Here is a 55,052-nt window from a genome sequence, read left to right as displayed (position 1 = left end):
CGCGCCATCAAAGCCGCTGACCTTTGGGCGCTGATTCGCTCGAAGTTCGGGGGAGGCAACCCATGAGCATTCAAGACCTGAGTACAACCTTTATCGCCATCATCTCCCTATGGGCTATGTGGTGCGTACTGAGTCACAAGGTGAGAGACGGCATTGTCGGCAAGATCATTTATGCAGCTATCGCGGTATCGGGCTTTGTCATTGCAACTCGTGGCGAGACGATATTCATTTCGCCTACTACTGCTGGCGTCACCTTCAACGGAGCGCTTGCATTGGCTGGCCTAAGACACTGGTTCGTGGCTAACCACTGGCCGCGTGTCAAGGCCTGGCTGTGCCGCTACCTGCATTGCGAGCAGTGCCTGAATGAACCCGAAGCGCAAGCGCGCAGGTCTGGTGACAAATGAAAACCACTATTGCTTGGATCATCCACAGCATCCTTCCTGCATGGATTGCGAAATTCTTTATCGAGGCTCCAACCATGTCTGACGAAACCCCAGTAGTTGTTCCTGATGAAGCGCCTGCGCCAGTTGTAGCCGAGGCCGCGCCTGTAGCCGTTGTGGTCGCTGTGCCTGTCGTAGCCGCTCCGGCGCCTGCCGTTCCAGCAGTAAACACCGACACCCTCAAAGCTCTGCTGCTGACCCTTGGTCACGACATCGAAGCCGAGTGGGACCACCTGGTCGCACTGGCCAAGAAGCTGTAAGGGGAACGACATGTTGGATGAATTTGGTAAGACCATCCCCGGCACCGAAGACGCTCCAGTAGACGCGGTAGATGAGCATGTCCCAGACGTTGAGCCTGTGGCTGAAGTGGCCCCCGAGGTCGCGCCGGTTGTTGAGGCTCAAATGGTCGAGGCCGCACAGGCAGAACCAGAAGCCCCAGCTGCCGATGTCGTCGACAAGTTGGAAAAGATCCTGAGCGCCGTCGGGTACACGCTCCCACCTCTGTGGGCTGAAGCTGTAGCGCTGGCACGCAAGACCATCTGAAGCAAATCAAAGGTGACTCGCGATGAAGCTGATCATTAAGCGTGTTCCGCATGCCATTGCGGCCATTACTCTTGGCGCAACAGGCCATTTGACGCAAAGGCCCAAGGAAAGCAAGGAGCGGCCATTTGCCCTGTTTACCGAGGATGGCGTCATCCTGCCCATGCAGCAGAGCGTGGTTACGGAAAGCCTTGCTGGTAAATGCCCAACAGTGACGGTGACGTTCTACCTCAACGGGGAAGACATCAAGGTCCAGGGCGACGATTAAACCAAAGGGCGCCAAGCTCATTGCCGGCGCCACTCTATTCGTACACCCACGGTGACTGATATGGCCAAGCTCACACTGAAGGCCTATTACCCGTGGTGGTTCAGGTTCTACGTAGTGGCAGTGCATACCTTCGCTTATCTCGCCGGCCTTGAGGCTGATTACGAGAAGCTCCAAGCCCAGGCGCGCATCGCTAAGCGGTACCGTGAAGTGATCCCTACTGACGAGGCGACCCAATGACCACGATCGCCTACAAGGACGGCATCATCGCCTATGACGGTCGAGTAACGGCTGGTCGCACAATCGTCTACGACGACTTCGACAAGCTGAGAGAGCGCGATGGTGCATTCTTCCTAGGTACTGGTGCTACGAGCGAGATCAATGAGCTGATCGGCCTCTTCTTTGGTGAGGAGATCGTCGGTGAGTGCGGAGCAGAGGCTATTGTCGCCCAGGACGGCGTGCTTACTCTGATCGGGTACTACGAGGGCAAGCTCTCCAAGACTCCGATGCTGCTCGACCGGCCCTACGCTATCGGCAGCGGTATGGACCACGCACTGACCGCATTCGACATGGGCGCGTCTGCTTACCAGGCAATCGAGATGGCCATGAAGCGTGACAGCTGCACAGGCGGGAAGATTCGAACGCTCACCGTGACCAAGCCAACCGAATGAGCATTGAATGGCGTTCGAACGACGTTCAACACGCCATCCTGAAAAACAAACCCTATGAATGAGGCTGACTATGGCCCTATGCGGCGCAAAGAAGCGCGGCAACGGGGAACCATGTAAGCGTCACGCGGTGCCCGGTTCCTCTCGCTGCAAGCTGCACGGCGGCAAGAGTACAGGCCCGAAGAACGCCTCCGGCAACCAGAACGCCCGTAAGCACGGGATCTACAGTCAATTCCTCACTGATGAAGAACAGATTTCATTCGATAGTGCTGAGCTAGAGCGGGTAGACGATGAGTTGAGGCTGGCAAAGGTGCTCATTGGTCGCGTTCTCAAGTCATTGGGTACGCCTGAAGAGACTGGTAGCAAGGAAGGGTGTGGCAGCGGTAGCAATCTCGACCAGATTTACGACCGCTACCTTGGCCGCATTGAATCGCTGACCAAGACCCGCGAAGACCTTGAGACCAAGCGCCTGACTAACGAGAAGCTGCGCAGAGAACTGGAAGATCCGAACAAAGGGCTGCCTGAGCCGAAGCAAGTAATCATCGGGGTGGAAGATGCAAGCGACCCTGAAGCTGAATAGGCCACAGTTCGAGTTCATCAGCTACCCCAAGAAGTTCTCGGCGTTTGTTGGTGGATACCGTAGCGGCAAGACCTTTGTCGGCTGTGTGCGCATGTGCATCAACGCGCTTGAGCACCCAGGCATTCCACAGGGTTACTTCGCTCCGACCTATCCGCAGATTGCTGACATCTTCTACGAGACGATGCCGGAGGTTGCTTCCTCTTTTGGCCTGTTCGCTGACATAGTCCCAAGCAAGAAGCGCGTCTACCTGCGCGACAACCTTGGGCGCTGCTTGAGCACCATTGTGTGCAAGAGCATGGAGCACCCGCACCGTATCGTCGGTTTCAACATTGCCCACGCGCTGGTCGACGAGATCGACTGTATGCCGATCAAGAAGGCCGATAGCGCCTGGAAGAAGATCATTGCGCGGATGTCGACTGTTTGGCCTGGCCGTGACCAGAACACTGTCGACGTCACGACAACACCTGAAGGTTACAACTGGGTTTATCGCAAGTTCGTGCGCGAGCTGGCCACCAGTCCAAGTCAGCGCCCGCTTTATGGCATCGTGCATGCCAGCACACGGGATAACGCGAAGAACCTGCCAAAGGACTACATAGGGTCGCTGAAGGAGTCCTACCCGGCGAACCTGGTGGATGCCTATATCGACGGCAAGTTCGTCAACCTTGTGTCAGGCAGTGTGTACCCGAGCTTCGACAGGGTGCTAAACCATACTAGCGAGACCATCAAGCCTGGCGAGCCGTTGCACGTCGGCATGGACTTCAACATCAGCCGTATGGCGGCGATGGTCCATGTCATCCGCGATGGCAAGCCGATGCTGCTGGGTGAAATTACGCACGTATTCGACACCCCGGCGATGATCGTTGCCCTGCAAGAGAAATACCCAGGCCATCACATCTCGATCTATCCAGATGCCAGCGGCAAGAACCGCAAGAGCGTCAACGGGAGCGAGACAGACCACAGTCTGTTGCGGACTGCCGGCTTCACTCTAGTGGTCAACCCGGCTAACCCTGAAGTGCGTGACCGCGTGCTCTCTGTCAATGCCATGTTCCTGAATGGCGAAGGCGAGCGGCGCTATCTGGTCAATACCGAGCTGTGCCCGGTCGCTACCAGCGTTCTAGAGCAGCAGACATACGCCGAAGTCGGCAAGCCGAATGCTGGTGAGCCGAACAAAGATGGAACGGAAGACCCGAACGACGCACTCGGATACTTCATTATCAAGCGCTTCCCGATCGTCAAGCGCACAACCACCATTCGCCCATTCTCCGCATAACTGGACTACGCCATGAGCAATAGCGTTCGCAAGCGCTCCGCCAAAATCGAAGCGATGGCGGAATGCTGGCCCATGATCAAGGCCCTGCTTGGCGGGACTGGAAAGATGCGGGAGGCAGGAACCACCTACCTCCCTCAGTGGCCGAATGAAGATCAAGGCTTCTACAACGCTCGCCTGGGCACAGCGACTCTCTTCCCGGCCTTTGCCCGCACCATAGATGTTTTGTGCGGCAAGCCATTTTCCAGGCCGCTCACTTACGGCGAAGACACGCCCAAGACGATCCTTGAGTATTGCGAGGATATCGACTTGCAAGGCCGCAACATGCATTCCTTTGCCGCCAGCATTACGGAGGAGGCGATGGCATACGGCATCTGCGGGATTCTAGTTGACTATCCGCAGGCAGCGGGCATCCGGAACAAGGCCGAAGAGGTTGCTGCAGGTGTCCGGCCGTACTTTGTGCAGATCTGCGCAGACAACCTCCTTGACTACGCATCGGAACGCATCAAGGGGGTTGAGACCTTCACGATGCTGCGCTTCCTTGAGGCCGTGACCGAAAAAGTCGACGAATTCAGCGAGAAGCAAATCGACCAGGTCCGTGTACTTTTCCAGGGCCGCTGGGAGACATACCGCGAGAAGCAGAACGCCCAGGGTGACTTGGAGTGGCTTCTTCACGCTCAAGGGAAATCAACCCTGACCAAGATTCCGTTCGTGCCAGTTTACGGTAAGCGCCTTGGCTTCATGCAGGCCATGCCGCCTCTGCGCGAGCTTGCGTTCATGAACGTCGAGCACTGGCAGTCGAAGTCGGATCAGCAGACCATTTTGCACGTTGCGCGAGTACCTATCCTGTTTGGGGTTGGATTCGGCGACGAGGACAACCTCACTGTTGGTTCTGCTACTGCAATCACATCTGACAAGATCGGCGCCACGCTCACATACGTTGAGCACACAGGCAAAGCGATTGAGTCTGGACGCGTTTCAATCCTCGACATTGAGGACCGCATGCGGCAGGTGGGTGCCGAGCTGCTTGTAATAAAGCCCGGCAAGATCACCGTAGCTCAGACCCTTTCCGACAACGAGCCCGGAATGTGCGCACTACAGCGCATCGCCCAGGACGTAGAGGACTCGCTCGACCAGGCTATGCAGCTCATGGCTGAGTGGATCGGAGAGAGTGAGGGTGGGCACCTGTCCATTTACAAAGACTTCGGCGCTGCATCGCTTGCAGAAGCCTCCGCTGACCTGTTGCTAGAGATGAACGTTGCTGGTGTTCTGTCCAATGAAACGCTGTTCAGCGAGATTCAGCGGCGCGGAATGGTCAAGGACGGCATTACCTGGCAGCAAGAGCAGGACCGGATCAAGGTCCAGCCAGCGAAACAAGGGGTAACGCTCCCAGGCGTTTAACCCAATCACCGAACACCGCCCTGGCACTCGCTGGGGCTTTTTTATGGGCGCGATTCCGGATGGATAGCGCCGCGCCGGGCCGGATGGCCTACCAAAGGGTTGGATGACCAGCATGAAACTTAAAATCGACGAAGAAGGCCACGTAGTAGTTGTTGATGGCAAACCTGTTTATGTCAGTGATGACGGCAAAGATGTCGCATTCGATGCCCAAGGCACCGTAGCGACGATCAGCCGCCTGAATGCTGAAGCAAAGACCAATCGTGAACGTGCTGAGGGGGCTGAAGGCGCTCTTAAGGCCTTCGAGGGGATCGCCGATCCTGCCGAAGCCCGCAAAGCGCTTGAAACGATCAAGAACTTCGACGCCAAAAAGCTGGTGGATGCCGGCGAAGTCGAAAAGGTCCGCGCTGAAGCGATCAAGGCCGTTGAAGAGAAGTACGCCCCAATCGTTGCTGAACGCGATTCGCTGAATGCCGCGTTGGTAACCGAAAAGGTTGGTGGCAGCTTCGACCGCTCGAAATTCATCACCGACAAGCTGGCAATCCCCTCTGATCTGGTCCGTGCGCGCTTCGGCGAGCAGTTCAAGGTTGAGGACGGGAAGGTCGTTGCATACGACAAGACCGGCAACAAGCTCTTCAGTCGCAGCAATCCAGGTGAGATCGCCAATTTTGACGAAGCCCTGGAACTCCTCGTCGACAGCTATCCGTATCGCGACCAAATCCTGAAAAGCTCTGGCGCCAGTGGCGGCGGTGCATCTGGCGGTGCGGCTACGGGTGGCGCGCAAAAACTTTCCCGCGCCCAGTTCGAAGCTCTACCACCTGCCAAGCAGATGGAGCACGTCAAGGCTGGCGCACCTATTTCTGATTAAAGGAATTCATCCAAATGGCCAACACCCTTACCAGCCTGGTCCCGGACCTCTACGAATCGCTTGATATCGTTTCCCGCGAACTGGCAGGTTTCATCCCGTCCGTTACGCTGGACGCTACCGCTGAGCGCGCCGCGCTCAACCAGGCGATCCGTATTCCGATCACCGCCGCTCAGGCCGCTGAAAACGTCACTCCAGGTCAACTGCCCCCAGATGACGGTGATCAGACTGTCGGCAACACGCCTTTCAGCATCACCAAATCTCGGATGGTTCCATTCCGCTGGACCGGTGAAGAGCAGAAGGGCGTGAACACCGGCCCAGGCTACGCGAGCATTCGTCGGGACCAGATTTCGCAGGCAATGCGCACCCTCGTTAACGAAATCGAGGTTGACTTGGGCCAACTGGCCTATGGCGCCTCGCGCGCAACTGGCACCGCCGGCACCACGCCGTTCGCATCCACCCTCGGCGATACCGCCCAAGTCCGTAAGATCCTTTCGGATAACGGTGCTCCGCTGAGCGACCTGCAGTGCGTGATCGACACCACTTCCGGCGCCGCTCTGCGCACCCTGGCACAGCTGACCAAGGCCAACGAAGCTGGCACCACCAGCCTCCGCGCCCAGGGCACCCTGCTTGAACTGCACGGCTTCACTCTGCGCGAATCGGCAGGCGTGGCTTCCCATACCCCAGGTACTGGCGCGAGCTACGTCACCAACGGTGCTCTGGCTGTCGGCGCAACTTTGATCCCAGTCCAAACCGGCACCGGCACCATCGTTGCTGGCGACGTGCTGACCATCGGCAACTACAAGTACGTGGTAACCACTGCGCTGTCGGGCGGCAACGTCACCATCGGCGCTCCTGGCCTGCGTGCTGCTGTGGCTTCGGGCGCAACCGTAACCGTTGCGAGCGCATTCACTGCCAACTTCGCGTTCCCGCGCTCGGCAATCGTTCTGGCCACCCGTACTCCAGCCCTGCCGGAAGAAGGCGACATGGCTGATGACCGCATGCTGATCACCGATCCGCGTACCGGCATGAGCTTTGAAGTGGCTATGTACAAGCAATATCGCCGCGTTCGCTACGAGATCTCGGTTGCCTGGGGTTGCGCGAACATCAAGCCAGCCCACACGGCTGTTCTGCTGGGCTAATCGCCCTGGCCGCCGGGCGACTGGCGGCCATTCATGGAGAAGATCATGGCTAAGAAATCTGATGGCACCGACGATGGCGTAGCTGAAGTTGTGGCTGACGAAATTGCCTACGTGAACATGGTTCGCGATCCGCACGTCTACAGCGCCCCGCACACCGCCCAGGTTCACCCTGACGAAGTGCAAAACTACTATTCCGGCGGCTGGGTTCCGGCGAAAGAGGCCGAGTAAATGCTAACTGATCAGCAATTGGCCGACGTTCGGCGCTTCATTGGCTACCCGATGCTTGGTGACACCATTGCTGACAATAGCCGTGACCTGGCTTACGGCTGGGTCTCGCCAGGAACCTGGCAGACGCTTTATCACCGCCTCTCAACACTGCGCCCGGAAGAAGAAACCCGCATCGTAACGTTTCTGACAACCCTATCAGGGCTGGAGACGGCGGTTACGGACTCAACCGAGAACCTTGACACCGATCAAGCCGCAGTTTGGGTGCACAACAAGAACGAAGTGTCAGACCGCATGAAGCTTTACAGGCTTTGGCGGCGCGAACTGTGCTCGTTCATTGGCATTGCGCCAGGTCCAAGCCTTGGAAATGGCGGTACACGAATCTCCAGGAGCTGATATGGACGGCACAAAGCTCCAGGCCAAGATTTACAAAGGGTACGGGCAGGCAGCCAAGCGTATCGGTTTCGACTACCAGCAATTTCGCGCCACGAGCGCCAGTAACCCGCTGTCGTCAACCGCTTTGCAGACGCTGCCCGCGTCGTTCACCACGAATTTCAGCTACTCCGCGCCGAACAAGTACGGTCAGGCCACCTGGCTTGGTCTGTTCGACGCTCGCACGTTTACCCCGGGTGACTTCCTGGTAGGTCGTCAGGGGACGTTCTTCATCGCCGCCATGCAGGACACGTTGCCCATCTACTGCGTGCAGACGAATCGCATCGTGAGCGTTCTGCGCGATCAGCAGGATCAAAGCGTTGGTCTTGGCGCCTACTCCGGTGGCACTCGGGCGACTGAGGCGCCACTGATGCAAGGTTGGCCCGCCAGCATCTTGCAGGGGACCAAGGGCGAGACGAACGACGCCAAGCTGCCACTGGACGTGAAAACACCATGGTGGGCGATCCTGATGCCGGCTTACCCGGGGATCATCTTGCGCACGAGCGACATCATCCGCGACGAGCTTGGCCGCAAGTACATCATTTCGAGCGCTGAGCTTACCGATATGGGTTGGCGCATCACCGCAATGCAGGCACAGGTGTGATATGGCGAGTCTGACCGACGTACTAAAGCAGGCCGCCGCTCAGATTGCAGCTGTGGTTTACCCGAACGGAACCGGCCAACCAAGCGTTGCCGGGTTCCCCATCCGGGTTTACCCAGGCTGGCCGGTTCCTGAGCAGCTTGAGGCCGACCTGGCTGCAGGGATTGCGCACATCAGCGTTTACCCGCATGGCAAGGATCGCAGCACCACGCGTTACCTTGGCAAAACCTGGGTTCCGCTGACTGCGCCGGTCCACACGCTGACCATGACGGTCTCCGGATCGGTCGTGACCCTCTCCGGGACGATCAGCGCGCAGAACATCATGATCAACCTGAACGGCACCAGCTATGTCTATGCCGTACAGCAGTCAGACACGCTGACGAGCGCCGCCACTGCGCTTGCGTACCTTGTGCCTGGCGCCTCTAGCGCTGGCCCGGTTATCACGCTCACAGGAGCTCATGCGGTCCTCGCTCGCGTTGGTGGATTCGGTACTGCTTACAAGGAGACCAAGCGCCAGGAGCAGTCTGTGCAGCTCATCGTCTGGGCAAACAGCCCGGCAGCGCGTGACGCTGTGGCAAGTCCACTCGATTCTGCATTGTCCGACAGCAACAGCATCTCATTTCTGGATGGCTCCTTCGGCATCATCCGCTCAGGCGGGTCGCTGATGACCGACCAACTCCAAAAGGCCGACCTCTACCGGATCGACCTGTTCTACACCATCGATTACGCAACAACTCAAGTGCTGAATGCGGCCGAAGTGATCGCGCCAGTGCTGAACATTGTGAACGCCCAGTCCGGGCAAACCATGAAAACGCTTAACCTTTGAGGCCCGCCATGGACTCCGATACTCCAGATACCCCAGTCGCAGCGCCAGCCCCAAAGGCTAAAGCAGCGCCATCGCCATTCAACCTCACCGTCAAGTTCGCCTTTGCTGACTACCAAGTCGGCCAGTCGATCACTGACGCAGACGAGGTTGCCGCAGTCTTGGCCGGTGAGTGCGCCGACAAAGTCCTGAAAGTCGCCAACGCCTAACAAGCGAAACCCACACACAAGAAGCCGCCCATTGAGGCGGCTTTTTCATTAGGAGGACGCCATGCCCATTTACCCGGCAGGCAGCTTGAACACGGCGGCGCTTCAGGCCCCGGACCTTTACATCCAGATCGTCCCACCGAAAACTCGGTACATCAACGGTGTGGCCACTGACATTTTGGGCATCGTCGGCATCGCCGACTGGGGTCCGGTGAACAGCGCTACTCTGGTTGGCTCGCCTGGTGATGCCTCCCAGAAGTTCGGCACCCAGGCCGTGCGCAAGTACGACCTGTGCACCGCTATCGCCGTGTCGATCCAGGGTGGTGCATCGAACATCCGCGCCGTGCGCGTCACCGACGGCACTGACACCGCTGCCACCAGCACGCTCAAGGACACCGCCGCAGCTACTGGCGCGACCTTGACCGCGTACTACACCGGCACACTGGGTAACTCGCTCAGCGCGACACTGGCCACCGGCTCGGCTGCATCCAGCTGGAAACTGACCATCTCGCTCCCAGGCGTATCGCCTGAAGTGTTCGACAACATCACCGGCTCCGGCCTGGCGCTGTGGCAGAACATCGTGAGCGCGGTGAACAACGGTCAATCCGGCATTCGCGGTGCTTCTCAGCTGGTTGTGGCCACCGTGGGCTCTACCGCCCTGGCCCCAGTCGCAGTGACCCAGACGGTCGCGTTCACCACCGGCACTTCCGGCAACACAACCCTGACCGATTCGGTTTTGGTCGGCACTGACGGCGTGATTGGTACGGCTCGTAAAGGCATGTACGCGCTGCGCGGGACTGGCGCACAGGTCGCTAACTTGGTCGATGTGACCGACTCCACCCAGTGGCCAACCATGCTCACTTACGGCCTGTCCGAAGGCTGCTACATGGTCACTCAGGGCGTTGCAGGGGCTTCCTACACCACCGTCGCCACCGCGCTGACCACCGCCGGCTGTGACAGCTACGCGCTGAAGGTGATGTCGGGCGATTGGGTCTACTGGCAGGATCAGGTTAACGGCCAGCAGCGCATGATCGCTCCAGCGACCTTCTCTGCCGCCAAGATTGCCGCACTGTCGCCGAACCAAAACGCACTGAACAAGCCGATCACCAACGCGGTATCGACTCAGCGCAACCTGGCGCAGCAGCCGTACAGCATTGCCGAAATCGGCGCGATCAACACTGCACGCCTTGACGTCATCACCAACCCATGCCCGGGCGGCAGCTACTTCGGCCACCGTTCCGGCCTGAACTGCTCCAGCAACTCGGCGGTGAATGGTGACAACTACACCCGGATGACAAACTTCATCTCGCTGACCATTGCCGCTTCGTTTGGTGGTGTGATCGGCCAGTTGCAGACCCCGGATGTGCGCCGCACCACCAAGTCGACAATGGAAAGCTTCCTCGACACGCTGCGCATCCAAGGGATGATCGGCGACGTCAATGGCGGCCCTGCATACTCGGTTCAGATCGAAGCCAGCAACAACCCTGAATCCCGTGTGGCGCTCGGATATATGCAGGCTGACGTGCAGGTTAAGTACCTTTCGGTGATTCGCTACTTCCTCGTCAATCTCGAAGCGGGTCAATCGGTCACGATCGTTGCGTCCGCCACTCCGCGCTAACAGGCGCAGAAAACCACTTCCCAGCCCGGCCTAGAGCCGGGTTTTTATTTGGAGAACGCCATGCAAGGTGGATACAACACAGGGAAAGATGTCGCCGTCGACATCAATGGGCCTTACGGTCCAATTCGAATCCCGAAAATAATGACTTTCGAGAGTAAGCCCAAGACAACCAGCGACGAAAAAACTCCACTCAACGGGCAGACAGATGAGCTTCTGATACCCAAAGGTTGGACTGGTTCGATTGGCGTAGAGCGCGTTGATGGGACTCTCGATGACTGGTGGGCACAGTTCGAGGATGACTATTACCGCGGTATCAATCAGGCGCCCGGGACCATCACCGAAACCATCACTAACACTGACGGAAGCCTTTCGATATATCGCTACGCGCACGTGATTTACAAGTTTGAAGACGCTGGCAAGAAAGAAGGTGACAAGACCATTCACCAGACCATGACTTTCACTGCCCGTCGTCGCTACAAGGCTAACTGATACCTGTTTTGCATGGCAGCCCGGCTCGCAGGGCGCGGGACTCGTCACCCCGCACGCCATGCTCCTTGACGACTCACTGACCAGAGGCTTTACCCATGGCTAAATTGACCGTTACCGAATCCGCTGCACCGGTCCACGTTGACCAAAAACCCAAATTCACCACGATCCACGACAGCCTCGGCCGGACTATTCAGCTCCGTAAGCTGGGTCCGCTGGAGCAGGGGCGGATCGTGATGGCCGTCGGCGGTGAAATCGCCGGCAACCAGACCTACATGTCGGGCTTCGCGCTGCCAGCCGCCATGGTCGTCTACATCGACGACGTTGGTTTTGGCCTGCCGCAGACCAACAAACAGATCGAGGCTGTGCTGCAAGAATTGGGCGAAGAGGGCATGGCTGCAATCAACGATCACTTCGAAGAGAAGTACAAGGCGGCCAAAGCTGAAGCTGACGCCAAAGCACTTCAGGAAGGCCTTGGCGCCGAGCAGGCCGCAGCAAAAAACTAGCAACGAACCCCGAGTTTCGCCGGGATTGTTGGCTGGTGAAAAACGGGGTTCCGTTCGATAGATTGTTCGAGTGCGGGCCGCTGGAAGACTACGAGCGCTTCGCCTTCTCCATCCTGTTCTCGGAGTTCGAGGGCTCGGGCGTCTGGAACTGGCACAGCATGCAGTTCGACAAGAAGGATTGAGCCATGGAGTTCAAAGACCTGGGTAGCCTGGCGATGCACCTGGCCGGGCAAGAGGCTGCATTGCTTGCCAGTCTTCATGCAGGGCTTGAGAAGTGCGCTGAACGCGTTGAGCGGACCGCAAAAGCTGAGATTGGGCACTACCAGCCAGGGATTGGCCCTTTTCCAGCCTGGGCTGAGCTGGCTGAGTCTACCGAAGAGCACAAAGCCAAGATGGGCTACCCGGCCGAATCGCCTCTGCGTGCGTCTGGAGAGATGGGCGAATCCTTCAGCCATACAACTTCAGTTCTTGAGTCAGTCATAGGCTCAACCGACCCGAAGATGGTCTACCACGAATTCGGCACGCCGAAGATTCCAGCGCGCCCGGTGATGGGGCCAGCGCTACTAACGAACAAGGAGTTCATCCGCCGCACGCTTGGCGCTGCGACGGTTGTCGGGCTTATCGGCGGTCAGGCGATCCATGCATCGCTGGGGTATGACGGCAAGGTTTAGCGCTTATTCAGAAATGCCTTCGGCATCCAGAACGCTTTGTTGTTTTTATCCGCTACCCAAATTGAAAGTGAGTCTTTTGGGTTGTTCATAACCATCACCTGAATCTTGTTCCGGCCTTTTGCACATTGCCCTTGAGCCTGATCATAAGTTGATACACCTGCTTGAGAGCGAAGCGAATCAATCATCGACTTTGATTGGCCTTCGTATTCTGGCTCCCCCGTTTTTGGTGAAATGTTTGGCAGGCTTCCGGTCATTTGATAGCTGGTATACACCAGCGCCCAGACAAAATTAACGTACTCGGAAATCTCTTTCGTGGGGCAGGCGAAGTAATGCGACCCGACGTCCTCTATGTGAGTCGTAGCTTTGTCGCCCGCATTACACGAAACAACCGAGCATGATTTTTCAGTAGCGCTAGCACTTGCCAGGGGCGCTAAGCACATGCCGAACAGCAAAATCCATTTATTCATAGATCACCCAAATAAGACTGCATAGAGAGCAACAGCAAAGACTACAAGTGCGCCACCAGCAAAGACCATCGTCACGCTGCTAAGCATGAAAACGAGCAGGCCTGTCTGGATGCCCATGCTTGGGCGTCTTGGCCTTTCTGTGCTCACGGCGTCTACGTTCTGAATTCGGCCGTTAACCCACTGATACGTGCGCTGATTTTTTGCCATGTGATTCAACACCACAAAAGGAAAGCTCATTATGGCATTTGAGGCGTATTCCGTCGCTGTCAAGCTGTCGCTGATCAACCATGTCAGCGCAGGTATGGCCCTGATCAGCAAGAGCCTGGCTAGTACCGGCCAAGACGTAGACAAGCTGAATGCCAAGCTGGCCTCAATCGGCAAACAAGGAGCTATTGGTGGCGCGATGGTTGCCGGCGGCCTCGGGATTGCAGCTTTATTTAAGGCGCCTATTGATGCCGCAAAACAGTATGAGCTTGCCTATACCAAGTTCAAAACCATCAACCTAGGCGGCGCGATCAACGCGCAGGCAGACAACTTTGCTCGTAGTGCCAATGTCCTCGGCGTTTCCGCCAAAGACCTCATGAACTCTTTGTCTGAGTCTGTTGGTCTGTTTGGGGATTTCGACCTTGCCAAAAAGCTAACCCCGAAGATTGCCGCTCTGAATGCCGCCAACAGTGCAATATTTGCTGGCAAGGTGGGGCATATTGACGAAGGTTCTACGCGGTCACTTTTGAAGTTTATCGACCGAAGGGGCGGAACTCACGACGAAGCCACCTTCCTGCGAAATCTAGACCTGGCCCAGAGAATGGTTACGGGGTCTGGTGGTTTCGTAAAATTCAGAGATCTTGACCAGTTTTCCCAGATGGGTGGTACGGCCTTCCGCGGGCTCTCGGATGAGGGCATTTACAACATGTCGCTTCTGCTTCAAGAGCAGGGCGGCGCCAAGGCTGGTACGTCGCTCATGTCCGGATATCAGAACCTGATAGCCGGGCGTACACCGAAGAAAACCATGGCATTGCTTCAGGAGTTCGGGCTCGGCACGTTGGCGATGGAGACGCATGGTGCGGTTGGCGGGAAGCCACTGAAAGCAATGGTGATGAAAAACATTGTGGGCGCCGACGTGTTCCAGGCGAACCCAGCCGAGTGGATCAGGGCCTACGCGCTTCCAGCCGCTGCCAAGCACGGCATTACAAACCAGTCTGACATTTTAAAGTTCGTGAACGACATTTTTTCGAACCGCACCGCGTCAAACCAAAACAGCATTATCAGTACGCAGCAGCTCCAGCTAATCCGGGATGCGAACCTAACCAAAGGTGCGATGGGGGCCGATCAGACAATTCAGGCATACAAGGATGATCCAAACAGCAAGTTCGCCGACCTGAGAGCTAAGTGGAACGGTCTGATGATCAACATTGGTATCGCTGTCCTTCCTCTGGCGATACGCGCGCTTGAAAAGATCACGCCGCTGCTTATTTCGGCAGCCAACTGGGTGGATAAAAACAGAGAGTCGGTCAAAAACTTCGGCCTCGGACTAGCTATTTTCTCTGGCTTCCTTATTGGTGGCGGCCTTATAAATATGACCATCGCGGCAGGTCGTGGGTTTTGGCTTCTGGCAAAAGCGCTGATCTTCGTCGGCACTGGCGGCCTTGCACCGCTCATTCCCTGGATCGCCAGAATGGCGACCTACCTTGTAATGGGTGCTACAGGATTTGCAAAGTTCCTTCTGGTTGCCGGGCGATTCCTGCTTCTTAACCCTATCGGGCTTGTAATCACCGCTATTGCCGCCGCCGCATTCCTTCTTTGGAACAACTGGAAGGAAATCAGCGGAGCACTAAAGCTGATGTGGAGCGATATGAAGACCGGTTTCGTTCAGTTGTTCAGTGGCGATATCGTTGGGGCATTCAAACTGTTCGCGCTGGTCTTCTTAACCGGCTGGCAGACGATTTTCAACACCCTGATCGCCGGGGCAAACACGATCCTGCCTGCCTCTTGGCAAATATCGAAGACTACGTTCGCCGACGACTACAGAAAAACTGTTCCTGGCGCCTCCGCAATTGTCGCGCCGGTACCGCCAAAAGACTTCAGCCGAGACCCAATCATCGTGCAGATGAATTTGGACGGAAAGCGGGTTGCCGAGGTAGTTGTTGATCAGATGACAAAGACAGCAACGAAGCCGCGCACGGGAACGCAAGGATTTGACCCTACCCGCACCATGCTGATGCCTGGAACCCCAAGCACAGCCATACCAAGGGGATAATCGATGAGCTTCACTTCCTTCCTGGACAACTTCGCCCCGGGCGGGGATCCATTTGCCACGCGCCTGATTGTCGGTGACGTGGAGTTCACTGGGCTCGAGGTTCCGGAATCGGTAACGATTGGCGCAAAACAACAGCTTGTCGTACACAAGCTGGTCGGCGGGAAGCGGATTGTTGATGTTCTGGGCGTGGACTACGACAACCTGTCGTGGTCCGGGTGGATGACAGGCGCCACTGCGGGGGATCGGGTGACTGCACTCGAAACCCTGCGCGATGTCGGTGCTCCACTGGCTTTCAGCATTGACGGCTATTACTTCAGCGTGATTATTCAGTCGTTCAATCAGCGGTTTGAGCACGTATACCGACGGTTTTACAGCATCGAACTGCTGATTGTGTCGAGTCTCGACACGCCGATTACCGAAAACGCACTTGCCGGCACGCTTGACGCGCTGATCAACAGCGACATGGGTGAATCACTTGGCCTGGCCAGCATCATCAACTCCAGTGCAGTCAGTACCGCGATCGACTCAGTAAAAAGTGCCGTATCGCAGGTGCAAGGCTTCGCCAACGCAACCATCGACACGATCCAGACCGTCATACGGCCACTGGTTGCCGCGCAAGCGGTCGTGCAGTCGGTGATAGCCCAGGTGGGCGCTTCGGTAAACGACATAACCACGCTAGGCGGCTTGGTTCCTGGCAACCCAGTTTCCCTGGCAGCCAATAACGTGCTCCGGCAGGGTGCCGCGCTGACCCAGCTGGCTCCGCTCTATCAGATGCAGAGCGTTCTAGACCGGATGCAGAAGAACGTACTGTCGGGCCCGCTGGCTAACGGTACGTCAAGCATCACCACCAGCAATACCAGCCTGCAAAAAGTCTCGGCAGACGCCTATGGCGATCAGTCTAGATGGACCCAGATCGCCGCAGCAAACAACATCACTGACCCGCGCCTCGACGGCATCCAGACCATAAAAATCCCAGTAGGTGAATAAGTGGACCTGAATACCAGAGAGACGGAGCTGCTTGTCCGGCAGGTGGTCGGCCGCCTGCTGTTGAACGGCGTTCATGTGTCTTTTGACTCGTTCGACGTCGATAGCAATGCTTTTTACTCGGCAGACACTTTCTCTGTCGTGCTGCCAATGAGCGAACTTCCGCCGCCATACAACACTATCAACTGGTGGGCGTCTCAGACATCGATCGACGTGTCCATATCGGCCGGACTGATAAATCAGGGCGTTCAGGACTGGAAGGAGCTGATTGTGGGCGCCGTGGACCATTTATCCATCCGCCCGGCGAAGTTTGAGGTGGCGATTAGCGGCCGCGATTACACCAGCCGGTTCATCGATCACAAGACTAACGAAAAATTCGCCAACATGACGACCAGCCAGGTGGCCACGCTGCTAGCCACTCGACGCGGGCTGACACCGGTTGTCACGGCGACTACCACGCAGGTTGGCGGAATCACCAAGTGGGACCACGCGCACGTCACTGATGAGCGCACAGAGTGGGACTTGCTGGCCTACTTCGCCGGTCTTGATGGATTCCAGGTCTATGTGAGCGGCAACGAGCTGCATTATGAGCCTGCCCTCGACCCACAAACAGCCGATCAGTACGTGATCCGCTGGGTTGAGCAAAACGCCTACCACTACCCTCAGTCGAACACGTCAGACGACATTACCTTCGAGCGCGATCTGACACTGGCGCTCGGCGTAACGGTGCAGGTCATCTCCTACAAGGACGGGAAGACGGTCACGGCGACCTATCCGAACAACTCGGCAAAGGGCATATCGCCAGGCCAGTCAACGTCGAAGCGCCAGGTCTACGAGATCAAGCGCAATGGCCTGGATAAAGCCCAGGCCATTGACTTGGCTCAGAAGATCCACAAGCAGATCACCGACCACGAAATGCGCATGTCCTGCTCGATGCCTGCGGACAACCTGCTGATGCCGAACACGATTGTTCGGCAGGAAGGAACGGGATCACAGTTTGACCAGCTCTATTACGTGGATGCAGTGCGCCGCTCGATGAGCTTTTCCGGCGGTTACACGATGAGTCTGACCGCCAAGAACCATAACCCTAACTCACTGGTGCAGCCATGAGCATAGATAGCCTCATGAATGCGGCCAGGCAGCGCCTTGGCGACGATAGTACCGGACCAAGAACTGGGACCATCACCGGCTACGACCCGGGAAATGGGGTGGTTAAGGTTGCAATCCAGCCAGAAGGCCGCGAAACAAACTGGATCAAGCTTGACTGTCCAGGTGTCGGTAACGGCTGGGGCGTGGCTATTGGCCCGCAGATCGGCGACGAAGTTACTGTTTCGTTTGAGTCGGGCGACCCCAACCTAGGCAAAGTCACGGCGAGGCATACCAACTCTCTGAACCTACCGATGCCAGTCCCGTCGGGTGAAATCTGGGCAGTCCATTCATCTGGATCCATGCTCAAATTTCATAACGATGGAACGGTAGAGCTCATAGCCAATACGACCCTGAACGTGACCGCTCAGACAGCCAACGTCATAGCGACTACATCGGCCAGCGTCACAGCCCCGTCAATCAACTTGCGAGCCAATGGCCAAACGCTTTTGAAGTTTGTGACCGAGGCATTCCAGGCGTTATTCAACGCCCATACACATACGTCGGGAGGCGCCGGCGCTCCTGCCACGCCAATGACGAACGCTCACATGACCACGACGGTGAAGGGCGCATGAAAGACCTAAATCACTACGTCGGCGGCGATCTGTCGCTATCTCCTACCGGCAGCCTATCGCCAATTGAGGGTATAGAGCGCGGTAAGCAGCGAATCCTGAGGCGACTCATCACCAACCCAGGCGATTACCTATTTCATACCGAATATGGCGCAGGTCTTGGCCGATACGTTGGTGCACTGACCAATATTCCCGAGGTCATCGCACTGATCAGGGGTCAGATCCTGCTTGAAGACTGCGTATCAAAACAACCAGCCCCCGTCATATCCGTCTCGTCACAGAACGACACTCTATCCGCCAATATTGGCTACACCGATTCCCCTACGGGCGAGCCGGTGACGCTCTCGTTTGAGGTAAATCGCTGATATGGCATCGCTCAATATCAAGGACTTCACCACGCTTGTGCGTGATCAGGTCACAGCCATCCAAGGCCGCGCCGCCGGACTTGTTGACTTCACGATCGGCTCGCTGTTGCGGGCCATCACCGAAAGCAACGCCAGCGTCCTGCAGTGGCTTCAGCAACTGATCGTAACGCTCCTGGCCACGACCCGGGCGGCCACGTCTTCTGGTCCTGATCTTGATAGCTGGATGGCTGACTTCGGTTTCTACCGGCTGTCAGCTAGCTTCGCAGTAGGCAGCGTCACCTATTCAAGATTCACCCCGGCGGTGTCTGCCCTTGTCCCTATTGGTGCAATCGTCGGATCTACCGACGGATCGCAGCAGTACACGGTCACTATCGACACTACCAACGCCATGTACAACGCGGCGCTGGGTGGATACCTGATCCCTGCCGGTACTGCATCGGTAACGGTCCCCGTGGTGGCAAGCACCGCCGGCGCGGCGGCTAATGCCCTTATAGGCACTGTTACAGTCATTGTGGGAACAATCAGCGGCATCGATACAGTAACGAATCTGGCTGTATTTGCAGGCGGCGTTGACCCGGAGAGTGATTCGGCATTCCGCGCTCGATTCGTTCTATGGGTTCAATCCCTGTCGAAGGCAGTGAAGGCCTCGATCGGCTATGCACTGTCGAATATGCAGCAGGGCGTCAGCTACACCCTGACTGAGAACCAGGACTATAGCGGGAATACCCTCTACGGATATTTCTATGCGGTGGTCGATGACGGCAGCGGTGCGCCGCCTGGGTCTTTCCTGGTCTCGGCTGCGGCAGCCATTGAATCGGTGCGCGGCTTTACCATCCGATATGGCGTATTTGGGCCAAGCCTAGTCACGGCAAACGTCGGGATGACGATCACCACTGATTCCACGGTGGTACACAGCGTTGTTGTGGCTCAGGTAGTTGCAGCCATCCAGGCCTACATATCAAGCCTGACGCTCGGGCAGATCCTTCCTTATACCCAGCTGGCGGCCATCGCCTATGGGGTTACTCCAGCCATTACTAACGTATCCGCGGTGCTCTTGAATGGCAGTACCGCCGATCTTGGGGCAACTCTAAAACAGGTCATCCGACCAGGCACAGTGACGGTGGCTTGAATGAGCGTTGGCGACCAAAGCGACATGCTTTCTAGGCTGAAAAGCCTACTTCCTTTTGGATGGTTTGGAGACAACAACCCCATTCTCGATGCGCTTCTGTGGGGCTATGCGCAGGCGCTTTCGTGGGGGTTCACCCTCTATTTATATGCGCAGGCCCAGACGCGGATCAAATCAGCCTCAGACGGCTGGCTGGACATCATTGGGCTCGACTTCTTCGGCAATAGCCTACTCAGGTTTGCCGGGCAACTCGACTCAAGCTATCGAAATCGAATCCTGATCAATATTTTCAGGGAGCGAGCCACGCGACACGGTATGAGCCAGGTCCTGTTCGACCTTACTGGCCGTTGGCCGGTGATCGTTGAGCCAGCCAAGCCGGACGACTGCGGATGCCTGGGGATAACGCTCGGCCTTGGAGTTGCTGGCCCGCTTGGCTCAATCAGCTGCCCCTATCAAGCGTTTGTCACGGCCTACAGACCCTCAGGAAATGGGGCCTCAAATTGGCCTGGCGTTGCCACTAACTGGTTCGGATTATCCACGACAAGCGGACTACTGCCCGCTTCGCAGTTATTCCCGGAAGTTTCAGACGCCGACATCGTTGCCGCCATCGAGGCGACCAAGGTCTACGGCACCACAGTCTGGTACCGAATCACCAACTGAAAAATCCTTCATTCGAATCCAAGCCCGCCATGAGCGGGCTTTTTTATTGGGGCACCCATGGACAGACAGACCGTATATCCAGGCCAGATCCTGCCTGAGACAGCTCTGCTGCAAATGACTAAAGACGCCATGATTGGGAGCGCAAAGCTTGCTGCGGCAGTGCTCGGCACCAGCACCATCGCCAATGGCTTTGCAGTAACTCCAACAGGGCCGGCATCGCTCCAGGTCGTTGTTGCGCCGGGCGAAATCTATGCCTTGACCAATATCGACTCGCTGGCGTTTTCCACACTGCCAGCTGATACGACACACTCGATCATGAAGCAGGGCATCCTCCTGGACGGCGTTACACTGAGTTGCCCTGCGCCAACCACCACGGGCCAGTCGATCAACTACCTGATACAGGCGACTTATCAGGATCAGGACACCAATCCTGTCCTGCTGCCTTATTACAACAGTGCCAACCCAGCTATGCCGTTTAGCGGCATGGGTAACAACGGGCAGACCCAGAACACGTCGCGTAAGGGCGTAGCGGTGATCCAGGTGAAGGCAGGTGCGTCCGCTGCCAGTGGTTCTCAGGCAACCCCAGCCCCGGATTCTGGTTACGTCGGCCTGTATGCAGTGACCGTCGCAAATGGCCAAACAATCATCACCTCGGCAAACATCACCCAATACCTTGGAGCGCCACTTCTTCCGTCTGGCATTCTCCAGTCAATCCAGAGTGGCAATATGTCATTTGCCATCGATACCGGGACGGCAGGCGCCTATGTTGGGGCGTTTTCTCCAGCGTTCACGGCTCGCTCTGAAGGCCAGATCATTCGACTCAAGGCGAAAACCGGAAACTCAGGCGCTTCCACCATCAATGATGGTGTCAGCACAGTAGCCCTGGTCGGTGGTGCGCATGCGGCACTCCAGGGTGGCGAGATAATTGCCAATGGTGATATGTGGGCGCAATGGAATAGTTCGGTTGGTGGCGGTTCCTACATCCTGCTGTTTTGCACGGGTGCGCCCGAGCAAGTGGCCCCGGCAACGCAGACAGGGCATGCGGTGACGGCCGGCCAGATTCAGGCGCAGGCCTTAACTGCATTTACAGCAGGCGGCACTGCTCCAGCTTTCACGCTAACGCCTACCCCGGCAATCAGTGCGTACGCTCCCAACCAAGGGTTTCGGGTGACATTCGGCGCAGCAGGTGGCGCTACTCCGACACTCAACGTTTCTGCTGTCGGTCCGAAGAATCTGAAGCAATACAACTCGACCGGCGCCAAAATCGCCGCCGTCATTGTTTCGGGGCAGACCTCTGATGTCTTTTATGACGGCACAGACCTTGTGCTGCTTGACCAGCTCCCCAACTCGAATGGTGTTACACAGGCTCAGTTCGATAATTCGTTGAGCCTTGCAACTACCGCATTTGTTCAGGGTGTTGGCTTTCAATATCGAGATATGATTTATCTCAGTGGTGCCACCACACTTACGGCCGCTGCGCATGCAGGCACTGTATTGATTGGCCTGAGCAATAGCGCATTCAATGTACAGCTTCCGGCCGCTAGCTCTATGCCAGCGAAAGCGACGCTTACTTTCTGGAATTACTTTCCAGGCACAATTACGCTGGTCTGCGCCGGATCAGATGGAATTTTCGCGCCCGGAAGCAGCGCTACATTTCAGATTCCGTCGGGCATGTCGTTTACGCTTGTGTCAAATGGCGGGACAAGCTGGTATGCCATCGGCACGCAAAACACTGTCGGAGTTATCGGCGCGGCAAGGAATTTGACCGGTTCAGCTACAGGGCTTAATGCAGTAGCTACGTTCGCAGCAGATGAAATTGTAGTGGAGAACTCTTTCAACTCTTATCAGGTTTTGAGGGCGATGAGTATTTCCCCAAGCCTAGCCAATCCAATTGGTGCCAATGGTCTGGATACAGGTTCTGTTGGCGGCGCAGTTTCTACCTGGTACAGCGTTTGGGTGATCTGGAACGGGTCGACTGTCTCGGGCCTGTTTTCTCTGAGTGCGACTTCGCCGACTATGCCTGCTGGCTACACCCACAAGGCTTTAGTAGGTTGGGCGCGGACAGATGCTACCGGCAGCAAGTTCTTGCTCGGTATGACATGGATCGGCGCACGCTGGTCATGGAAAGTTGCAGCAGGCACCAATTTGGCTGCAATGCCAATTATGGCGTCTGGCTCCGTCGGCAGCATTACAACCCCAACATGGATTGCTGTCCCGTGGGCAAGCTTTGCGCCACCAACAGCAAAAAGGATAACTGTTGTTTCGAGCAATGGATCTGGCACAACAATCGTTGCGCCTAACAACTCTTACGGCTCATCCACATCAACCACCAACCCATCTCCAGTACAAAATAGTGCCGGTACCGCCCAGCTTTCCTGGCTTGCGGACTTGATCCTTGAATCAAGCAACATCTATTGGGCTTCGAACGCAGCTGGCGCCGGCTTATTCGCGAGCGGGGGTGAAATATGAAAGGTTTTGCAGTAAGCAAAGAGACCGGCGGCTGGGTGCCGGTCGATAGTGAGGACGACGTCCCGGAAGGGTTTGTATTCTCTAAGGCTCAGCCGGACAAGTGCTCAGACCGTAACGAGGATATCGAACGCAAACGCAAACTGGCATACGCGGATCCTGTCACGGGTTCTGACCGATATCTGGCGGAAGCTATGAGCAAGCGAGTCTCGGGCGACGAAGATGCGGCCAAGGCTGCCGAAGCTGCGCATGTTGTGCGCAAGGAACAGATTCGTAAGGAGCTCCCATGGCTGACTTGAAAGTTTCTGGCGATGTCGGCGACCTGACGGTGACGCTTGCAGGCGAAACCAAAAGCTTATCTGCATGGCTCTTGCAGACCGGTTCAGCCACTCCAGCGGCGTCACCTGCTGCTGGTGTGGCCGCCAGCGCTGAAAATATTGAGAGTCTTGGGTCGAAGCCTCCAGTACTTATTGATTTCACAGACACCATGCAAAATGGCGCGCCGGCGCACGGAAAAATTCAGCTGCGTGGGTCTGCTACCGCTGTCGTCTCTTCTGGCTTGCTGAGTGTCGTAGCGCCATATTCAGAGGCTGCTAATACCGCGTGCATCCCGAGGTACTTTGCCGATGGCAGGTTGACCTTCCGCGTTAAGCGCGGAGTATTCCTGCTCGGCTACCATGTGAATATGGATGGTAACGGCTGGCAGTTGTGGAGCTCGACCGGAACAACCCTGGAGCTTGGCTACATTGGCACCGGGGCTACGCCTGTCTACTCAGCAATGACGCCTGTTGCGATGCCTGGCGCTGCTGGAGACCTGATCAACGTAGAAGTTGAGACCGGCCCGGTAGCGCCAGGCGCGCCCTATGCGGTGCGGGTATGGGCGGATGGAGCGGCACGCCCCGCAACCGCTAGTGGTTCGGGAACCTATCCTGCTGATGGAACTGCTAGCAGCTACCCATTGGCCGAAGGGTATGCGCGCATTGCGAGCTTTGGTGCAACGCCTGTCGTGCTGAAGTCCGTTCTGTATGAAGACGCCGCCCCGGTGTTGGCACAAGCGGCATTCGTTGGTCGCTGGAAGCCTACCTATGAGGGTGGCGTGATCGGTTACGGCAGCAATCGCCAGGGCGCATCAATGCGGTTCATGGTCAGCGGCACAACCTCGGTGTCGATGAAGATAGCGCGCTCGACTGCGAGCACTCAGTCGCCCGTGATGGCAGTTCGCGTCGATGGTGGTGCCTGGGCGTATACGTCAATCAGCACGACTGGCGTTTCTACCTACCTACTCGCATCTGGCCTATCCGCCGATGCCGCACACACCTTTGAGGTAGCAGTATCTGGGTCGCACGAGGCAGACCCTAGGTGGCGTCGAGACTGCGGCTTGAACGTTATCAAGATCCTGGCCGGCGCCGGCAACGTTGCCCCGTGGGCGGATACCAGGCCTGCCATTATTTTCATCGGTGACAGCATCGTTGAGGGTATTTGCGCCAAGGGCACGCCATCGCTGCCGACCAACAGCTGCGGGGAGCGGGTGTTTGGGCGTCTGATTGCTGAATCATTGGGCTTGCAGCCAATCATCAACGGCTTTGGCGGCACGGGCCTGGCTGTAGCGGGTAGCGGCGGGTTCCCAGACACGCCGACATCGGTGTTCAATTACCAGCATGATCGCCCTGTACGCCAAGAGCACGTCCAAGTTGCATACATCCAGATCGGCACGAACGATACGGCTGCGGCATCTACCTGGCAGGCGCTGTTGATCACCTTGGTGTGCCGCATCAAGCAGCGCTACCCCGGCGTAGTCGTCTTCTTGGCGCGGCCTTTCAATGGAAAGTACGAGACCCAAGTCATTGCTGCGGCTACCGCGACCGGTTCGACTTACCTCGACACGACAGGGATGACGGTTGCTGCTGACTTCACGGACGGCACGCACCTGACTGAGGCCGGTCATGCGAAGGTGGCTATACCTCTTGCTGCACTCATGGCGCCTGTTATTCAGTCCTGAAGGCGTTATCTGGGTATTGGCCTGTTCTATCGCGCGGAAAATGTCTATTCTTGTCCGAAATCTTACAACTCGTGCAAAGATTTCAACGCAAGGAAGGCTCTGTAATGCGTATTTTTGGAAGCGTATTCCATCGAATATTCAAGGTTGTAGCAAATAATCCAGATAGATTGTTTAAAGTTCAGCAGGGATGGTTGAAGTTTGGATATAAACACCTTGATATAAGCGCTGCATCTTGGGTTATTCGTAGGCCTGAATGGCTTATGACCCAGTCCCAGACGCAGCGCACCCCACTTGAGCCGCCGCTTGAATCTTCCGCTAGTGATTCTGTTGGTATTTCTGAGAGGATTATTCGTAGATATAAAGCTTTGATTGCTGAAAATGAAGCATCGCAGGATTTAATCCCTGAAAGCTCTATGTGGGGCGTTCTCCGTCTTGAGCATTACAGTGAGTTATGTCAGCTGGTAGAGTCGGGGAATACTGAGTTACTTGCTAGTTATTGCTCTAATATATTTAGAACAGATGCGGTGAATGGATATTCATACGGAACAACATTCAATACGTCTGCCTTTCGATGGGCGTATCTCCCCGTTGCAATAGAGTTGTCTGTCGTGACCCTTGCTGAAAGTCTAGGGATACTAAGAGCCGAAACTCACGAGCAGGGACAAGTTGCTTACTGGCGGCTTAAGTTCACAGAAGAGCAGCTAATGGATCGCCTTGAGGCTCACTTCGGCTTCAGAATAGAGGCGCCGCGCTGCGGTGATCCGCGCGGGATTATGTTCGGCGGACGGTTTTTATCACGAGAGACATGCTCACACCTCTATAGCGCTCACCGCATGCGAGAAATCATTGGTCGCCAGAATCCTGATGGGCCGTTGAATGTTGTTGAGATTGGTGGCGGTTATGGCGGCACATGCTACTGGCTGCGCAAGCTGTTGGATGGTCGTATTGCCAGATATGCAATCGTCGACCTTCCAGAGGCCGGGCTTGTTCAGTCCTATTTCCTTGGCTCATCTGCGCCGGAGTCGCTGGTACTGGGTGGTGAGGATCTGGAGCGGGCTGATTCACCGATACAGCTAATACCATATTTCGAACTAGACAAGATCGACTTCCAGCCGAATATCCTGATCAATCAGGACTCAATGCCGGAAATGCCCGAGTCAGAAGTAGAGCGCTACCTTGGCTGGGGGGCGGAGAACCTAAAAGGAATATTCATCAGCTTCAACCAAGAGGCGTATTCGCCTTGGGGTGGAGTGCCTCAAGTTCACGTCCCAACAATTGCAGCTCGACACCCTGCGTATCGACGGGTATCGAGAGAGACATCATGGGATCGTCGTGGCTACGTTGAAGAGTGCTACGTCGTTCAGTAATCAAGAGTCAATTCGCTGAAGCCCGCCAAGTGCGGGCTTTTTTGTGCCTGGAGAAAACATGAAAACATCCCCGAATGGCATCGCAGTGCTGAAGTATTTCGAGAACTGTTCGTTGGTCGCCTATCCGGACCCGGCGACTGGTGGCGCACCCTGGACGATTGGCTGGGGCCATACCGGGCCAGAGGTTGTTCCGGGGTTGGTATGGCCCCAGCCCCAGGCCGACGCACAATTACTGGTCGACCTGGCTTCGCGGGAAATTTCTGTTTCCTGTGCGGTTACCACTAGCCTGAGTCAGGGCCAGTTCGATGCCCTGGTTGATTTCGTCTACAACCTCGGATCTGGCAACTTCCAGGGCTCAACGCTGCTTCGCCTGATTAACGCAGGCGACATGGGTAGCGCGATTACCCAGTTTTCCCGCTGGAACCGTGCTGCCGGTGTTCCTATGCGCGGATTGACCCGCCGCCGGGCAGCAGAGGCAGCATTGTTCGCCGGTAAGACTGGTGGTCAAGCAATCGCCATAGGAGTAGCTGCCGCATGACTGCTATCTGGCTGAAGATCCTTCCTTATATAGCCGTGCTACTGCTTGTCGTAGGCTCGCTGTTTGGCGTGTACCACCACGGCGTGACGGTGGCCAATGCGGAGTGGCAGGCCAAATGGAGCGATCGAGACGCGCGCGACGAGGCTGCCAAGGCGCTGAACGAAGCCGCCGAACGAACCAAAGAACAATCCCGCCAGCAGGCGATCAACAAGGTGGTCCAGAATGGCCAAGCTCTTATCGACACCGCAACGGCTGCTGTTGTTGCTGCTAACCGCGAGTCTGATCGGGTGCGCAGCGCAGCCGACGGCGTTGCCAGTCGCCTCGCAGCCAGTCAAGCCAGCAGCAATTCCTGCACTGCCGCCTCAAGGGCGGCAGCTACCCGTGACGCCGCTCTGCTCGCCGACGTGCTCAAGCGCGCTGACCAGCGAGCGGGTGATCTGGCAACAACTGCTGACCAAGCCAGAGCCAGGGGCCTGACTTGCGAACGGGCGTATGATGCTTTGGGGAAATAGGGATTGTGTTCGTTCGGCAGGACGCCGGGGATGGGGCTGATAAGCGTGGGACAATCCTGGGACACCAGATGTCCCAAATAGGCATGAATGCAGATGATGCGTTATTTAGCGAAAGCCAATAAATTCAGGTGTTTGAGCCATATCGACCAATAAAATGGCAGATCATAAACGGATTGCAAATCCGCCTACGCCGGTTCGATTCCGACCTCGGCCTCCACTCTTAGAAACCCCGTAGATTAACGTCTACGGGGTTTTTTATTGCCTACTGGAAAATGTCTACGTACCAAAACTTTTTGGCTGGCGTACCAAAACTTTTCTATTTTGTCGGGTTGGCAATGGCCCCGACGCGGACATAAATCTTTTATCGCCATCACCGATGACGGGGATAACGCAGTGATTGCGCTGCGGGCGTGCCAGGCGTATGTCCGGGCTGTGGTGCACTGACCTACATTTGCAGCCGAAAAAATTAACATGGCCTAACATGTAGAAAATGAATTGAGACTTGGCTGGAAAGGGAGATTCTGCAGTTTCACGGTGACCTCTCGATCATAGCCTCGCGGCCCGGCGAAATTATTCGCCATACATGTGAGGAAAAACAATGAATCGCTTGAAAACCCTCGGTTGTGCAACTTCTTTCGCTGCGTGCTCTGTCGCCGCTTCGATGGCCAGCGCAGCGTCGATCAGCCCGGAAGGTCCCTTCACCACTGACCCTGGCTATATTATCGTTAAATCACCTTCCTCCTTCGGTGCTGCGGTGACTTGCGGTTTTACCTTCACTGGCAAAGTTGTCGGTGGCGTGGCCACGATCTATTACGCAAACGCTACCGGGAGTGGCCTGTGCTCCTTGCAGCCCATCGTTATCTTCCCGCCATGGGTACTGAGTGCCACTAGTGGCGTCACAGGGCTCACTATGACCAATGTCACCTACAAGATCACATCGATGATCCCGACCACTAGCTGCGGTCCAACCTCCATCCTAGTTAACTGGGATCCTGCTACCAAAGCCCTCAGCAGTGCGAACCAGTCGCTGAGCGGCAACTGCACCGTGGTTTCCCTGAGAGTGGGCGCTCCGTCGCTGTCCGTTAATCCTTAACTGTAGACTCCGGAAAAGGGTTGATTACCTGTTGCATGCGGGCGTCTCGCAAGAGGCGTCTGTCCTACCAGATCGAATACCTTCTTGTGCCATATCCAAAGCCATAGGCGTTACGAAATAGGCTACGCGCTCGGGCGGGCACCGTTATCTGGACTGCGTACCGAGAACTCCCATCATGGCAAGTCAAAGGTTTCGCCAGCCATGACTTCATGGCTGGTTGGCTGAGAGGTCAACCAATCTGCTGCGGCGTAGCTCTATCAGTTCCGGGCCCTTTGTTCCGTACGTTACCTACAGCCGTGCCGACCTTGAACCACTCGAACTTCTCGGAGGGCTCGCCCTGATGCAGAACCCTCTGCTCGGCGCGTTCTTTCGGCGTTGCCGGGTCCAACCATTCCATTGCCAACTCCCGCATCAACACCACGGGCCGACGGTCGTGAATGTCCACCATGCCACCGGCGCTGTCGGCGGTGATGATCACGAAGCCGTCATGCCCGCCCGGGCCTTCATCGGCATCGGGTAGTTGGCCAATTGCCGCACAGAGCACGGTCGCACCATCCTTCCGGCGTATTAGATAAGGCTGCTTTTTGGGGGCCCCTTCATCCACCCACTCAAACCAGTTGTTTATGGGCGTGATCGCCCGGTGTGGCCAGATCGCCCGGAAGAACGGGCCGTGGGCCACTTTCTCTACTCGGGCATTGATCGGTGCTGCGCGGTCCTTGGCCCAGTGTGGCCGCCATCCCCACCGAACCATGTCGGTGTGCAGCAGCTCGCCCTGGAGGTGGAGTAGGGCGACCTGGGTGGATGGAGCCACGTTTCGGCGCTCCTCTGTTCTCTGAAGCGAACGCCCTTACAGCGGCTGAGAGAGCGCTGATCACGCCTTTTTGCCTGGGGGTGGTGGTATTCATTGGTTGCAGATAATTTTTACTTACCGATGTAAATAACCAAAAAAATAATATTAATTAGCTTTTGATGCTTGATTTTATGATTTTCTTGAGAAAATTAGCCATTAGTTTTTGTCTGTTTCGTTTAGTGTTTGATCTAACAAGCGAGAGTGAACGGCCGCTTCGGCTGCCCACTATCGTAACTGTCGAAAAAAGGAGAAACCGTCATGATGCTCAAGGATCCTTCCAGCAAATATCGCCATTTTAATACCGTGGATTTGCCCGACCGCCAATGGCCCGGCAACGTGCAGGCGCTAGCTCCCACTTGGTGCAGCGTTGATATGCGCGACGGTAACCAAGCCTTGATTGAGCCGATGAATGCCGAGCGCAAACGCCGTTTTTTTGATTTGCTGGTCAAGGTGGGCTTCAAGGAAATTGAGGTGGGTTTTCCCGCCGCTTCCCAGACCGATTTTGACTATGTACGTGAGCTGATCGACAGCGGCTCGATTCCTGACGATGTCACGATTCAAGTGATGACGCAGGCGCGCAGTCACCTGATCGAGCGCACTTTCGAGGCGCTGAAGGGCGCTCCTCGGGCGATTGTGCATGTATATAACGCCACCGCTCCGGTGTTCCGCGATGTTGTCTTTGGTGTGGATCGTGCCGGCTGTATCGAGATCGCCACCCAAGCAACACGCGAAATCAAGCGCCACATGGACAACAATCCCGGGACACAGTGGACATTCCAATATTCCCCGGAAACCTTTTGCTTCACCGAGCTGGAGTTTGCGCTGGAGGTCTGTGAGGCGGTGACGGATGCGTTCGGGCCGACCCCGTCCAACAAAATGATCCTGAACCTGCCGACAACGGTGGAAGTCTCCACCGCCAATGTGTTCGCCGACCAGATCGAATGGTTCTGCCGGCATTTCAGCCGCCGGGACAGCGTGGTTATCAGCGTCCATCCCCATAACGATCGTGGCACCGGCGTCGCTACTGCGGAGCAGGCATGCCTGGCAGGTGCTGAGCGTGTCGAGGGCACGTTGTTCGGTAACGGTGAGCGAACCGGCAATGTGGATATCCTGACGCTGGCGATGAACCTCTACACCAGTGGCATTGATCCTCGGCTGGATTTCTCGGACATCATCCATGTCCAGCGTGAGGTGGAGTTCTGCAATCAGTTGCCGACCCATCCTCGCCACCCATACGCCGGCGAGTTGGTGTTCACTGCCTTCTCCGGTTCGCACCAGGATGCGATCAAGAAAGGCTTTGCGGCACGCCGGGCCAACCCGGATGGTATGTGGGAAGTGCCATACCTGCCAATCGACCCTGCCGATATGGGCCGCAGCTATGAAGCGGTGATCCGCGTCAACAGCCAGTCGGGCAAAGGTGGCGTGGCGTATTTGCTGGAGCAGCATGGCATCGTGATGCCGCGTCGCTTGCAGATGGAATTCAGCAGCTTGGTCCAACAGGAAGCGGATGGCTCCGGTCAGGAAATCAGCGGGGAGATGATCCTTGCCTGCTTTACCCGGCATTACCTGGAACAGGGCAAGCCTTACGCGCTGCGGATGCCAAAACTGGTCAGCGAGGGGGATGTGACCTATCTGGAAGCCACCCTTGAACACGGTGCGCAGCACATCGGCTTGAGCGGTGAGGGCAACGGCCCATTGGCGGCGCTGGTCGATGCCTTTGTCCAGCGAGGCATTCACTTCGATATCGCTGATTACCACGAGCATGCCACCCGTGACGGGGCCCAGGCCGAAGCTCTGGCCTATGTGGAAATCCGCGTGGGCAACCAGTTGCTGTACGGTGCCGCCCGCGACGGCAGCACCTTGCTGGCCTCTCTCAAGGCGGTGACCAGTGCTGTCAACCGCGCATCGCGCCTGGGCCTGCTCAGCGTGGTGAGTGTTGCGGTGCCTTCCTGAGATGAACGCGCATACCGCATTGGCAGCGCTCGCCGGTAACTATGGTCATGGCGACATAGTGGCTCCGCATCGGCATGAAGAGGGCCAACTGGTCTATGCCATTAAAGGTGTGATGCTGGTATCGGTCGTCGGGACCACTTGGGTGGTGCCTTCCGGGCATGCGCTCTGGGTCCCTTCGGGGGTGGAGCACCAGATCCGCATGACCGGCGAGGTGCGCATGCGCACCTTGTTGATCTCACCGGGCGCGCACCGGATGTTGACGGAGGAATGCCACGTTCTCAAGGTTTCGTCGTTGCTGCGGGAGTTGATCATCGCAGCGGCCGATGAACGTGACACCGAACCGGCTCTGTTGCGCCATGTGCAGATTGTCGATCTGATTTTCTCGGAGCTCGACAGGGCGCAGAGGGTGCTGGCGCATGTGCCGATCCCTGATGAGCCAAGGCTCAAATCGCTGTGTGCTGACTTTATCGACAACCCTTCACAGGAGTCGAAACTGGAGAGTTGGGCGGTGCAACTCAACATGAGTTCGCGCACCCTGGCGCGGCTGTTTCAGAAAGAGTTGGGCATGAGTTACGGGGAGTGGCGCAAGCGCACTCGGCTGCTGCTCAGCATGCAACGGCTGGCCTGCGGTGTATCGATCCTGGAAGTGGCGTTGGAGCATGGCTACCAGAGCCCAAGTGCGTTTACTGCAATGTTCAAGCGCACAATGGGCTACACCCCGAGCAACTGCCGCCTGGTCTGATACACCTCGGCGAGCGCGTAACCCCAATCGAACATGGCCCCGCCTCCAGGCAGGGCCATGTTTTTGCGTGTGCCCGGTCCGTAGGCGCCTGCGATAAGGCGGTCTACAGGCACATTGTCCAAATCGAAACGATGGTTGTCTGGAACTCGGGAGATGCTCGGCCCGGTGCTCTCTTAACCTGCGTCTCTACTTGGCATTCTGGGTTTTTTCGATGGGTTCGCCTTTTTTCTGTGCACGACATGGTCGTCTTTCGCTCCTGGGTGTGGCGGTCGTCTTGCTGGCGGGTTGTTCCTCTTGGGTCGCCCATACACCCGCACAGCCACACCCGGAGCGCATCAATGTCCTGAGCCGTCTGCCGCAGGGTGTTTCGGCCCAAGCGTTACCCGACCATTGGTGGCAGTTATATAACGATCCGAAACTCGACGCGCTGGTGCAGCAGGCATTGATGCATAACCGCGACCTGGCGGCGGCCCAGGCTCATGTGCAATCAATGCTGGCCGGGATCATGCAGGCCGATGCCGAGCGCTGGCCGTCGACCCAGGCGTCACTGGGCGCCGAGTACGGCAAGACGGCCGATGATCAGACCCTGGCCAAGGCCACCGATAGCCATGCGCCGTCACAGTGGGCGTTCAACCCAGGCTTTGAACTGGCTTATCAAGTGGACGTCTGGGGTCAGGTCCAGCGCAGCATCGAGCGGGCCCAGGTTCAGGCGGCTGCGGCACAGGACGCCGAAGACTTGTTGCGCATCACGGTGGTGGCGCAAACCACTCGCGCCTATGTCAATGCCTGCGCCCTGGGGGCACGTGCCAAGGTCCAGCGCCATTCGCTGGAAGTCGTCGGGCACAGCTTGGCGTTGACCGACCGCCAGCGTCAGGCCGGTGTGGTGACAGATCTCGAATACACCCGAATGCAGGCGCTGCAGGGCGAAACCCTGGCGTTGCTGCCGATGTTGGAAGCACGTCGGCAAGCTGCTCTGTACGAGCTGGCGATGTTGACCGGCGTGGCCGACCTGGAACAAGGTGCTGGCGCCGCGACCTGTGAGGTCGTACCGCAACTCAATGCCGAACTGCCGGTGGGCGACGGCTGGCAATTACTCGCGCGCCGCCCCGATATTCGTCAGGCCGAGCGAGCGTTGCAGGCGGCCACGCTGCAAGTGGATATCGTCCAGGCCGACCTGTATCCGAAGGTGACCTTTGGTGCTTCAGTGTCCTCATCCGCCAACAAACCTCATGAGCTGGGAGACAGTAGCGCAGTGATGTTTGGCGTCGGTCCGCTGATTACCTGGCAATTCCCCAACTGGCGCGCCAATCGCGCGCGGGTCAACCAGGCCAGGGCGTTGGAGCGGGTGGAAGTGGCGCAGTTCGAGGCCAGTGTACTCAAGGCACTCAAGGACGTACGCCAGGCCCTTGCGTTGTACGACGGCGAGCGTCAGCGCCACGCCGCCTTGAGCCAGGCCCTGGATAGCAGCCGTCAGGCCTACACGTTGGCCCAGTTCAATTACAACGCCGGCTCTATCGACTTTCTCGACGTGCTGGACAGCGAGCGTGAGCTGATCCGTTTGCAGGCCACACGTGCCGATGCCGATGGCCAGCTGTTGCAGCGCCAGATCAGCCTGTTTCGCGCGCTTGGTGGCGGTTGGCAGTCCTCCTCTTCCGCTACCCAGACCGCTGCGCCCAGCCGCGCTTCCATCAATTTTTCCGGTACCCAGCCATGAATATCGCTGTCGATGAAAAAACCGTTGTCCAGGACGAGCAGGAGAATATGGTCGAGCAACTCATGCATGCGCGCAAGCAACGGCGCAAACGCAACCTGATGCTGCTGGGAGGCGTTGTGCTGTTGATCGCAGCGGTAGCGTTCGGGGTGTACTGGATGACAGTGGGGCGTTACCTGGAACAGACCGATGATGCCTATGTGCGTGCCGACTGGATTCCCATCAGCCCGAAGGTCTCCGGATATGTGGCCCAGGTCTTGGTGGAGGATGATCAGCCCGTCAAGGCCGGAGAGGTGCTGGTGCGCATCGAGGACCGTGATTACCAGGTCCGCTTGGCGCAAGCCCGCGCACAACTGGCTGAAACCCAAGCCTCGGTGGCGGCGCAACAGGCCAACCTGCAAGTCACCGACAGCCTGATTGCCCAGCAAAAGGCCGGTGTGGTCCAGGCTGAGGCTCACACCCGCAGCGTGGCTGCCGAGTTGCGCCGCGCAAGTCTCGATCGGCGCCGCTACGAAGGCTTGGTGCGCGAACACGCCGCCAGTGCCCAGCGTCTGGAAACGGCAGCCGCCAGCTACACCCAGGCCAACGCCGCGGTGGAAATTGCCAAGGCCCTGCAACGTCAACAGGAAACCCGGTTGACCGTTGCCATCAGTCGGCGCCAATTGGCCGAAGCCTCGCTCCAACAACAGATTGCCCGGCGCAGCCAGGCCGAGGCGCAGTTGAACCTGGCGACTCATGCGCTGGAAGACACTTTGATCCGCTCGCCCATCGACGGGGTCGTGGGGCAGCGCAAAGTGCGCACTCGCCAATATGTCGCACCAGGTTTGCCGCTGCTGGCAGTGGTGCCCTTGCAGCAAGCCTATGTCGTGGCCAACTACAAGGAAACCCAGTTGCGCGACATGCACGCCGGTCAAGCAGTAGATATCAGCATCGATAGTTATTCGGGGCGCAAGCTCAAGGGCCATGTGGTGAGTTTCTCGCCAGGTTCCGGGGCCGTGTTCGCGCTGTTGCCATCGGATAACGCCACCGGCAACTTCACCAAGATCGTGCAGCGCTTCCCGGTGAAAATCGTCATCGATGAGCATGACAAGGGCGGGCCTATCCTGCCGGGCATGTCGGTGATCACCACCGTTGATACCCGGCCAGCCAACCAGGGCGCGGCACATGACTGAGGTCGCTGAAAAGACCGTCTCCTTTCGCGCCTGGGTGGCGGTGATCGGCGGGCTGTTCGGCTGTTTCATGGCCGGCATGAACGTGCACGTGACCAGCGCCGCGCTGCCGGAAATCGAAGGTTCCCTGGGGGCGACATTCGAGGAAGGTTCGTGGATCTCCACCGCGTACCTGGTCGCGGAAATCGTGATGATTCCGCTGACTGCCTGGCTGGTCCAGGTGTTCTCCCTGCGCCGGGTGATGCTCGTGGGGTCGTTTGTATTCCTGGTGGCGTCTATTGCCTGTTCTTGGGCACCCAACCTGGAAGTGATGATCATCATTCGGGTGATCCAAGGCGCCGCTGGCGCGGTGCTGATCCCCTTGTCATTCCAGTTGATCATCACCGAGCTGCCGCCCAGCAAGATTGCGATGGGCATGGCCTTGTTCGCGTTGTCCAACAGTGTTGCCCAGGCAGCCGGACCGTCCATTGGCGGCTGGCTGACGGATGCCTATTCCTGGCGCTGGATTTTCTACCTGCAACTGGCCCCCGGCATTCTCTTGTTGCTGGCGGTGGCGTGGTCCATCGATGCCAAGCCCATGCAGTTGAGCCTGCTCAAGCGCGGCGACTGGGGCGGAATCCTGGCGATGATCGTCGGCTTGGGCGGCTTGCAGATCGTGTTGGAGGAAGGTGGGCGCAAGGACTGGTTCGGCTCCGATTTTATTGTGTGGATGTCCCTGATCGCCGGCATCGCCCTGGTGTACTTCGTGCTTTCGCAGTTGTATGGCAACCGTTCCTTCATCAACCTGCGCCTGCTCAAGAGCTACAACTTCGGGGTGGCCAGCGCGGCAATGTTCATTTTCGGCGGGGCTACCTTCGGCCTAGTGTTCCTGGTACCCAATTATCTCTCCCAGTTGCAGGGCTATAACGCCCGGGAAATCGGCATCAGCCTGATTGCCTACGGCGTGGTGCAATTGGTACTGGCGCCGTTCATGCCGCGCCTGATGAAGTGGCTCAACCCGAAACTGATGGTCGCCAGCGGTTTTTTTATCATGGCCCTGGGCTGCTACCTCGGCGCGCACCTGGACGTCGATAGCGCCGCCAACGTGATCATTCCTTCCACCGTGGTACGGGGTATCGGACAGCCGCTGATCATGGTGGCGCTTTCTGTTCTGGCGGTTTCCGGGCTGGCCAAGGATGAAGCCGGCTCCGCATCCGCGTTGTTTTCCATGCTGCGCAACCTTGGCGGGGCCGTGGGTACCGCAGGACTGACGCAAATCGTCGCCATGCGCGAGCGCTTTCACTCAGAGCGGGTTGGAGAGTCGATCACGCTGTTTTCCCCGTCGTTGCAGGAGCGTCTGCGCGGCAGCATGGCAGACAGCGAAGATTTCATATTCAACCAATTACTGCCTGCCCAGCAGCAGCTCATCGAGGGTCTGATCCACACCGTGCGTCGCGAGGCGTATCTGATGGCCTACAGCGATGCGTTCTATGTGTCCTGTATTGCATTGATCTTGTGCGGTGTGGCGGCGCTCGCATTACGGCAACAGGTGAAGAATTGAGCAAGTTATGGCCGCCAACAATGAGCGGGTCATGTTCGGAGCATCCACCATAATGATAGGTGATCAGGTTTCTTAGCCTTTATTGGCTGTTAGGGGGCGCTTTTTTTTGCCAGCATTCAGTTGCGCACGGCAGCAACCGACCCGAAGCGGTAGGTCGCGCAGGCAGCCCTTCGACTTCATCGTGAATCGGGCTGACGACAGAGATGAGGGTTTATATGACGACAACCGGCGAAGTATATTTCGCAATGTACGGCAACAATTTTGAGCCAGACCACGTGACGGCGTACATAGGACTAACGGCGACAGAGATTTTTCGAAAAGGTCCGCGCAGGCCTGACGCGCCCCTGCGTCGAAATTCATGCTGGTCAGTCTCAAACGGAAGGATAGAAAGCGATTTGATCGACGAGTACGAAATGCGGATGCATTAGTAACGCGACTAGCACCATTTGCTGCAAAGATTGTTGAGGCAAAAAATGAGTCCGACCTGAGCTGCGTTTTTCAAGTGGTACTGTGGATTGACCAAGATGAAGAAGCTCTCATGCCCGCTATAGGCTCTGAGTTACCAGTCATTGATTTCACACCGTCGGCGCGACAATAGATATTGATACCTATCGAATTTAGAGCCTGCAAAGCATAGCAATTGGGCAAGATTGGCCCTGTGCTTCAAACTTCGTCGCCCTACTGCTGATTTCTTGGACAGCTCTGCGGCTAGGCCCCCACGAAGACCCTGGCCAAGCTGGCCAACCACACAGCGAAGCGACTGCAGGCCCAGACCGGCGGGGTGGTAAACATCACCAACCCGGCCAAACGTGACTCGGTGCTGCGCAACACGGACGTAGCCGAGGTGTGGGGTGTCGGCCGGAAAATGAAACTCCACCTCGACGCGCTGGGCATCAAGTCCGCTATGGACCTGGCCAAGGCCGACCCGTGGACGCTGCGCAAGAAGTTCAGCGTTGTGATCGAGAAGACCGCCCGGGAGTTGGCTGGCACGTCTTCCCATACTCGGCAGCGCACGGCGCCAGCGCGACCCCGGCGAGGCGCCCAGCGCATGCTCAACGAATTGTCGCTATCACCGATGCCGGCGACCAAGGGTTGATCGCGTTGCGGGCGTGCCAGGTGTACGTCACGGCTATTGCAATCACTCAGGCGTCCAGCTTTTAGTGGCGCTTCACTTCAGTGGCCGCTCCTGTAGGTATTTCACAAATGGAGCGATATCCGTACTGCACAGCAAATGCGCGATCGCACGAACCTCCGACTCCGGCCAATCCCACCAGGCAGACTGTTCCAGGGTCAAGCGAGTCGGCTCGTCAAATCGCCAACGGATATGCTTGGCCGGGTTCCCGCCAACGATGGAGTAAGGCGCAACATCCTTGGTGACCATTGAGCCTGCCGCCACCACCGCGCCATTGCCAATCGTAACGCCAGACAAAATCTTCGCGTGCGAACTGATCCAGCAGTCATTTCCAATGGTCACGTCGCCTTTGCTGCCACCAAAATCGGTGATGTGGGCGACGCTGTCGATCTTGGCCGGGAAGGGGTAGCAACTGAGCCAATCGGTGCGATGGTGGCCGCCCAGATACACTTCCACGTTGCCGGCAATGGACGTATAGGCGCCGACACGCAGGGTTGTCCCTTCATGCCAGTCGTGAACCTTTAGGTCGCCGTAGGTGCCCAGGCCAAAACTGTAGTCGGGATAACGGTTGCGCAGTTTTTGCGTAGAACGCTCCAAGGTAGAGAGTGCGCGCAACGCCTTGCGCTCTTGATGTTCGCGCCATTTACGCAATAGCCTCATGCGTCGATCCTTCTTGCAAAGATTGAAATCAGGCCGCCATCCTGAGCAATGGGTTGCTTCCATGCAAGACGAAAATGCACCGGAGAATTACAGTCGCCACTCCTGGTGTGCAGGACGGCATTGAGAAAAATCAAGCCTTCTTGGAAAAACGCCAAATGAGTTTTTCTGGATCAGTGATCCTGGGCGGGTAACGACAGGCTGCCGCGGAGCGGGTTGTTCATGCGGGTTAACGGAACGTATGATCGGAGCGAGCGACCTGATGTGGTCGTTGAGACTCCCCCCCTTTGAAGGACATGAGCATGGAAAAGCACTTCGGTAATTCAGGCCTATTCAAAGCTGCTTCGTATCACTGCGACGAGTCCCTGGGTAGCGGCATCGCTAGCTGGGAACTGAAAAATAGCGCGCTGAATGCGAAGGAGTTTTTGATATGTCCAAAGAATTACTCGGAGTTTCTGCTCTAGGGTTGATGGTGATCGGTGAGTTTTGTGCAATCTACAGTGAGGTGGTAACCGCCAAGCTTGCCCAAACAGGCAGTGGTTCATGGGAGGCGTTCGTACTTCCCGTTGTACTCATGTGCTTTGCAGGACTTTGCCTGCTGGGTGCCTATTGGCTGGGGTACGTTGCTGTCGGTGATATCTGGATCGTCACCGTGGTCTCAGTCACCTCTTTGTTGCTGCTTGAGCCGGTGGTGGTCTGGTCGTTGTTTCATGAAGCACCAGGACGAGGCGCACTGATTGGGTTCGTTTTGGGCGCCTTGGGGATGCTTTCCACTGTCCTGCTTTAACTGCGCCTGCTGGCCCGGCAATTAGTTGCTGGGCCAGATCAGCGAAATAGGGGGCTGCTCCGGTTTCTCCTTGGTGGCGTGGTGAAATTTCTGCCACTTAAGAACTTCAATAGCCAGTCGATAGCACGGTTAATGCGAAACAATCATGGAGGATTATTAAGTGAGCGTAACCATCGGAACCGCTTCCCTGTCAAAGCAGGCAGCGGCCTATGTCATCAAAAATCCGCACGAGACAAAAAACGCGTTCACCGTAAAAAGTACGGACGAAGCGGCAGATATCCTCAAAATCTCTGGTTCGAAAGCCATCGCTGAACTGAAGGACTCTCTGAAGGGGTACGACCTTAAGTCGATCAGTACACGTGAGTTGGCAACAATCGGTTCCAAGCTCTATGAGAGCGGCTTGATCGACGAAACCGTCGCATCGCGATTTACATCCGGCTCCATGGCTTTCGACAAAAATGGACAGCAAACCGATAAGGACACGAAGTTTAACGCCATCGCAATGTTCAACCAGATGCTGGGAGATACCACTGAGCTCGGGCATTCCGAGCCAGCGAATTTATCTCAACAAGGTTTTAAGATGGCGATCAGTTCTCTGGTCGCTGCCAATCATGTGGCGAATGCATTGGCCTACTTCGTGAACTCTGCGCAAAGTGATTTATCAGTCAAGGAACGTGCTTGATCAAGGCATATTTCCCGCTGTCTTCGGCGATTCCTTCGATAGCGGACAGACTGAGTGAAATAGGGGCAGGCCACCTCTATTTTTACCAGCGAAAAATAGTAGTCTGAACCCGATTTCTTGAGGAGTAGGGAACCCATGTCAAGCACTGCCAGCATGTTTGCACGTCAGTTCTTTCACGGTACCCGGGCTGATCTGGCGCCAGGAGACATGATCAGCGTCGGCTACCCGTCTAACTTCACAGAAGGTAAACCGCTGTCCTGGGTTTATTTCGCGGGCACGCTGGATGCCGCAATCTGGGGGGCAGAGCTGGCACTCGGCAGTGAGCGAGAGCGGATTTATGTCGTAAAGCCAACGGGGCCAATTATGGATGATCCCAACGTGACGGATAAGAAATTCCCCGGTAATCCTACGCTCTCTTATCGCTCTTCCGATCCGCTACGAGTCGTTGCTGAAGTTACAAGGTGGCAAGGGCATTTACCTGAGCGGTTGCAGCAGATGAAGGACAACCTCGCTCGTTTGAAGGCAGAGGGTACCGATGTCGTCATCGACTGATATGAAGGCCTATCCGCTTTCCCTCGGGAAGTTGCACCTTCAGGCATGAGTGGGTAGGGCCAATCCTAAAAGTACAAAAAATCCACCACAGACTTTATTGAAACGGCGCCCAGTCCGAGCGAGCCAAGGCCTCACCCGGTGTGCAGCGCTGGCTACGGTGTATTCAACGGCGAATTCCACGACTGCGTAGGTCAGCGCGATGGCGGCTGTTTGCGCGATGAGGCTCCTGTGCGGGTCCAGGAAAGGAGGAATAAACGCGGTAAATAGCAGTAGCGCTTTAGGATTTGAAATCGCGGATAGCAGCCCTTGGCGAAACAGCGACCAATGTCGCATGCCTATAGTGCCGGTCGTATCAAGACTGATGGGGGCAGACCGCCACAGCCCAAAGCCCAGCCAGATCAGATAGAGCCCGCCAGCAACCTTCAATGCGGTGAACCAAGTGGTCGACGCTTGGATCAGCGCGCTCAATCCCAAAGCGCAAAGCGAAAGCACGACTGCAAAACCGAGCACGCCGCCTGTGATGGTGAACAGCGTTTTACGACGCCCGTGAATGGCTCCGTGGGTAAGCACCAATAACGCATTAGGCCCTGGCACTACTGCGATGCCGCAGCAGGTAAATAGATAGAGCAACCAGGTCTCAAATAACATGATCAGGTCCAGTAAGTGTTGAATCAGGCCTGAATCTTGCGGGTGAACAACTATCATGCAAAGCGCATAATTCAACTTCTATCCATTCGATTAACGAATAGGGGTAACAGTGATGCCTTCCAGTGATTTGCAGATCGATTGGCTCAAGTGCTTCGTGGCAGTGGTGGATGCAGGTTCGCTATCTGGCGCAGCCCATGAGGTAAACAGATCGCAGTCTGCCGTCAGCATGCAGATGAAAAAACTGGAGGCCGCGCTTGGACGACAGGTGTTGAGTCGTGGCCCGAGACACCTTCAACTGACCTCTGACGGCCAGACACTGCTGAGCTACGCGCGTCGCATGCTTGCACTGCACTCTGAGACCCAAGCGGCTTTTCACGGAGAAGAGTTAACCGGGCGAATCCGCCTTGGCGTTGCGGAGGACTACGCGGCACGGTATCTCACGCCGGTTCTAAAGCGTTTTTCTCCGCGCTACGCTGGCGTAGAAATAGAACTGACTTGTGAACAGTCGACCACGCTTATCCCGCGCGTGCGAAACGGCGATCTTGATCTTGCGTTGGTGTCCAGAGACTCGCCTCAAAGCGGTACATTGCTCTTCAAAGAACCCATGGTTTGGGTTGGCTCACCCCAGTTCGAACTGTGGAGGCGAGACCCGTTGCCTATAGCCGTCTACGAAAGTGAAAGTTTGGCTCGGCGTTATGCAGTGAACTCACTGACCCAACAGGGACGCGAATTCAAGGTGGTCTACAACAGCTCCAGCTTAGCTGGCCAGGTGGCTGCAGTTGAGGGTGGGCTCGCTATTGCCGCGATCACTCAGTGCAGCGTGCAGGCATCGCTTCACGTCTTAAGTAGCGAACATGATTTAGGCGCCATTGAACCCATGGAAGTTTCGATTCTACGTAGCCGAGCCTCTCGCGGGTCCAAGGCGGTCAACAGTCTTCATGCGTTCATCATCAGCGCGCTAAGGCCTCAGGTGTAGTCATCGTCACTCAATCTGCTCCTGCTGGGCCGTTCTGGGTCCGTTGAGAGCCTGTATCAACTCTTCCATCTACTTCCCCGCCTGACGCTGCTTTAACTCTAGCCCCATGACCACCATCCCGATTTCAGTCAGGTCTGTATTGAACGGGATTTCACCCATGTGCTGAAAACCAAAGGCCTCATAAAAGCGCCGCGCATTTGCATTGGTCTTGAGCACATCCAGCCAGAGCAGGCGCTCTCCACGCTGCGCGGCCAGGTCACGTATGAAGTGCAGGAGTCGCTTTCCATATCCCTGGCCCGCAGCGGATTTGAGGAAGTAGATTTTTTGCAGCTCCGCGCCCACTTCTCCGGTTAAAGGCGCAGGCACTGACCAATTGACCTTGGCAAATCCAACGACGCTGCCACTTTCGCTTAAGGCGATCAGCCACAAATGCCTGCCGGAAGATTCGAGTGATTGGTTAAGCGCCTCGGGTGAGAAATCTTGATCGAGGAATTGCTGCATGCCGGCAGGAGACCATAGGGTCGAAAAATGCTCCCGGTAGGTCTCGCAGCCAACTTCACGCAGTGCATCGAGATCGGCTTTAGTCGCTTCACGAATGTTGATCATGTTCTTCCTTGGTGTATGAGCTTGATGTCGTTCATAAGGTCCACCCCAATCCCAGCGCCTTATGCAGCGACGCAAAGTCTTTCAGCAGCTCGGCATCCCCGGAAATCCGACTCTCCTGAGCCTGATACCGCGTGCGCTCGGCATCCAGCCAATCCAGCGTACTCGCGGTGCCGGCGCGATAGCGTTGACGTGTCAGATCCGCCGCGCGTACTGCCGAAGATTCCACATTGCGCAGTATCACAACGTTCTGACGCTGATGACCATAGCGTGCTAACGCCACATCAGCATCACGCAATGCACTCAGCACGACGCTTTTGTATTGCGCAAGCGCCTCATCGCGCCCGGCTTCTGCGCCTTTGACGCTGGCTGCCACGCGGCCGAAATCCAGTGCATTCCAGGTGAACCGCGGCAATATCAACCACGTCCCGCTTTCCTTGCGCGCCAGGTGCCCCGGATCGCTGGCCGAGAACGACAGGTCGCCCGTCAGGCTGAGTTTGGGAAACCAGTCGGCGGTCTTTTCGCCGATCTGCGCATTGCTGGACGCCAATTTACGCTCAGCCGCGCGGATGTCGGGCCGGGCTTTCAGGATGGCAGCGGGGTCGGCCAGGGGCACTTCGCGGGGAATGGCGGGCAGGGCTTGGGCAGTGGCGAGACGGCTATCGAGCTCACCGGGTTCCAGGCCGCAGAGCAAGTCCAGTTGGTCGAGGGATTCGACGATGGAGGCTTGCAGCGGCAGACGCTGGGCTTGGGTGTTTTCGGCCTGGGTGAGTACCTGTTCCAGTTGCAGTTGTGAGGCCACGCCACGCTCTCGGCGTTGCTGAGTGAGGTCCAGGGCCTGGTTTTCGATATCGACGCTGGCTTCGACCAGCGCAAGCCGTGCTTGTTGATCACGCAGGTCGGTATAGGCTTGGACCACGTCGGCGGCCAACTGCACTTGGGCATCGGCCAGTTGTGCTTGAGATGACTCGGCTTCTGCTTGCGCGGCTTCCACTGCACGGCGGGTGCCGCCGAACAGGTCGGCCTCCCAACTGGCATCGAAACCCGCCAGATACAAGCTCAATGGGCCGCGGCCACCGCTGCTGCTGCCACCCAGCGCGGAGGTGTCGGGAGAGCGCAGTCTGAGCATTGCCGCATCACCGGTGACTTTGGGCATCGCGTCGGCGCGGGCACCGCTGAGGCTGGCACGCGACTGTCTTAAACGTGCTTGGGCCGTGGCAATATCGGGGCTGTTTTGCAGCGCCTGGTCGATCAATGCATTGAGCTGTGAGTCACCCAGGGTTCGCCACCATTGGGCGACGGCGGGCGTGGTTGACGAGGCGCTGTCTGCATGGGGCAAACGGCCGGCAGCCAGGGTTTTGGGCGCGACATTCGGCGCGCCTTGGTAATCCGGGCCCACGGTGCAGGCAGACAACAGGCCTATGGCCAGAAGCAGGGGAAGGGGGCGAGCAATCATGGTCGTACCGTGGGCTTTTTCAAGATGAAGATCAGGGGCAGGCACGCCAGCATCGCGAGTCCCAGTACGTAAAATGAATCGTTGTAGGCCATCACGGAGGCCTGTCGCGCAATGTCACTGGCGAGTTGGGCAAACGCCTGCAACTGCGCCGTGGAGGCATCGCCGGTTTGCGCCAGGTAGCTGGCGGTGTTGCTCGCCATGTGGTCCTGGGCCAATTGGCTGTTAGCCAGGATGCCTTCGCGCAGTCTGTCGTCATGAAAGTGACTGCGCCGGTCCATCAACACGCCCAGCAACGCCAGCCCGATCGTGCCACCGAGGTTGCGCGACATGTTGTAGAGGCCTGCGGCATCCCCGGCGTTTCGCGTCTCGACCGAGCGCATCGACAATTGGCTGAGGGGCATCATCACCAGGATCTGCCCGAAGCCTCGCAGCAATTGCGACCAGACGAAGTCATGGCCAACGCTGTCGGCGGTAAGTTGGGTGTCGACAAAACAACTGGCCCAATACAACAACAGACCGGCACCGACCATCCAGCGCAGGTCGTAGCGGCCAAGCATCCTCGGCAATATCGGCATCAGCAGAAATGCCGGAATGCCTGACAGCAGCATGATGGAACCTGACTGCTGAGCGTTGTAGCCGGACAAGATGCCAAGGAACTGTGGCACCAGATACGCCGTGCCATAAATCCCGGCACCGACGGCGGTGCCAATCAACAGCACACTGCCAAAGCTTTTGTTGAGCACCAATTGCAGGCGCAGGATCGGCGTGCTTGAACGGAACTGCCCGATGGCAATCAGGAAGAAACCGGTGACGGTGGCGATGCTCAGCCAGGTGATCAGCGATGAGTCAAACCAGTGTTCGCGTTGGCCTTCTTCAAGCACCACGGTCAGCGAACTCAGGCCCATCGCCAGGCCGAGGATGCCCAGCCAGTCAGCGCTGATAAAACGTTGCAGGTTCATGCGCTCAGTCGGCAAGCCGGTGATTAGCAGGGTGATCAGGGCGATGCTGATGGGCAGGTTGAGAAAGAAGCACCAGCGCCAGTTGATATTTTCCGTCAGCCAGCCGCCGATGACCGGACCCAGCAACGGGCCGAGGATCACGGTCATGCCGAACATTGTTGTGCCGATCGCCAACTGATGTGGGGGCAGGCGCGTACGCACAATGGTTTGTGCGGTCGGGATCATCGCACCGCCGGCAAAACCCTGGCCAATGCGCCCGGCGATCATTGCGCCAAGGCTGGAAGACAGGCCACAGAACATCGAAAAAACCGTAAACATCAAGGCCGTGCCGATCAGGAAGCGGCGCAGGCCGAATACCCGTGTGAGCCAGGCGGCGAGGGGGATCATGACGATTTCCGACATCAGGTAGCCGGTGGCGATCCAGGTGCCCTCGGTGCCGGTGGCGCCGATTTGGCCCTGGATCTGCGGCAGCGCCGAGTTGGTGATCGACACGTCGAGCGTCGCCAGCAACGCGCCCAGTGCCCCTGCGGCGACGGCAATCCAATCGGTCAGCGAGGCGTTGCGCGGTTTCTCGGCGACCACCTCGGTCATCAGCGCTTCAGCCATGATTGGCGTCTGCGCCGTGGGTGCGGGTGTCGACTTCAACCGTCGCCGATAAGCCCGGCATCAGGGCTACGCGGACGTCATCCGGTACATCCAGGGAAATGCGCACCGGGACGCGCTGAACGATTTTTGTGAAGTTGCCGGTGGCATTCGACGGCGCCAGCAACGCGAACTGCGCGCCGGTGCCGGGGGAGAGGCTGTCGATGTGGCCTTGCAGGTTACGGCCTGGCAGCGCATCCACATGCACGGTGACGCTCTGGCCGGGGCGCATCTCGCCGATTTGGGTTTCTTTGTAGTTGGCGGTGAGGTAAATCGCGCTGATCGGTACCACTGTCAGCAAGCGAGTGCCTGGCTGCACATACTGGCCGACACGTACGCCGCGATCGGCTACACGGCCATCCAGGGGGCTGCGAATCACGGCGTCATCCACGTCCAATTGACTCTGCGCCTCGCTGGCCTTGGCCACGCCGAGTTGCGCCTGCGCCTGTTTGAGTTGGGCCTCAAGCGTGCCGTAGCGGGTTTGACTGGAACTCAAGGCCGCTTGCTTGGCCGCCACCGTGCTGCGGGCTTGTGCCCATTGGTTATTGAGTTGCGCCAGGCGTTCTTCCGGCTCGGCGCCTGAACGTGCCAGTGGCGCGTAACGGGCGACTTCGGTTTGCGCGTGGTGGGCGTCGGCTTCGGCACCTTGCAGTTGCGCGCGGGCCTCGGCGATGGTCGAGTCCTGTTGCACCAGGTCGGCCTGGGCTTTGGCGAAGTCGGCATTGCGCGCGGCAATGGTTGCCGAGGCTTCATCGCTGACCGCTTGGTATTTGCGCGCGTCCAGGCGCACCAGGATGTCGCCGCGCTTCACGTTCTGGTTATCGCTCACCAGCACTTCGGCGACATAGCCGTTGATCTTTGGCGCCACGCTGATGCTGTCGGCTTGCAGATAGGCGTCGTCGGTGGTCTCGATAAAACGCCCGGTGAGCCACCACCAGCCGGCCCAGCCCAGGCCGATCAATAGCGCAGTGGTGCCTAATGTCAGGAGTATCCGGCGTGCCTTGCCGCGTTGGCCGTTGACGGTGTCTTCAGGCATGACCTGAGGCGAGGGAGGTGCAGCGGACATCGAGGTCACTCCAGATTTATATCAGATGGAATAAATTCTATTTTTCGCGAATTTTTGTCAACTGGTATATTTTGCTTCGGTATTCGAATGGAGTTGCACATGGCACGACATAAACCAGCCGCCGAAGGGGGTTACCAGCGTGGCGAAGAAACCCGCGCGCGCATTGTCGAAGCGGCGGTCGTGGTGTTCGGCGAGCGCGGCTATGACCGCGCATCGACCCGTGATATCGCCACGGCGGCTGGCGTCAACGCACCGGCGATCCAGTACTACTTTGATGGTAAGGAAGGTGTCTACCTTGAGTGTGTCGAGCACTTGATCACGCTGCTGTGGCGCAAGATGGCACCTCCCGTGGTGGCGGCGGAACAGGCGTTGGCCGATGCAAATGCTGACGACAAGACGCTGATCGAGGCCTCATTGGGCATCCTGGGCACTGTGGTGTCGACGATTCAGGACAGTCCGCAGACCACGGCCTGGCGCGCATTCCTTGATCGTCACCAAGCCGGTCTATGCCCTGAAAGCGCGACAACGGCCTTTGAAGATCGCTTCAAGGCGCGTATTGGCCGGGTCATCCGACAGTTGATCGCACGCTTGGCCGGTTTTGCCGTCGAGGATGAACGCACGGTGATTCACTCCATGGCGCTGTTCACCCAAGGGTTGGCGTTCCGAGTGCAAAAGCCCAAGCTGCTCGAAGCGCTGCAGTGGACCGAGGTCAACCAAAAGGAGATGGAACTGGTGAGGGATGTGGTGCTGATGCAAGCACGGTTTACGCTGGAAGGGCTTGTGAAATATCGAGGTTGAAGTCCTCTCATTTTCAACTAACAGAGGGACAAGCGGCTTGCCGTTTCAAACACCTGAAGAGGGGTCATCTACCGCCTGACGAATCATCGTTTGTGTGCACTACCTGTCTGAAATCTAATCCATCGCAAACAAACAATAACTCGCATTGATGCGAGCTGCGATGGAGCAAATCCAGCCATGACCCCTACGTTTTCTCTAGTGATCCTGGGCGCATCAATCCTGCTGATTGTGGTCTTGATCAGTAAATTCCGCGTTCATCCTTTCCTGTCCCTTATCGCTGCAAGCCTGGTGGTGGGCATCGGTACCGGCATGACACCCACGGCGATCGTCTCGGCCTTTGAGAAGGGGATGGGCAGCACCCTCGGCTTCCTCGCCGGCATCATCGGCTTGGGCAGTATTCTCGGTAAGCTGTTGGAAGAGTCCGGCGGCGCCAAACGCATCGCAACCACACTCTTGCGTGTGCTGGGGGAACGGAACGCCTCTTGGGCCATGATGCTGGTTGGCTTTATTGCGGGTATTCCCGTGTTCTTCGAGGTGGGGTTCGTCTTGCTGATCCCCTTGATCTACGTGGTCGCCCGCCAAACCAACATCAATCGTCTCTACCTGGGCGTGCCCTTGGCGACCTCGCTGATGGTGGTCCATTGCATTCTTCCCCCGCACCCGGCCGCCACTGCGATAACCGGCATGCTCAATGCCGACATCGGCACGGTGATCCTGTATGGCCTCATCGTGGGTTTGCCGACGGCAATCATTGCCGGACCGATCTGGGTGAAACTGATGTGCTCGCGGCAGGCCCCGGATAGCCAGGCGCAGTTTCTGGCTGAGCGCAGCGAAACGCTGATCGACGAGAGCAGGGCGCCGAGCTTCGGTGTGGCACTGGTGAGCGTGCTGTTACCACTGGCGCTGATGGTGGGCAAAACGCTTGCTGCACCTTTGCTGACGAAGGGTTCGATGGCGCTGGAGTGGGTCTCCTTTATCGGTAATCCGCTGATTGCGCTGTCGTTGTCGATTTGCTTCGCCTACTGGTCGCTCGGCCTGCGTCGGGGGTTGGGCATGAGTGAGCTGCTCAACCTGACCAACCGTTGTTTTCCACCCTTGGCCGGCATCCTGTTGGTGATTGGTGCCGGGGGAGCGTTCAACGATATGTTGGTGGGCAGCGGCATCGGCAAGGCACTCGCCGACGTGCTGGGTCAAACCAACATCAACCCGATCCTATTGGCCTGGTTGATCGCGGGGTTGATGCACTTCGCAGTCGGCTCGGCCACGGTCGCGATGATCAGCACGGCGGGCATGGTGCTGCCGATGTTGGCACAACACCCTGAATACAGCCCTGAAATCCTGGTGATTGCCATCGGCGCCGGTGCTATCGGCTGGACCCATGTCACCGACTCTGCATTCTGGGTCGTAAAGGAATACCTGGGGATCTCCCTGACCGAAGCCCTCAAGAAATTTACCGGGGCCACCGTATTGGCCTCCGTCGCTGCGCTGTTTTTTACCCTGATACTTTCCAAGTTTGTGTGACCAAAGGTGGTTCTCATGATTCAAGGCAAAACCCTGGAGGCTTGGTATCAAAGCCATCCACTGATCAAAACCCTGGTTTCACTGCAAGAGGTGTCCTGGTTCAATCCCGCGATTGCACCGAGCGCCATCGCGTTGGGGGATGTGGGTTTGAACACGGATGACGTCAAACAGGCCAGCGAGCGCCTGCGACGCTTCGCGCCCTACATCGCCAAGGTGTTTCCGGAAACGGCGGCAGCAGGCGGTATGATCGAGTCGGGTATTCAGCCGCTGAAGGCATTCCAGCACCAGCTTTTGAGTGAGGCCGGGCTTGCTGATATCGGCAACCTGTGGCTCAAGAAAGACAACGAATTGCCGATCTCCGGCTCGATCAAGGCGCGCGGGGGGATCCATGAGGTTCTCAAACACGCTGAAGACCTGGCCCTGCAGGCGGGGCTGATTACGCTGGAAGATAACTACGCGGTATTGGCCAGTGACTCCGCACTTGAGTTCTTTAGCCGCTACAAGATCGCGGTCGGCTCCACCGGCAACCTTGGGTTATCCATTGGCATCATGAGCGCCAAGCTGGGGTTCCAGGCCACCGTTCACATGTCGTCGGACGCGCGTCAATGGAAGAAAGACAAGCTGCGGGCCAATGGTGTGACGGTGGTGGAATATGAGTCCGACTACAGCGTCGCGGTGGAAAATGGGCGTCGGCAAGCTGAAAACGATCCGGCCTGCTATTTCATCGATGACGAAAACTCGCCACACCTGTTCCTCGGCTACGCCGTTGCGGCCGAGCGCCTGGCTAAACAGTTCGAATCGGCGGGCGTGCAGGTGGACGCCAATCACCCACTCTTTGTGTATCTGCCCTGCGGTGTGGGCGGTGGGCCAGGCGGCGTTGCGTTTGGGTTGAAGCTTGTCTTTGGCGACGCGGTGCACTGTGTGTTCGCCGAACCGACCCATTCACCGTGCATGCTGCTGGGTGTCCACACTGGCTTGCATGACGAGGTCAGCGTGCAGGATTTCGGCATCGACAATGTCACCGCGGCGGACGGGCTGGCGGTTGGCCGTCCCTCCGGTTTTGTCGGCAAGGCGATGCAACGGCTTATCGACGGTTACTACACCGTCACCGATGAAGCGCTTTACCGCCTGATGTTCATGGCCCATGAGCTTGAAGGTGTGCAATTGGAACCCTCCGCTTTGGCCGGTGCGCCGGGTATCGTGAGGGTGCTCAGCGATGAGCACTACTTGCGGCGCATTGGCGTCAGTACCGCCACGTTGGCCAACGCCACGCACTTGATCTGGGGTACAGGCGGAAGCATGGTGCCGGCGACTGAGTTCGCGGCCTACCTTGATAAGGGGCGCAGACTGCAACATCCTGAGTCGTAATAAGCATCCATGGCGGTTGATGAGAAGGGGTTTACAGCAATGTCAGTACACGGTCTGAAAGCACCCAGGCTTAACGGTGCCCATCTGTCCAACCTGCACACGTTTCTCGTCGCCGCCCGCCACCTCAGCTTTGCCCGCGCCGCGCAGGATTTGTGCTTGACCGCCAGCGCCGTCAGCCACCGCATTGCGCGCCTGGAAGAGGAACTGTCGCTCAAGCTGTTCCATCGGCTGCCCCGGCGGGTCGAGCTGACGGATGATGGTGAGCGGATCTTCAAGGTCATGCAGCAAACCATGGATACGTTGTCCGAGGCGGTTCAGGAACGTTCCCACGCCCAGGTCGAAGGGCAGTTGTGTTTCTACGCCCGGCCTTCGGTCGCGCAGTGCTGGCTGGTCCCCAGGTTGTCGGACTTCATTGCGCGCTACCCGGGCATTCAACTGGACGTACGGGTCGGCAATGAACCGATCGACTATCGAACCCGGCGGATTGACCTGGTGCTGTGCTATTCGAATGGTGAACACCCAGGCCTCAACAGCCTGCGGTTGATGCCGGAGCGAATTGCCCCGGTGTGCAGCCCCGAATATGCCAAGGCCCATCACTTGATGGGCGATCCGCAGCGTCTGTCGGGTTGCACGGTGCTGCATGACGTGGCGGCGTGGGACAATATTTCATTCGATGCAGAATGGCGTTTATGGCTGCAAGCGACTGGCCAGACCCTGGAATTGCCGAGTCGCTTCATGACGTTTGACCGTTCCGACTTGAGCACGTTGGCGGCCATCAATCATGCGGGCATCGCCATCGGGCGAGAGCAACTGGTGCGTCAGCGCGTCGAGTCGGGTGAGCTGGTCCTTCCGTTTGGTGGCTTCATCGACGCAGTGAGCTATGGCTATTACCTGGTCCACCCAGCACACGAAACCATGCCCAAAAGGCTCAAGGTACTGATCGATTGGCTGGTCGAGCAAGCGCAACACTGAAGTGTCCTTATCCGCGCTAGCGCGTTGCTCCACATACTCAAAGTGTATTCCTCGATCCGCCCTTAGCTGTACGGGGCGTTCGGGGCCGGAACCCACTACTGTCGCAGGCATAACACTAACGAATGGATGCCGCGCCATGTTCATGTCTACCAGCCTGCTCTCAGCCTTTGTGCTGTTCGCCTTTGTGTCCTCGATCACTCCTGGCCCCAACAACACTATGTTGCTGGCGTCGGGGGTGAACTTCGGGTTTCGCCGGTCGATGCCTCATGCGTTGGGGATCAGCATTGGCTTTATGCTGTTGGTGATTTCGGTTGGCTTGGGCCTGGGTGAAGTGTTCAAGGTGTTCCCATGGGCCTACACACTGTTGCGGTATGTCGGCGCCGCGTACCTGTTGTACCTGGCGTGGAAGATTGCGACTTCCGGCGGCATGTCCGATAGCAGTGACGAACACGGCAAACCCATGACTTTCCTCGGGGCCGCGGCGTTCCAGTGGGTCAACCCCAAGGCGTGGATCATGGCGTTGGGTGCAATCACCACCTATACGCCGGCTGAGGGTTACATGACCAATGTGCTGGTGATTGCCCTGGTATTTGCGGTGGTCAACCTGCCCAGCGTGTGTGTCTGGGTAGTCTGTGGCAGTGGCTTGCGCAATGTGTTGCGCGAGCCACGTTGGATAAGGTTGTTCAACGGGTCGATGGCGGGGTTGTTGGTGCTGTCGCTGTACCCGATGCTCTTTACGAGTTGATGGGCCCAGGCCTAAACCGGCGAGATGGTCGCCAGCAGACCAATGCCGATGGTCAGCACTAAAAAGCCAAACAGGAAAAGTGCCATCTTGGTCATAAGGCCTCCGAAGGGAAGGGTGCGACAGGAACATTCCTGCCGCGCTCGACAAGGGTGTCGGGAATGGGGCTATTGTCCGCCCGGGGCAGTTTTCGATACAGATGCAGATGACAAAGAAAAAACCGTATCAGATGCGCGCGCGCTGTTTGTGTTACTGGGCTGGGCCGGGTTTGGATTAATAAAGATCAGAGTGGCGTCAGGTTTTTAGGCCGTTGTGTGTAGCCGGTTAAAATGTAATCTTCTTACACGACATTGAATGTTGCCAAAAATGACTGCGGCTTGCGTGGAGCCTGCTCTACGCCTCTTTTGTAGTGTGAGGATGTATGCGACGTTGGTTGAGCAAATACCGTTACGCCATTATTTTTTGGCTGTGCTTTGGTATGTTCCGTACCTCGTTGGCCGATTGGAACCCCATACCCTCCGGCTCCATGCGCCCGACCCTGGTTGAAGGGGATGTGGTGCTGGTCAATCGGGTGGCGTATGACCTCAAGGTGCCCCTCACGGATATTTCGTTGGTCAAGCTGGAAAACCCGCGAAGGGGAGATGTGGTGACCTTTACGTCGCCCCAAGATGGCGTGCGCTTGATCAAACGGATCGTTGGCATCCCCGGCGATACCCTGGAAATGAAAAACGAGGTGCTGTGGATCAACGGCACGCCCGCCACCTACGCGGATGCGCAGGACATCCGCGAGCCTTTCCTTGCCGGGCAATCTATCCCAGGTATCAAGCTGACCGAACGGACGAGCACCAGTCAGCGCACAGTTCAATTCATGCCGACGGTGCGGGCATTACGTGATTTTGGCCCCGTCGTGGTGCCTGCCGACCATTACTTCATGTTGGGTGACAACCGCGACAACAGTGCAGATTCACGCTACATCGGGTTTGTGCCGCGTCGGCTGCTGATCGGTCGCGCGCATCATATCCTGGCGTCAGCGCAGATCCTGGATAACTGGATGCCACGATTTCGCCGATTTGGCGCACCAATCCTCTAAGATGGCGCCCACTGCATCAAAATAAGAGTGGGCCAACCCTCGATGGAAAGACGCCAGTTCAGCGGTGGCATGAAAGGCAAGAACCTGCGCTACCTCAATGAGTCTCCCCAACAGCCGTCGCCGGTCACCCGCGTCGGCTTCTTGCTGCTCGAACACTTCTCCCTACCCGCATTCACCCAGACCCTCGATACCCTCATCACCGCCAACCTGCTGCGCCCCGAATTGTTTGCCACGCGTACTTTCGGCTGCGGCGATGGCGAGGTCATCAGCGACCTGGGCCTGGTGATCCGCCCCGATGCGCGCTTGGACGTGCTTGCGCTGCAAGGCTTGGACCTATTGGTCGTCTGCGGCGGTTTTCGCACGGAGCTGAAGGCCAGCGACGAGTTTATTCAATTGCTGCGCAGTGCCGTCGATCACGGCGTAAGCCTCGCCGGATTGTGGAATGGCGCCTGGTTCCTCGGCCGTGCCGGGCTGATGGAGGGTTACCGTTGCGCTATCCACCCCGAACACCGCCCGGCATTGGGCGAAGTATCCAAGACTGCCCACGTCACCAGCGAACCCTACGTGATCGACCGTGATCGCCTGACCGCCTCCAGCCCATCGGGCTCGTTCCACATGGCCCTCGACTGGATCAAGAGCCTGCACGGCAAAGCGTTGGTCGAAGGTATCGAAGACATTCTCTCTTTCGAAGAGTCCCGCTACCGGCGCATCAAACCCACGGAAAACGTCTGCGTCAGCGCGCCGCTGCGCGAAGTGGTCAAACTGATGGACGCCAATCTTGAAGAACCCCTGGAGCTGGACCAACTGGCCGTCTATGCCGGCCGCTCCCGGCGCCAGCTTGAGCGGTTGTTCAAGGAGCAACTGGGCACCACGCCGCAACGCTATTACATGGAGTTGCGTGTGACCGAGGCGCGGCGCTTGTTGCAGCACACAGAGCTGTCGCAGGTGGATGTGCTGGTGGCGTGCGGGTTTGTGTCGCCGAGTCATTTCAGCAAGTGTTACAGCGCGTATTTCGGCTATCGCCCCTCCAAGGAGAAGCGGTTGGTCAAGTAACATGGGTGCTGTCGGAAATGTATCTGGACGGGGTTTTATCAAGGAGTGCTGATGTCTATCACGCTGTCAGACCGCTATCGCGGTTGCTTGCTTGGATTGGCCTGCGGTGATGCCGTGGGCACCACGGTCGAATTTATGCCACGCGGGACGTTTGCGCCTGTCACGGACATGCTGGGTGGCGGGCCTTTCCAACTCAAACCGGGCCAATGGACAGATGACACGTCCATGGCGCTCTGCCTGGCCGAGAGCCTTCTGAACAAGCATGGCTTTGATGCTTTGGACCAAATGGCGCGGTATCTGAACTGGTGGAAGTGGGGGTACTTGAGTGCCACCGGCGAGTGTTTTGATATCGGCATGACCGTTCGTGAAGCACTGGCGGTATTCCAGGAGAGCGGCAACCCATTTGCAGGTTCTACAGACCCGTATTCCGCCGGCAATGGTTCGATGATGCGTCTGGCGCCCGTGGTGTTGTTCTTCTTTCCTGATTCGCAAAGCGTGCGCACGTTTGCCGTCGAAAGCTCACGCACGACCCACGCGGCTCAGGAGGCAATCGATTGTTGTGCCGTACTGGCGCAAGCGATCAGCAATGCTTTGAGCGGTGTTTCGAAAGATCAGGTATTGCTCTGCTCAGACGTCTGTTTGAGCGCCCCTAAAGTCGCCGCCATCGCCGCCGGTGAATACTGCAACAAGTCGCGTTCCGAGATCGTGGGTTCCGGGTATTCGGTGGCCTCACTGGAGGCAGCGTTCTGGTGCTTTCATCACACCGATAGCTTTGCTGATGCCGTGCTTGCCGCTGCGAACCTGGGGGATGATGCGGATACTACGGCAGCCATCGTGGGGCAGTTGGCCGGTGCGCATTATGGTGCCCAAGCGATCCCGGCGGGTTGGCTTGAGAAGCTATGGATGTACGATGAAATTCAGGGTATGGCAGACGCGTTATTAAGCGCTACCGCTGCCCGGTAGAGTAAGGCTTGCACCTTGTGGCGAGCTTTCTCAGAATCGATCTAATCGATACGCCGCAGACGCCGGCAAACCGGACAGCACAGGCTTTGTCGAGACCATCTGCACCACCATCTCCGCCGTCACCGCCGCCTGAGT

Annotated in this window: 61 protein-coding genes and 3 pseudogenes (1 of these 64 running past the window's edge); 56 read left to right on the top strand and 8 right to left on the bottom strand. The window is 57.4% G+C overall.

What is annotated here, in order from left to right:
- From BFL40_RS30040 to BFL40_RS29945, 22 genes are all read left to right on the top strand, one after another.
- On the top strand, positions 1-66 hold the 3' end of the coding sequence (locus BFL40_RS30040) for an MFS transporter (RefSeq protein ID WP_071487349.1). The gene continues 261 nt to the left of window position 1, outside the view; the window shows 66 of its 327 coding nt (coding positions 262-327); the start codon falls outside the window, past its left edge; the stop codon is at positions 64-66.
- Positions 63-404, top strand: a complete 342-nt coding sequence (locus BFL40_RS30035; protein WP_071487348.1) for a hypothetical protein — start codon at positions 63-65, stop codon at positions 402-404. Before BFL40_RS30040 ends, BFL40_RS30035 begins: the two co-directional genes overlap by 4 nt.
- Positions 401-700 carry a hypothetical protein gene (locus BFL40_RS30030; RefSeq protein ID WP_071487347.1) on the top strand — a complete coding sequence of 100 codons (300 nt, stop codon included), beginning with the start codon at positions 401-403 and terminating at the stop codon, positions 698-700. Before BFL40_RS30035 ends, BFL40_RS30030 begins: the two co-directional genes overlap by 4 nt.
- Before the next feature lie 10 nt (positions 701-710).
- Positions 711-983: a hypothetical protein gene (locus tag BFL40_RS30025; protein ID WP_071487346.1), complete on the top strand. Its 273-nt coding sequence runs from the start codon at positions 711-713 to the stop codon at positions 981-983.
- A gap of 22 nt (positions 984-1,005) precedes the next feature.
- Positions 1,006-1,248 (top strand): hypothetical protein, encoded by a 243-nt coding sequence (locus BFL40_RS30020; RefSeq protein WP_071487345.1) that lies wholly within the window; start codon positions 1,006-1,008, stop codon positions 1,246-1,248.
- Positions 1,249-1,308: 60 nt separating this feature from the next.
- Positions 1,309-1,485, top strand: a complete 177-nt coding sequence (locus tag BFL40_RS34165) for a hypothetical protein (RefSeq protein ID WP_159440217.1) — start codon at positions 1,309-1,311, stop codon at positions 1,483-1,485.
- Entirely contained in the window at positions 1,482-1,916 is a 435-nt protein-coding gene (locus BFL40_RS30015; protein ID WP_071487344.1) for a proteasome subunit beta, read from the top strand. The genes BFL40_RS34165 and BFL40_RS30015 overlap by 4 nt, the downstream gene beginning before the upstream one ends.
- 70 nt (positions 1,917-1,986) lie before the next feature.
- Positions 1,987-2,493 (top strand): HGGxSTG domain-containing protein, encoded by a 507-nt coding sequence (locus BFL40_RS30010; RefSeq protein ID WP_235864663.1) that lies wholly within the window; start codon positions 1,987-1,989, stop codon positions 2,491-2,493.
- Positions 2,468-3,763, top strand: coding sequence for a terminase large subunit domain-containing protein (locus BFL40_RS30005; RefSeq protein WP_071487342.1), 1,296 nt, complete (start codon positions 2,468-2,470; stop codon positions 3,761-3,763). The genes BFL40_RS30010 and BFL40_RS30005 overlap by 26 nt, the downstream gene beginning before the upstream one ends.
- A gap of 12 nt (positions 3,764-3,775) precedes the next feature.
- Positions 3,776-5,161, top strand: a complete 1,386-nt coding sequence (locus BFL40_RS30000) for a DUF4055 domain-containing protein (RefSeq protein WP_218027737.1) — start codon at positions 3,776-3,778, stop codon at positions 5,159-5,161.
- Positions 5,162-5,273: 112 nt separating this feature from the next.
- Positions 5,274-6,026: a DUF6651 domain-containing protein gene (locus BFL40_RS29995; RefSeq protein WP_071487341.1), complete on the top strand. Its 753-nt coding sequence runs from the start codon at positions 5,274-5,276 to the stop codon at positions 6,024-6,026.
- Positions 6,027-6,040: 14 nt separating this feature from the next.
- The gene (locus tag BFL40_RS29990) at positions 6,041-7,165 is read left to right on the top strand and encodes a major capsid protein (protein WP_071487340.1); all 1,125 of its coding nucleotides are present in this window, start codon (positions 6,041-6,043) and stop codon (positions 7,163-7,165) included.
- 45 nt (positions 7,166-7,210) lie between these two features.
- On the top strand, positions 7,211-7,393 hold the full coding sequence (locus BFL40_RS29985; protein WP_071487339.1) for a hypothetical protein: 183 nt from the start codon (positions 7,211-7,213) through the stop codon (positions 7,391-7,393).
- Positions 7,394-7,786: a hypothetical protein gene (locus tag BFL40_RS29980; RefSeq protein WP_071487338.1), complete on the top strand. Its 393-nt coding sequence runs from the start codon at positions 7,394-7,396 to the stop codon at positions 7,784-7,786.
- A 1-nt stretch (position 7,787) separates the two neighbouring features.
- A complete protein-coding gene (locus tag BFL40_RS29975) occupies positions 7,788-8,426 on the top strand; it encodes a hypothetical protein (RefSeq protein WP_071487337.1) in 639 nt (212 codons plus the stop codon).
- 1 nt (position 8,427) lies between these two features.
- Positions 8,428-9,249: a hypothetical protein gene (locus tag BFL40_RS29970; protein ID WP_071487336.1), complete on the top strand. Its 822-nt coding sequence runs from the start codon at positions 8,428-8,430 to the stop codon at positions 9,247-9,249.
- A gap of 8 nt (positions 9,250-9,257) precedes the next feature.
- Positions 9,258-9,455: a hypothetical protein gene (locus BFL40_RS29965; RefSeq protein ID WP_071487335.1), complete on the top strand. Its 198-nt coding sequence runs from the start codon at positions 9,258-9,260 to the stop codon at positions 9,453-9,455.
- 61 nt (positions 9,456-9,516) lie between these two features.
- Complete coding sequence (locus tag BFL40_RS29960; protein WP_071487334.1) at positions 9,517-11,070, top strand: phage tail protein; 1,554 nt, start codon at positions 9,517-9,519, stop codon at positions 11,068-11,070.
- Between the two features lie 60 nt (positions 11,071-11,130).
- On the top strand, positions 11,131-11,559 hold the full coding sequence (locus BFL40_RS29955; protein WP_071487333.1) for a hypothetical protein: 429 nt from the start codon (positions 11,131-11,133) through the stop codon (positions 11,557-11,559).
- Positions 11,560-11,654: 95 nt separating this feature from the next.
- Positions 11,655-12,062: a hypothetical protein gene (locus BFL40_RS29950; RefSeq protein ID WP_071487332.1), complete on the top strand. Its 408-nt coding sequence runs from the start codon at positions 11,655-11,657 to the stop codon at positions 12,060-12,062.
- A 35-nt stretch (positions 12,063-12,097) separates the two neighbouring features.
- Positions 12,098-12,244 carry a hypothetical protein gene (locus BFL40_RS34160; RefSeq protein ID WP_159440216.1) on the top strand — a complete coding sequence of 49 codons (147 nt, stop codon included), beginning with the start codon at positions 12,098-12,100 and terminating at the stop codon, positions 12,242-12,244.
- Positions 12,245-12,247: 3 nt separating this feature from the next.
- The gene (locus BFL40_RS29945; protein ID WP_071487331.1) at positions 12,248-12,733 is read left to right on the top strand and encodes a phage virion morphogenesis protein; all 486 of its coding nucleotides are present in this window, start codon (positions 12,248-12,250) and stop codon (positions 12,731-12,733) included.
- On the opposite strand, the gene BFL40_RS29940 is transcribed toward BFL40_RS29945, so the two are convergent.
- The gene (locus BFL40_RS29940; protein ID WP_071487330.1) at positions 12,730-13,200 is read right to left on the bottom strand and encodes a hypothetical protein; all 471 of its coding nucleotides are present in this window, start codon (positions 13,198-13,200) and stop codon (positions 12,730-12,732) included. The two genes, BFL40_RS29945 and BFL40_RS29940, sit on opposite strands and share 4 nt — an antisense overlap.
- A 238-nt stretch (positions 13,201-13,438) precedes the next feature.
- On the opposite strand from BFL40_RS29940, the gene BFL40_RS29930 reads away from it, so the two are divergent.
- From BFL40_RS29930 to praB, 15 genes and pseudogenes are all read left to right on the top strand, one after another.
- A complete protein-coding gene (locus BFL40_RS29930; protein WP_071487328.1) occupies positions 13,439-15,457 on the top strand; it encodes a phage tail tape measure protein in 2,019 nt (672 codons plus the stop codon).
- Positions 15,458-15,460: 3 nt separating this feature from the next.
- Positions 15,461-16,444, top strand: a complete 984-nt coding sequence (locus tag BFL40_RS29925) for a LysM peptidoglycan-binding domain-containing protein (protein WP_071487327.1) — start codon at positions 15,461-15,463, stop codon at positions 16,442-16,444.
- Positions 16,445-17,551 (top strand): rhs element Vgr protein, encoded by a 1,107-nt coding sequence (locus BFL40_RS29920; protein ID WP_071487326.1) that lies wholly within the window; start codon positions 16,445-16,447, stop codon positions 17,549-17,551.
- On the top strand, positions 17,548-18,162 hold the full coding sequence (locus BFL40_RS34415) for a phage baseplate assembly protein V (RefSeq protein WP_235864662.1): 615 nt from the start codon (positions 17,548-17,550) through the stop codon (positions 18,160-18,162). The genes BFL40_RS29920 and BFL40_RS34415 overlap by 4 nt, the downstream gene beginning before the upstream one ends.
- Positions 18,159-18,524 carry a phage tail protein gene (locus BFL40_RS29910; RefSeq protein ID WP_071487325.1) on the top strand — a complete coding sequence of 122 codons (366 nt, stop codon included), beginning with the start codon at positions 18,159-18,161 and terminating at the stop codon, positions 18,522-18,524. Before BFL40_RS34415 ends, BFL40_RS29910 begins: the two co-directional genes overlap by 4 nt.
- Position 18,525: 1 nt before the next feature.
- On the top strand, positions 18,526-19,653 hold the full coding sequence (locus BFL40_RS29905; protein WP_071487324.1) for a baseplate J/gp47 family protein: 1,128 nt from the start codon (positions 18,526-18,528) through the stop codon (positions 19,651-19,653).
- Positions 19,654-20,310, top strand: coding sequence for a UCP028438 family phage-derived protein (locus BFL40_RS29900; protein ID WP_071487323.1), 657 nt, complete (start codon positions 19,654-19,656; stop codon positions 20,308-20,310).
- Positions 20,311-20,367: 57 nt separating this feature from the next.
- Complete coding sequence (locus BFL40_RS29895; protein WP_071487322.1) at positions 20,368-22,779, top strand: hypothetical protein; 2,412 nt, start codon at positions 20,368-20,370, stop codon at positions 22,777-22,779.
- Positions 22,776-23,075: a hypothetical protein gene (locus tag BFL40_RS29890; RefSeq protein WP_071487321.1), complete on the top strand. Its 300-nt coding sequence runs from the start codon at positions 22,776-22,778 to the stop codon at positions 23,073-23,075. The genes BFL40_RS29895 and BFL40_RS29890 overlap by 4 nt, the downstream gene beginning before the upstream one ends.
- Positions 23,063-24,775, top strand: a complete 1,713-nt coding sequence (locus BFL40_RS29885) for an SGNH/GDSL hydrolase family protein (RefSeq protein ID WP_071487320.1) — start codon at positions 23,063-23,065, stop codon at positions 24,773-24,775. Before BFL40_RS29890 ends, BFL40_RS29885 begins: the two co-directional genes overlap by 13 nt.
- Positions 24,776-24,879: 104 nt before the next feature.
- Positions 24,880-26,142 carry a putative sugar O-methyltransferase gene (locus BFL40_RS33450; RefSeq protein ID WP_083374538.1) on the top strand — a complete coding sequence of 421 codons (1,263 nt, stop codon included), beginning with the start codon at positions 24,880-24,882 and terminating at the stop codon, positions 26,140-26,142.
- A gap of 58 nt (positions 26,143-26,200) precedes the next feature.
- Positions 26,201-26,680, top strand: coding sequence for a lysozyme (locus tag BFL40_RS29875; RefSeq protein WP_071487318.1), 480 nt, complete (start codon positions 26,201-26,203; stop codon positions 26,678-26,680).
- Positions 26,677-27,192 (top strand): DUF2514 family protein, encoded by a 516-nt coding sequence (locus tag BFL40_RS29870; RefSeq protein ID WP_071487317.1) that lies wholly within the window; start codon positions 26,677-26,679, stop codon positions 27,190-27,192. The genes BFL40_RS29875 and BFL40_RS29870 overlap by 4 nt, the downstream gene beginning before the upstream one ends.
- 363 nt (positions 27,193-27,555) lie before the next feature.
- Positions 27,556-27,636: pseudogene (locus BFL40_RS34410) on the top strand (lysis protein); the annotation flags it as partial.
- A 154-nt stretch (positions 27,637-27,790) separates the two neighbouring features.
- A complete protein-coding gene (gene praB / locus BFL40_RS29865) occupies positions 27,791-28,285 on the top strand; it encodes an alkane oxidation protein activator PraB (protein WP_071487316.1) in 495 nt (164 codons plus the stop codon).
- A 229-nt stretch (positions 28,286-28,514) separates the two neighbouring features.
- Here the strand turns inward: praB and BFL40_RS29860 are convergent.
- Positions 28,515-29,108, bottom strand: a pseudogene (locus BFL40_RS29860) (SOS response-associated peptidase family protein); the annotation flags it as partial.
- A gap of 285 nt (positions 29,109-29,393) precedes the next feature.
- Between BFL40_RS29860 and leuA the strand changes: the two are divergent.
- From leuA to BFL40_RS29830, 7 genes and pseudogenes are all read left to right on the top strand, one after another.
- Positions 29,394-31,088, top strand: coding sequence for a 2-isopropylmalate synthase (gene leuA, locus BFL40_RS29855; protein ID WP_071487315.1), 1,695 nt, complete (start codon positions 29,394-29,396; stop codon positions 31,086-31,088).
- A 1-nt stretch (position 31,089) separates the two neighbouring features.
- The gene (locus BFL40_RS29850) at positions 31,090-31,830 is read left to right on the top strand and encodes an AraC family transcriptional regulator (protein WP_071487314.1); all 741 of its coding nucleotides are present in this window, start codon (positions 31,090-31,092) and stop codon (positions 31,828-31,830) included.
- Positions 31,831-32,041: 211 nt separating this feature from the next.
- On the top strand, positions 32,042-33,544 hold the full coding sequence (locus BFL40_RS29845) for an efflux transporter outer membrane subunit (RefSeq protein ID WP_071487313.1): 1,503 nt from the start codon (positions 32,042-32,044) through the stop codon (positions 33,542-33,544).
- Positions 33,541-34,713, top strand: a complete 1,173-nt coding sequence (locus tag BFL40_RS29840; protein ID WP_071487312.1) for an HlyD family secretion protein — start codon at positions 33,541-33,543, stop codon at positions 34,711-34,713. The genes BFL40_RS29845 and BFL40_RS29840 overlap by 4 nt, the downstream gene beginning before the upstream one ends.
- Positions 34,706-36,250 (top strand): MDR family MFS transporter, encoded by a 1,545-nt coding sequence (locus BFL40_RS29835; RefSeq protein ID WP_071487311.1) that lies wholly within the window; start codon positions 34,706-34,708, stop codon positions 36,248-36,250. The genes BFL40_RS29840 and BFL40_RS29835 overlap by 8 nt, the downstream gene beginning before the upstream one ends.
- A gap of 203 nt (positions 36,251-36,453) precedes the next feature.
- Positions 36,454-36,678: a DUF4279 domain-containing protein gene (locus BFL40_RS34485; RefSeq protein ID WP_083374537.1), complete on the top strand. Its 225-nt coding sequence runs from the start codon at positions 36,454-36,456 to the stop codon at positions 36,676-36,678.
- 284 nt (positions 36,679-36,962) lie between these two features.
- Positions 36,963-37,245 (top strand): annotated as a pseudogene (locus BFL40_RS29830) (DNA polymerase V subunit UmuC); the annotation flags it as partial.
- 173 nt (positions 37,246-37,418) lie between these two features.
- Here the strand turns inward: BFL40_RS29830 and BFL40_RS29825 are convergent.
- Positions 37,419-38,042: a CatB-related O-acetyltransferase gene (locus BFL40_RS29825; RefSeq protein WP_071487309.1), complete on the bottom strand. Its 624-nt coding sequence runs from the start codon at positions 38,040-38,042 to the stop codon at positions 37,419-37,421.
- A 466-nt stretch (positions 38,043-38,508) separates the two neighbouring features.
- On the opposite strand from BFL40_RS29825, the gene BFL40_RS29820 reads away from it, so the two are divergent.
- The 3 genes from BFL40_RS29820 (at position 38,509) to arr (ending at position 40,060) form a co-directional block, all read left to right on the top strand.
- Complete coding sequence (locus BFL40_RS29820; protein ID WP_071487370.1) at positions 38,509-38,826, top strand: hypothetical protein; 318 nt, start codon at positions 38,509-38,511, stop codon at positions 38,824-38,826.
- 160 nt (positions 38,827-38,986) lie between these two features.
- Positions 38,987-39,508 carry a hypothetical protein gene (locus BFL40_RS29815; protein ID WP_071487308.1) on the top strand — a complete coding sequence of 174 codons (522 nt, stop codon included), beginning with the start codon at positions 38,987-38,989 and terminating at the stop codon, positions 39,506-39,508.
- 135 nt (positions 39,509-39,643) lie between these two features.
- Positions 39,644-40,060 carry an NAD(+)--rifampin ADP-ribosyltransferase gene (gene arr / locus BFL40_RS29810; RefSeq protein WP_071487307.1) on the top strand — a complete coding sequence of 139 codons (417 nt, stop codon included), beginning with the start codon at positions 39,644-39,646 and terminating at the stop codon, positions 40,058-40,060.
- 39 nt (positions 40,061-40,099) lie between these two features.
- On the opposite strand, the gene BFL40_RS29805 is transcribed toward arr, so the two are convergent.
- Complete coding sequence (locus BFL40_RS29805; RefSeq protein WP_071487369.1) at positions 40,100-40,708, bottom strand: LysE family translocator; 609 nt, start codon at positions 40,706-40,708, stop codon at positions 40,100-40,102.
- 112 nt (positions 40,709-40,820) lie between these two features.
- Here BFL40_RS29805 and BFL40_RS29800 point away from each other — a divergent pair, with 112 nt between their 5' ends.
- Positions 40,821-41,684, top strand: coding sequence for a LysR family transcriptional regulator (locus BFL40_RS29800; RefSeq protein WP_071487306.1), 864 nt, complete (start codon positions 40,821-40,823; stop codon positions 41,682-41,684).
- 69 nt (positions 41,685-41,753) lie between these two features.
- Here the strand turns inward: BFL40_RS29800 and BFL40_RS29795 are convergent, their stop codons facing one another.
- Genes BFL40_RS29795 through BFL40_RS29780 form a run of 4 tightly spaced genes read right to left on the bottom strand, consistent with a single transcriptional unit; the run spans position 41,754 to position 46,410 of the window.
- The gene (locus BFL40_RS29795; RefSeq protein ID WP_071487305.1) at positions 41,754-42,290 is read right to left on the bottom strand and encodes a GNAT family N-acetyltransferase; all 537 of its coding nucleotides are present in this window, start codon (positions 42,288-42,290) and stop codon (positions 41,754-41,756) included.
- A gap of 31 nt (positions 42,291-42,321) precedes the next feature.
- The gene (locus BFL40_RS29790; protein ID WP_071487304.1) at positions 42,322-43,743 is read right to left on the bottom strand and encodes an efflux transporter outer membrane subunit; all 1,422 of its coding nucleotides are present in this window, start codon (positions 43,741-43,743) and stop codon (positions 42,322-42,324) included.
- Positions 43,740-45,308 carry a DHA2 family efflux MFS transporter permease subunit gene (locus tag BFL40_RS29785; protein WP_083374535.1) on the bottom strand — a complete coding sequence of 523 codons (1,569 nt, stop codon included), beginning with the start codon at positions 45,306-45,308 and terminating at the stop codon, positions 43,740-43,742. The genes BFL40_RS29790 and BFL40_RS29785 overlap by 4 nt, the downstream gene beginning before the upstream one ends.
- A complete protein-coding gene (locus BFL40_RS29780; protein WP_071487303.1) occupies positions 45,301-46,410 on the bottom strand; it encodes an HlyD family secretion protein in 1,110 nt (369 codons plus the stop codon). Before BFL40_RS29780 ends, BFL40_RS29785 begins: the two co-directional genes overlap by 8 nt.
- Positions 46,411-46,509: 99 nt before the next feature.
- On the opposite strand from BFL40_RS29780, the gene BFL40_RS29775 reads away from it, so the two are divergent.
- The 8 genes from BFL40_RS29775 (at position 46,510) to BFL40_RS29740 (ending at position 54,917) form a co-directional block, all read left to right on the top strand.
- On the top strand, positions 46,510-47,208 hold the full coding sequence (locus tag BFL40_RS29775) for a CerR family C-terminal domain-containing protein (protein ID WP_071487302.1): 699 nt from the start codon (positions 46,510-46,512) through the stop codon (positions 47,206-47,208).
- A gap of 177 nt (positions 47,209-47,385) precedes the next feature.
- The gene (locus BFL40_RS29770; protein WP_071487301.1) at positions 47,386-48,729 is read left to right on the top strand and encodes a GntT/GntP/DsdX family permease; all 1,344 of its coding nucleotides are present in this window, start codon (positions 47,386-47,388) and stop codon (positions 48,727-48,729) included.
- Between the two features lie 15 nt (positions 48,730-48,744).
- Complete coding sequence (dsdA, locus tag BFL40_RS29765; RefSeq protein WP_071487300.1) at positions 48,745-50,097, top strand: D-serine ammonia-lyase; 1,353 nt, start codon at positions 48,745-48,747, stop codon at positions 50,095-50,097.
- 39 nt (positions 50,098-50,136) lie between these two features.
- Positions 50,137-51,069, top strand: coding sequence for a DNA-binding transcriptional regulator DsdC (dsdC, locus tag BFL40_RS29760; RefSeq protein ID WP_071487299.1), 933 nt, complete (start codon positions 50,137-50,139; stop codon positions 51,067-51,069).
- Positions 51,070-51,205: 136 nt separating this feature from the next.
- Positions 51,206-51,814, top strand: coding sequence for a LysE family translocator (locus BFL40_RS29755; protein WP_071487298.1), 609 nt, complete (start codon positions 51,206-51,208; stop codon positions 51,812-51,814).
- A gap of 418 nt (positions 51,815-52,232) precedes the next feature.
- Complete coding sequence (lepB, locus tag BFL40_RS29750; RefSeq protein WP_071487297.1) at positions 52,233-52,901, top strand: signal peptidase I; 669 nt, start codon at positions 52,233-52,235, stop codon at positions 52,899-52,901.
- Between the two features lie 42 nt (positions 52,902-52,943).
- Positions 52,944-53,954 (top strand): GlxA family transcriptional regulator, encoded by a 1,011-nt coding sequence (souR, locus tag BFL40_RS29745; RefSeq protein ID WP_071487296.1) that lies wholly within the window; start codon positions 52,944-52,946, stop codon positions 53,952-53,954.
- Positions 53,955-54,005: 51 nt separating this feature from the next.
- On the top strand, positions 54,006-54,917 hold the full coding sequence (locus tag BFL40_RS29740) for an ADP-ribosylglycohydrolase family protein (RefSeq protein ID WP_071487295.1): 912 nt from the start codon (positions 54,006-54,008) through the stop codon (positions 54,915-54,917).
- The last annotated feature ends 135 nt before the right edge of the window (positions 54,918-55,052 follow it).

Source organism: Pseudomonas costantinii, from assembly GCF_001870435.1.
GTDB lineage: Bacteria > Pseudomonadota > Gammaproteobacteria > Pseudomonadales > Pseudomonadaceae > Aquipseudomonas > Aquipseudomonas costantinii.
This window is presented reverse-complemented; position numbering and strand designations above follow the sequence as displayed.

What these genes read in the sequence shown, in the direction of transcription:
- BFL40_RS29940 (WP_071487330.1), bottom strand. Translation starts at nt 13,200, where the DNA reads ATGAATAAATGGATTTTGCTGTTCGGCATGTGCTTAGCGCCCCTGGCA.
- BFL40_RS29965 (WP_071487335.1), top strand. Translation starts at nt 9,258, where the DNA reads ATGGACTCCGATACTCCAGATACCCCAGTCGCAGCGCCAGCCCCAAAG.
- BFL40_RS29850 (WP_071487314.1), top strand. Translation starts at nt 31,090, where the DNA reads ATGAACGCGCATACCGCATTGGCAGCGCTCGCCGGTAACTATGGTCAT.
- BFL40_RS29995 (WP_071487341.1), top strand. Translation starts at nt 5,274, where the DNA reads ATGAAACTTAAAATCGACGAAGAAGGCCACGTAGTAGTTGTTGATGGC.
- BFL40_RS29795 (WP_071487305.1), bottom strand. Translation starts at nt 42,290, where the DNA reads ATGATCAACATTCGTGAAGCGACTAAAGCCGATCTCGATGCACTGCGT.
- arr (WP_071487307.1), top strand. Translation starts at nt 39,644, where the DNA reads ATGTCAAGCACTGCCAGCATGTTTGCACGTCAGTTCTTTCACGGTACC.
- BFL40_RS29835 (WP_071487311.1), top strand. Translation starts at nt 34,706, where the DNA reads ATGACTGAGGTCGCTGAAAAGACCGTCTCCTTTCGCGCCTGGGTGGCG.
- BFL40_RS29925 (WP_071487327.1), top strand. Translation starts at nt 15,461, where the DNA reads ATGAGCTTCACTTCCTTCCTGGACAACTTCGCCCCGGGCGGGGATCCA.
- BFL40_RS29770 (WP_071487301.1), top strand. Translation starts at nt 47,386, where the DNA reads ATGACCCCTACGTTTTCTCTAGTGATCCTGGGCGCATCAATCCTGCTG.
- BFL40_RS29905 (WP_071487324.1), top strand. Translation starts at nt 18,526, where the DNA reads ATGGCATCGCTCAATATCAAGGACTTCACCACGCTTGTGCGTGATCAG.
- BFL40_RS29805 (WP_071487369.1), bottom strand. Translation starts at nt 40,708, where the DNA reads ATGTTATTTGAGACCTGGTTGCTCTATCTATTTACCTGCTGCGGCATC.
- BFL40_RS30030 (WP_071487347.1), top strand. Translation starts at nt 401, where the DNA reads ATGAAAACCACTATTGCTTGGATCATCCACAGCATCCTTCCTGCATGG.
- BFL40_RS29970 (WP_071487336.1), top strand. Translation starts at nt 8,428, where the DNA reads ATGGCGAGTCTGACCGACGTACTAAAGCAGGCCGCCGCTCAGATTGCA.
- BFL40_RS30010 (WP_235864663.1), top strand. Translation starts at nt 1,987, where the DNA reads ATGGCCCTATGCGGCGCAAAGAAGCGCGGCAACGGGGAACCATGTAAG.
- BFL40_RS29895 (WP_071487322.1), top strand. Translation starts at nt 20,368, where the DNA reads ATGGACAGACAGACCGTATATCCAGGCCAGATCCTGCCTGAGACAGCT.
- BFL40_RS33450 (WP_083374538.1), top strand. Translation starts at nt 24,880, where the DNA reads ATGCGTATTTTTGGAAGCGTATTCCATCGAATATTCAAGGTTGTAGCA.
- BFL40_RS30035 (WP_071487348.1), top strand. Translation starts at nt 63, where the DNA reads ATGAGCATTCAAGACCTGAGTACAACCTTTATCGCCATCATCTCCCTA.
- BFL40_RS30025 (WP_071487346.1), top strand. Translation starts at nt 711, where the DNA reads ATGTTGGATGAATTTGGTAAGACCATCCCCGGCACCGAAGACGCTCCA.
- leuA (WP_071487315.1), top strand. Translation starts at nt 29,394, where the DNA reads ATGATGCTCAAGGATCCTTCCAGCAAATATCGCCATTTTAATACCGTG.
- BFL40_RS29740 (WP_071487295.1), top strand. Translation starts at nt 54,006, where the DNA reads ATGTCTATCACGCTGTCAGACCGCTATCGCGGTTGCTTGCTTGGATTG.
- BFL40_RS29960 (WP_071487334.1), top strand. Translation starts at nt 9,517, where the DNA reads ATGCCCATTTACCCGGCAGGCAGCTTGAACACGGCGGCGCTTCAGGCC.
- BFL40_RS29845 (WP_071487313.1), top strand. Translation starts at nt 32,042, where the DNA reads ATGGGTTCGCCTTTTTTCTGTGCACGACATGGTCGTCTTTCGCTCCTG.
- BFL40_RS29800 (WP_071487306.1), top strand. Translation starts at nt 40,821, where the DNA reads ATGCCTTCCAGTGATTTGCAGATCGATTGGCTCAAGTGCTTCGTGGCA.
- BFL40_RS29985 (WP_071487339.1), top strand. Translation starts at nt 7,211, where the DNA reads ATGGCTAAGAAATCTGATGGCACCGACGATGGCGTAGCTGAAGTTGTG.
- BFL40_RS29775 (WP_071487302.1), top strand. Translation starts at nt 46,510, where the DNA reads ATGGCACGACATAAACCAGCCGCCGAAGGGGGTTACCAGCGTGGCGAA.
- BFL40_RS29885 (WP_071487320.1), top strand. Translation starts at nt 23,063, where the DNA reads ATGGCTGACTTGAAAGTTTCTGGCGATGTCGGCGACCTGACGGTGACG.
- BFL40_RS29755 (WP_071487298.1), top strand. Translation starts at nt 51,206, where the DNA reads ATGTTCATGTCTACCAGCCTGCTCTCAGCCTTTGTGCTGTTCGCCTTT.
- BFL40_RS29950 (WP_071487332.1), top strand. Translation starts at nt 11,655, where the DNA reads ATGGCTAAATTGACCGTTACCGAATCCGCTGCACCGGTCCACGTTGAC.
- BFL40_RS30015 (WP_071487344.1), top strand. Translation starts at nt 1,482, where the DNA reads ATGACCACGATCGCCTACAAGGACGGCATCATCGCCTATGACGGTCGA.
- BFL40_RS30005 (WP_071487342.1), top strand. Translation starts at nt 2,468, where the DNA reads ATGCAAGCGACCCTGAAGCTGAATAGGCCACAGTTCGAGTTCATCAGC.
- BFL40_RS29790 (WP_071487304.1), bottom strand. Translation starts at nt 43,743, where the DNA reads ATGATTGCTCGCCCCCTTCCCCTGCTTCTGGCCATAGGCCTGTTGTCT.
- BFL40_RS29980 (WP_071487338.1), top strand. Translation starts at nt 7,394, where the DNA reads ATGCTAACTGATCAGCAATTGGCCGACGTTCGGCGCTTCATTGGCTAC.
- BFL40_RS29785 (WP_083374535.1), bottom strand. Translation starts at nt 45,308, where the DNA reads ATGGCTGAAGCGCTGATGACCGAGGTGGTCGCCGAGAAACCGCGCAAC.
- BFL40_RS34415 (WP_235864662.1), top strand. Translation starts at nt 17,548, where the DNA reads ATGAGCATAGATAGCCTCATGAATGCGGCCAGGCAGCGCCTTGGCGAC.
- BFL40_RS29820 (WP_071487370.1), top strand. Translation starts at nt 38,509, where the DNA reads ATGGTGATCGGTGAGTTTTGTGCAATCTACAGTGAGGTGGTAACCGCC.
- dsdA (WP_071487300.1), top strand. Translation starts at nt 48,745, where the DNA reads ATGATTCAAGGCAAAACCCTGGAGGCTTGGTATCAAAGCCATCCACTG.
- dsdC (WP_071487299.1), top strand. Translation starts at nt 50,137, where the DNA reads ATGTCAGTACACGGTCTGAAAGCACCCAGGCTTAACGGTGCCCATCTG.
- BFL40_RS29945 (WP_071487331.1), top strand. Translation starts at nt 12,248, where the DNA reads ATGGAGTTCAAAGACCTGGGTAGCCTGGCGATGCACCTGGCCGGGCAA.
- BFL40_RS29900 (WP_071487323.1), top strand. Translation starts at nt 19,654, where the DNA reads ATGAGCGTTGGCGACCAAAGCGACATGCTTTCTAGGCTGAAAAGCCTA.
- BFL40_RS29870 (WP_071487317.1), top strand. Translation starts at nt 26,677, where the DNA reads ATGACTGCTATCTGGCTGAAGATCCTTCCTTATATAGCCGTGCTACTG.
- lepB (WP_071487297.1), top strand. Translation starts at nt 52,233, where the DNA reads ATGCGACGTTGGTTGAGCAAATACCGTTACGCCATTATTTTTTGGCTG.
- BFL40_RS29990 (WP_071487340.1), top strand. Translation starts at nt 6,041, where the DNA reads ATGGCCAACACCCTTACCAGCCTGGTCCCGGACCTCTACGAATCGCTT.
- BFL40_RS34485 (WP_083374537.1), top strand. Translation starts at nt 36,454, where the DNA reads ATGAGGGTTTATATGACGACAACCGGCGAAGTATATTTCGCAATGTAC.
- BFL40_RS29825 (WP_071487309.1), bottom strand. Translation starts at nt 38,042, where the DNA reads ATGAGGCTATTGCGTAAATGGCGCGAACATCAAGAGCGCAAGGCGTTG.
- BFL40_RS29955 (WP_071487333.1), top strand. Translation starts at nt 11,131, where the DNA reads ATGCAAGGTGGATACAACACAGGGAAAGATGTCGCCGTCGACATCAAT.
- BFL40_RS30020 (WP_071487345.1), top strand. Translation starts at nt 1,006, where the DNA reads ATGAAGCTGATCATTAAGCGTGTTCCGCATGCCATTGCGGCCATTACT.
- BFL40_RS29780 (WP_071487303.1), bottom strand. Translation starts at nt 46,410, where the DNA reads ATGTCCGCTGCACCTCCCTCGCCTCAGGTCATGCCTGAAGACACCGTC.
- BFL40_RS29840 (WP_071487312.1), top strand. Translation starts at nt 33,541, where the DNA reads ATGAATATCGCTGTCGATGAAAAAACCGTTGTCCAGGACGAGCAGGAG.
- BFL40_RS29910 (WP_071487325.1), top strand. Translation starts at nt 18,159, where the DNA reads ATGAAAGACCTAAATCACTACGTCGGCGGCGATCTGTCGCTATCTCCT.
- BFL40_RS34165 (WP_159440217.1), top strand. Translation starts at nt 1,309, where the DNA reads ATGGCCAAGCTCACACTGAAGGCCTATTACCCGTGGTGGTTCAGGTTC.
- BFL40_RS29930 (WP_071487328.1), top strand. Translation starts at nt 13,439, where the DNA reads ATGGCATTTGAGGCGTATTCCGTCGCTGTCAAGCTGTCGCTGATCAAC.
- BFL40_RS29875 (WP_071487318.1), top strand. Translation starts at nt 26,201, where the DNA reads ATGAAAACATCCCCGAATGGCATCGCAGTGCTGAAGTATTTCGAGAAC.
- BFL40_RS29975 (WP_071487337.1), top strand. Translation starts at nt 7,788, where the DNA reads ATGGACGGCACAAAGCTCCAGGCCAAGATTTACAAAGGGTACGGGCAG.
- praB (WP_071487316.1), top strand. Translation starts at nt 27,791, where the DNA reads ATGAATCGCTTGAAAACCCTCGGTTGTGCAACTTCTTTCGCTGCGTGC.
- souR (WP_071487296.1), top strand. Translation starts at nt 52,944, where the DNA reads ATGGAAAGACGCCAGTTCAGCGGTGGCATGAAAGGCAAGAACCTGCGC.
- BFL40_RS29890 (WP_071487321.1), top strand. Translation starts at nt 22,776, where the DNA reads ATGAAAGGTTTTGCAGTAAGCAAAGAGACCGGCGGCTGGGTGCCGGTC.
- BFL40_RS30000 (WP_218027737.1), top strand. Translation starts at nt 3,776, where the DNA reads ATGAGCAATAGCGTTCGCAAGCGCTCCGCCAAAATCGAAGCGATGGCG.